The sequence below is a fragment of the Gandjariella thermophila genome (assembly GCF_005405885.1).
GTDB classification, from domain to species: domain Bacteria; phylum Actinomycetota; class Actinomycetes; order Mycobacteriales; family Pseudonocardiaceae; genus Gandjariella; species Gandjariella thermophila.
In genome coordinates, this window is sequence record NZ_BJFL01000032.1 from 1 (window position 1) to 57,025 (window position 57,025).

The following is a 57,025-nucleotide window of genomic DNA, read 5'->3' on the forward strand; positions in this document are numbered from 1 at the left end:
ACACTGATCAACTGAAGCCCTTGGTTGTGATCTTCCATCTGGCGCAAGAGGAATGATCAACCAAGGGCTTCATCCATGATCACCCGGGGGTCGGGCCGCGCCACCCGGAGGTTAAACAACAAGCTCAGTGCCTGTTCCGGAACGCGCGCCGCGATCGCGTCGCCGGGGCGCGACAGGGACATGACTCCGGTTATTCCTGACGGGGCGCCCCGCCCCCGCGATCTCGGGGCTTCGCCCCAGCGCGTTCCCCTACTCGTCATCGCAGGTCCGTCCAGTTCCGGACCAGGCCGTCAGAGGCCGCCGAAGCCGCATTCGACCAGCGCGGTGCGCAGCTCGGTGGCCACTCCCGGGGCGGCCGCCATCAGGGTGTGCGCGCCGATCCCCTCGGGATCCGTGCCCGGCAGCCGCACCACCGCGCCGGCCTCCTCGGCGATCAGCGCGCCGGCGGCCCAGTCCCACCGGTGCAGGCCCTGCTCCACGTAGCCGTCCAACCATCCGGCGGCGACCGCGCACAGGTCCAGCGAGGCCGCTCCGGCGCGGCGGATGTCGCGCACCCGGAACAGCAGCTCCGCCACCGCGGCGGCCTGCCGCTGCCGGCGGGCCGCCTGGTAACCGAACCCGGTGGCCACCAGGGCCGTCTCCAGGCGGGTCGCGGCGGAGGCGCGCAGCGGCCGGCCGTCCAGCTCGGCGCCGAGTCCCCTGGCCGCCGTCCAGACCCGCCCGCTGGGCGGCTCCACCACCGCGCCGGCCACCGAGACGCCGTCCACCTGCGCCGCCACCGACACCGCGTACCAGGGGAAGCCGTAGAGGAAGTTGACCGTGCCGTCGATCGGGTCGACCACCCAGCACAGGCCGGCGCCGGCGGAGTCGTCCCCGCCACCCTCCTCCTCGCCCAGCACGGGTTCGCCGGGGCGCAGTTCGGCGAGACGGTCGCGGACCAGCCGCTCCGCGGCCCGGTCGGTCTCGGTCACGACGTCCGTCTCGGAGCTCTTGGTGTCGACATCGCCCACACCGGTCACTCTGCGGGTGCGGACCAGCTCGGCCGCCTCGGTCGCCACCCGGGCCGAGACGGCCCGCAGATCGCGCAGTTCGGACCCTGACAGTTCCGCATGCTCGACTCGCACGGGACTATCGGACCACACCGAGCTAGCCTCTCGGCACACCACGGACTGAATCGAGTAGGAAGGGACCACGGGGATGGGGACTACCCGCGGGTTCGGTGTTGACATCGGCGGGTCCGGTATCAAGGGCGGCCTCGTCGACCTGGAAGCGGGCGTGCTGGTCGGTGAGCGGCTGCGCGTGCCCACCCCGCAGCCCTCGACGCCCGACGCGGTGGCCGACGCGGTCGCCGAGGTCGTGGAGAAGTTCGGCTGGGACGGCCCGGTCGGCATCACCCTGCCCTGCGTGATCAAGCAGGGCACCGCGCTCACCGCCGCCAACATCGACACCAAGTGGATCGGCACCGACGCCGCCGCGCTGTTCGCCGCCCGGCTGGGCCGCCGCCCGGACGACGTCACGATGCTCAACGACGCGGACGCGGCCGGCATGGCGGAGATGCGCTTCGGCTCCGGCGTGGGGCGGGGCGGCGTCGTCGTGCTGCTGACCTTCGGTACCGGCATCGGCAGCGCGCTGTTCCTGGCCGGAAAGCTGGTGCCGAACACCGAGTTCGGCCATCTGGAGGTGGACGGGAAGGACGCGGAGAAGCGCGCCGCCGCCTCGGTGAAGGAGGAGAAGGACCTCTCCTGGGAGGAGTGGGCGCAGCGGGTGTCCCGGTACCTGCAGGTGCTGGAGAACCTGATCTGGCCGGACCTGGTGATCGCCGGCGGCGGGGTCAGCAAGAAGGCCGAGAAGTGGCTGCCGCTGCTCAAGGTACGCACCGAGGTGGTGCCCGCCGCGCTGAAGAATGACGCGGGCATCGTCGGCGCTGCCGCCGCCGCGGCGGCCGGAATCCCGCAGTGAGGCGCCGGGTCCGGTTGCGGTGATCGGCGACGGTCTTTCGCGCCTGGCCGCCGCGGGCTGGCGAGCGTGCCCTCTTTCGATTCGACGGCCACGCGTCTAGCTGCGGGAACGCCGGCCGTCACGCCATCGCGGCGCGCTCGCCACAACCGGACCCCGCGCACGTCGTTACAATGGAACGGTGCCGCCGGCTCAAGGCCGGCCGGTGCTCCCCCGAACGCTGGCGGCCGAGGTTCGCGCCCTTCGGCCTGCCGTGATCGACCGTTGCGAAAGGGCGTACGTGGCAGCCGCAGAACCCGCAACCCGACGCTCCAGCACCGTTGCGAGCGCCGCGAAGACAGCCAAGGCCGCCTCGGGTAGCAAGACCCGGGCCACCGCGGACACCGAGGACGCCGTGCAGGCGGCCCCGGCTCGCAAGACCGCTGCCAAGTCGACCGCTACCAAGACGGCTGGCAAGTCGAACGGGACGAAGAAGTCGGCCGGCACCAAGACCTCCCGGTCGCCGCGCAAGTCGAAGACCGGGACGGCCGGCAAGTCCGCCACCCCCACACCCAAGGTCGCCAAGGTCACCGAGACGGTAGAGCCCGAGGACATCGAAGACGTCGACGTCGACCTGGCCGACGTGGAAGTCGATCTGGTCGAGGACGTCGCCGCGACCGAGGAGGACGAGGCCGCCGCCGAGGACGCGGACTTCGTCTGGGACGAGGAGGAGTCGGAGGCGCTGCGGCAGGCGCGCAAGGACGCCGAGCTGACCGCCTCCGCCGACTCGGTCCGGGCGTACCTCAAGCAGATCGGCAAGGTCGCGCTGCTGAACGCGGAGGAGGAGGTCGAACTCGCCAAGCGGATCGAGGCCGGCCTGTACGCCGCGGAGCGGATGCGCAAGGCCGAGGACGAGGGCGAGAAGCTCAACCCGCAGCTCCGCCGCGACCTGCGCTGGATCATCCGGGACGGCGAGAAGGCCAAGAACCACCTGCTCGAGGCGAACCTGCGGCTGGTGGTCTCGCTGGCCAAGCGGTACACCGGCCGCGGCATGGCGTTCCTGGACCTGATCCAGGAGGGCAACCTGGGCCTGATCCGCGCGGTGGAGAAGTTCGACTACACCAAGGGCTACAAGTTCTCCACCTACGCCACCTGGTGGATCCGCCAGGCGATCACCCGCGCCATGGCCGACCAGGCCCGCACCATCCGCATCCCGGTGCACATGGTCGAGGTGATCAACAAGCTGGGCCGGATCCAGCGCGAGCTGCTCCAGGACCTGGGCCGCGAGCCCACCCCGGAGGAGCTGGCCAAGGAGATGGACATCACCCCGGAGAAGGTGCTGGAGATCCAGCAGTACGCCCGGGAGCCCATCTCGCTGGACCAGACCATCGGCGACGAGGGCGACAGCCAGCTCGGCGACTTCATCGAGGACTCCGAGGCCGTGGTGGCCGTGGACGCGGTGTCGTTCACGCTGCTGCAGGACCAGTTGCAGTCGGTGCTGGCCACGCTGTCCGAGCGGGAGGCCGGGGTGGTCCGGTTGCGGTTCGGGCTCACCGACGGCCAGCCGCGCACCCTGGACGAGATCGGCCAGGTGTACGGCGTGACGCGGGAGCGTATCCGGCAGATCGAGTCCAAGACCATGTCCAAGCTGCGTCACCCGTCCCGCTCCCAGGTGCTGCGCGACTACCTGGACTGAAGCGAACACGCGTCGACGGCCCCCGATCCGCGTCCACCGGGTCGGGGGCCGTTCGCGTGCCACCGGCGGTGGTCGCCGGCCGCCGCGGACCGCGGGAGCGGCCGGAGCGCGGCTCCGGCTGCGGGCCGAACGTCCCTGGGCGAGGCCGGCGGTGCGCCCCTACGGTCGGTGCAGACGCATCCGGCGTCGCAGCCGCGCGAGGGGGTGGCGCATGGCTACCTTCATGGACGTCCACCACGGCATGGTGGGCATCACCGAGGACGAACTCCGGCAGGCCCACGAGGCGGACGTCGCCATTCAGGCGGAGGAGGGCGTCACGTTCGTGAACGCGTGGGCGGACCCGGCCACCGGCACCGTGTACTGCCTGTCCGAGGCGCCCTCGGCCGATGCCGTGCAGCACGTGCACCAGCGCACCGGGCACCCGGCCGACGAGATCCACGAGGTCCCGCTGCAGGTCTGACCCGCCGGTCGGGGCATCCGGCCACGAACAGCGACGTTCACCCTGCGCGAACCCCTGTGGGGGCATGGGTGGCCCGGGAGCCGGCGTTATGTACGGTTGAGTGCACGCCGTCCGGTTCTCTTGTCGGCAACATCACATTCACCCCGGCGTCAGTTGTGCTGCATCCGGGTGTTTCCGGTGTGATGGGCATTGCGGTCGGCATGGGAACACTGACGACCGCGCAGGCGTCTGCAAGAGTGGAAGCAGCGAGCACTGCAGACCAGCCAGGCCGCCGTGGTCGCAGCCGGATCGAGGGCACCGGGCCCCGGTGCCGGGACGGAGGGAGAGACACCCATGACGCCCACACTCACCCGCCCCGAACTGACCGCTGCTGACCGCTGCGACCGCTGTGGGGCCGCTGCACGCGTCCGCGCCATCCTGCCGTCCGGCGGCGAACTGCTGTTCTGCGGGCATCATGCCCGGGAGCACCAGGGCAAGCTCCGTGAGCTAGCAGCCGAGTTGCAGGAAGGCTGACGGCGCGGAGCAACTCGGATCAAGACATTGGCGGGCGGGAACCCGGAAGGGTTCCCGCCCGCCGCCGTCCGCGGGTCCGGCCAGCGGTCGGCGGGTGTCCCGGAACGCGGCCTGGCGCGTTCCCGTGCTCGTCACCGCCGGCCAGTCCAGAACCGGCTGTCAGATGGCGCTCAGCACGGGTTCGAAGGCCAGCTCGGCCGCGCCGATCAGCTTGGCGTCCCGGCCCAGTGGCGAGGTGACCACCCGGGTGCCCCCCACGGCGCGGCTGACCAGGCTGCGTTCCCGTACCGCGTGCCCGACCCAGTCGACCACCGCGGCGGGCAGCACCGCGAACAGGTCGCCGAGCACCACCAGTTCGGGACCCAGCAGGTTCACCACGTTCACCAGACCGAGGGCCAGCCACTCGGCGAACTCGCCGAGGCGGCGCATGGCCACCTCCGGATCGGCGGCCAGCTCGCGCAGTTCGGCCACCACCGCACCGCGCGGCGAATCCTCCGGGATGGCCAGCGCGCGGCACAGCGCGGCCTCCCCCACTTCGGTCTCCCAGCAGCCCCTCGAGCCGCAGTAGCACGGCCGCCCGTCCGGGCGGATGGCCATGTGGCCGATCTCCCCGACGTAGCCGCCCGCGCCGCGCAGCGCCGAGCCGCTGGAGATCACTCCGCCGCCGACGCCGACGTCCGCCGACACGTACACCATGTCCGCGGCGTCCCTGGCCGCCCCGCGCACGTGCTCGGCGAGCGCGCCGAGTTCGGCGTCGTTGCCCACCTTCACCGGCAGATCGAGCACGGCGGAGAGCCGTTCGCCGAGCCGCACCCCGGTCCAGTGCAGGTTCGGTGCCTCGTGCACCAGCCCGTCGGACTGGCGCACCACGCCGGGCACGGACACGCCGACGCCGACCACGTCGGTGGCCAGTTCCTCGGCGAGCGGCCGGAACGAGTCCGCCACCCGGGTGATGACCTCGGTCGGGTGACTGGCCCCGCGCCGCAGGCTCCAGCTGCACCGGCCGAGGATCTCCCCGCCGATGCCGACCAGCCCCATGGCCACCTGCTCCACCCGGATGTCCACCGCGAGCACCACGGCGGCGTGCGGCTGGGGCAGCACGAGCAGCGAGGGCCGGCCCGCGCCGCTGCGCTGCACCGGCAGCCGCTCGGCCACCAGGCCGGCCGCGGCGAGGCCGTCCACCAACGCCTTGATCGTGCTCCGGTTGAGGCCGAGTTCGGCGGCCAGCGCGGCGCGCGTGCAGGGCCCGGCCACGTGCAGCCGGCGCAGCAGCGCGGTGCGGTTGTGCCTGCGGACGTCGTCCGGTCGCGTTCCCGCGGTCGGCGTGCTGGTCACCTCACTCCCTCGGTCTCGGTGCCTGTTCCCGAACCCTCCTCACCGTGGGTGCCCCGGTTCGGGAACAGGCTCGCGGCTTGTCCACTCACCGGCCGGCCGCCGCCCGCCGCCGGGAGAGCGCGTCCACGCTCGCCGCGAGCAGCAGCACCAGACCGGTCACGATGGACACCACCGCGGCGCCCTGGCCGAGCAGGCCGAGACCATTGTTGATGACGGCGATGACGGCGCCACCGATGACCGCGTCCCGCACCCGTGCCTTGCCACCGAACAGGGACGTTCCGCCGATCACCGCCGCGCCCACGGCGAACAGCAGGGTGTTCCCGTTACCGGCCTGCGGGTCGACCGAGCCGACCTTGGACGAGTAGATGATCGCACCGATGGCGGCCACCGAGGAGCAGATGACGAACACGCTCATCCGCGCCTTGGCCACATCGATACCGGCCCGGCGGGCGGCCTCCCGGTTGCCGCCGACCGCGTAGAGGTGCCGGCCGTAGCTGGTGCGGTCCAGCACGAACGTGCCGAGCACCAGCAGCGCGAGCACGATCGGCACCACGTACGGCACGCCGCTGATCACCACCGACGGGTTGTGCGAGCGGTTCAATGTGAGCAGGTAGGTGGCCACCGCGCCGAGCACCAGGATCGCTGTGACCTTGGCGAGCACCAGACCGGTCGGCGGGGCGACCAGGCCGCGCCGCAGCCGGCTGTAGTGCCGGTTCAGTACCACCGCGAGGTACCCGCCACCGGCGGCCACGAACAGCACCCAGCTGCCCAGCGTGGACAGGTTGCCGTTGGCCACCGCGAACAGCACGTCGTTGCGCAGGCCGAGGGTGCCGCCCTCGCCGATGAACTGCAGCACCACGCCGCCCCAGGCGAGGAACAGCGCCAGGGTGACCACGAAGGAGGGAATGCCGACCTTGGCCACCAGGAACCCGGTCAGCGAGCCGATCGCGGCGCCGACACACAGCGCGAGCAGCATCTCCAGCCACGGGTTGGCCGGCAGGCCGAGCAGGGAGATGAGGATGGCCACGGCGGCCATGGCGGCGCCGGCCCACATCCTGGCCACCACCGCCAGCACCACGGCGAGCAGCAGGCCGGCGATGAACAGGGCGAACACCATGCTGCCCATGCCGCCAAGCAGGTTGCCGTCGCGCACCAGGTGCAGCGCGAGCACCGCGGCGGTGACACCGGACGCGGTGCCGGCGGACAGGTCGATCTCGCCGAGCAGCAGCACGAACACCAGGCCCATCGCGATCACCGTGGTGCCCGCCCCCTGGGCGAGCAGGTTGGCGATGTTGCCCAGGGTGAGAAAGTCGCCGGACAGCACGCTGAACACGACGACCAGCGCGAGCAGGCCCAGCACCGCGGGCAGCGAGCCCAACTCGCCGCCGCGCACGCGGGCCAGGTAGTCGCGGACCGCCTCGCCGCTTGACCGGGAGGTGGTGTCGATGCCGAAGTCGGAGATCGCGCCGGACGGCCGGGACGGGCCCGGGGCCTGGCCGGCGCCACGGGCCGCGCGGTCGTCGGGTGGGGTGCCGGTGGCGGTGCCGGCGGGAATGTCGGTCATGCTCTCGTCCTCGCGGAGAAGCGGTCCTCGGCGCGGGTCGCGCGCCGGTCCGAAGTAGACAATGAAGGGGCGGTCATCAAACGGTGGCAGCTTCCGGTCGGGCCATGCCGAGGTCGCCGGAGCGTCCGGCGGTGATCAGCTCGACCACCTGGCTGTGGGTGACCTCCTTGGCCGGCAGTTCGGCGACCATGCGGCCCAGGTACAGCGTGGCGATCCGGTCGGCCACCTCGAAGACGTCGGCCATGTTGTGGCTGATCAGCACGACGCCGAGGCCCTGCTCGGCGAGCCGGCGGACCAGGTCGAGCACCTGGCGGGTCTGCGCCACGCCGAGCGCCGCGGTCGGCTCGTCCAGCAGCACGACCCGGCTCTCCCAGAGCACCGCCTTGGCGATCGCCACGGTCTGCCGCTGCCCACCGGACAGCGCCGACACCAGGGTGCGTACCGACTTCACCGTGCGCACCGACAGCGAGGCCAGCGTCTGCCTGGCCTTGCGCTCCATCTCGGCCTCGTCCAGCAGCCCGCCCCGCAGTTGCTCCCGGCCGAGGAACATGTTCTGCACGATGTCGAGGTTGTCGCACAGGGCGAGGTCCTGGTAAACGACCTCGATGCCGAGCGCGGCGGCCTCGCGCGGGCCGTGTACGTGGACCGGGCTGCCGGCGAACCGCACCTCGCCGGAGTCCATCGAATGAATGCCGGCGATGCACTTCACCAGCGTCGACTTGCCGGCACCGTTGTCACCGACCAGTGCGGTGACCTCGCCGGCCCGCACCGTGAAGTCCACGTCGTGCAGCACATGCACCGGACCGAAGCTCTTGTTCACGCCACGCAGTTCGAGGATCGGCTCGCCCACGGGACATCTCCCTCCTTCGTTCGCGAGTCGCGCCCTGACACGGTGGAAACCGCGGCGGGGCTCTCGTCGACGCTGACGAAAACCCCACCGCGGCAGACCATCGGCGGGCGCCGGGATCAGCTGGCCGGAATGCCGGCGGCCTGGCAGAGCTGCGCCACGTCACCGGAGCACACGTCGCTGGCCTTGACCTCGCCGGAGTCGATCACCTGCTTGACATCCTGCTTCTTGATCATGATCGGGTCGAGCAGCACCGACTTGACATCGCGGTTGCCCTGCGGGTCGTGCGAGCTGGCCTTGGCCACCTGGTCGGCGGCGGACCTGTCACCCTTGGCCAGCGCGATCGCGATCTTGGCCGCGGCCTCGGCCTCCTGCTTGATCGGCTTGAACACGTTCACGCACTGGTCGCCGCGCAGCAGCGCCTTCAGCCCGTCCACGGTGGCGTCCTGGCCGGTCACCGGCACCTTGCCGTTCAGCCCGTTCTTCTGCAGCACGGTGATCACCGCGAGGGACAGGCCGTCGTTGGCCGCGACCACACCGTCCACCTTGCCGCCGTTGGAGGTCAGGATCTGCTCGAAGAGCTGGCCGCCCTTCTGGTTGTCCCACTGGTCCACCGGCTGGCTCTGCACCAGCTTGTAGTCGCCGGAGTCGTACTTCGGCTTGAGCACCTGCTCCTGGCCCTGGTGGAACAGCGTGGCGTTGTTGTCGGTGGGCGAGCCCTCGATCTCGATGATGTTCGCGCCCTTCGGGGCGTTCTTCGCGCTCAGGCAGTCCACCAGGCCCTGGCCCTGCAGGTGGCCGACCTTGACGTTGTCGAAGGACACGTAGTAGTCGGCGGTGCCGCCCAGGGTCAGGCGGTCATAGTCGATCGTGGGAATGCCGGCGGCCTGTGCCTTCTTCTCCACCGCGGCGCCGCCCTCGGAGCTGAGGTTGACGATCATCAGCACCTTGACGCCCCGCTGGATCATGCCGTCCGCCAGGGTGGCGAACTTCTGCGGGTCGCCCTGGGCGTTCTGGATGTCCGCATCCACACCGGCGGCCTGCATCGCCTGCTGCAGCAGCGGCTTGTCGAAGCTCTCCCACCGGGCCGACGACTTGGTGTCCGGCAGGATCACGCCGACCTTCGGGCCACCACCGGCCGAGGCACCGTTCGAACTGCCGCCCGCGGCGCCGCCGCCGCTGTTGTTGCCGCACGCCGCGAGGGCCAGCACCGTGCCCGCACCCGCTGCGACGAGGGCGAGGGTCTTCCTGCGCATCCGCGTCCCCTTCTGGTGAACTCCCCGGCTCGCGGTGGACCGCCGTGGTCTGCGTCACCGGGAAATGTTGTGCGCCACAACTTAAGTCGACGGCAAGGTCATGAATAGCCGACTGAATCGGTACAGGACCGCCTCTTACGACACAATGCGGCAACGGACCGGTAACCAGCCGAGACCGGACATCCCCGGCTACTCCGAACAGCCGCACACCGCTCGAGCGCCTCGACGGCGCCCCGGACCCCGGCGGCCCGCGTTCCGGCTGGTGAGCGCGGGGGTGGCGGGCGGGATCACCACGAGCGCAGCGTGGCGATGCGCTCCTCGAGTTGCTCCACGCTGGCCATCGCGGTGGGCGGTCCGCCGCAGTACTTGCGCAGCTCGCTGTGGATCACGCCGTGCGGCTTGCCCGTTCGGTGATGGTGCAGCGCGACCAGGGTGTTCAGCTCGCGGCGCAGCCCGGCCAGCCGCTCCTGCACGGACGCCGGGCGCGCCGGCGCCGCCGGGGCCGGTTCCGGCTCGGCCTGCTTCCGCCGGCTCGCCTCGGCGAGTTGCTGCTCCTGGCGCTGCCTTAACAGGGCCCGCACCTGCTCCGGTTCGAGCAGGCCGGGCAGGCCGAGGTAGTCCTGCTCCTCGGCGGACCCGGAGAAGGCCGCGGTGCCGAACGAGTTGCCGTCGTAGATGACCTGGTCCAGTTCGGCGGAGGCGCCCAGCGCGGTGAACGCGCGCTCCTCCTCGCCGGGCTCGTCCTTGGTGCGGTTGGCGTCGGCGAGCAGCTCGTCGTCCCAGCCGGCCTTCTCCCGGTGCGGTTTGCCGAGCACGTGGTTCCGCTGCGCCTCCAGCTCGCTGGCCAGCTGCAGCAGCACCGGCACGCTGGGCAGGAACACGCTGGCGGTCTCCCCGGCGGCGCGGGCACGGACGAACCGGCCGACGGCCTGGGCGAAGAACAGCGGGGTGGACGCGCTGGTCGCGTACACCCCGACGGCCAGCCGGGGCACGTCCACGCCCTCGCTGACCATCCGCACCGCGACCAGCCAGCGCTCGTCGGAGTCGGCGAACTCGGCGATCCGGTCCGAGGCCTTCGGGTCGTCGGAGAGCACCACGACCGGCTCGTGCCCGGTGGTGCGCCGCAGGATCTGCGCGTATGCCTTGGCCGACTCGTGATCGGAGGCGATGACCAGCCCGCCGGCATCCGGCATGCCACCCGCGCGGAGCTGGGACAGCCGCACGTCGGCCGCGTGCAGCACGGCGGGGATCCACTCCCCCGCCGGGTCCAGCGCGGTGCGCCAGGCCCGCCCGGCCTGCTCGGCGGTCATCGGCTCGCCCAGCCGGGCGGAGAACTCCTCCCCGGCGCTGTTCCGCCAGCTCGCCTCGCCGGAGTAGGCAAGGAAGATCACCGGCCGGACCACGCCGTCGGCGAGCGCGTCGGCGTAGCCGTAGGAGTGGTCGGCGCGGCTGCGCAGCACACCCTCGCCGTCCGGTTCGTACTCCACGAAGGGGATCGGGTTGTCATCGCTGCGGAACGGCGTGCCGGTCAGCGCCAGCCGCCGCACCGCCGGGGTGAACGCCTCGCGCACCGCCTCGCCCCAGGACTTGGCGTCGCCGGCGTGGTGGATCTCGTCCAGGATCACCAGGGTCCTGCGGTTCTCGGTACGGACCCGGTGCAGGCTGGGATGCGCGGCGACCTGCGCGTAGGTGAGGGCGACGCCGCGGAAGTCGCGCGAGGTGGCGCCGGTGGTGTTGCGGAAGTTCCCGTCGACGGGGATACCGTGCGCGGCCGCGGCCTGCGCCCACTGGTGCTTGAGGTGCTCGGTGGGGGTGACCACGGTGACCGCCTCGACGGTGCGGTCGGCCAGCAACTCGGCGGCCACCCGTAACCCGAACGCCGTCTTCCCGGCCCCGGGAGTGGCCGCGACAAGGAAGTCCTTCGGCCGCTTGGCCAGGTACTTGGTCAGCGCCCGGCGCTGCCAGGAGCGCAGCGGCCGGGACGCGGGGCTGGCCGTCGGTTCGGTCGGGGCCAGGGAGTCGGGCTGGGCCACGGACTCTCCGCTCCTTCCTGGGACGCCACACCGGATGTCACGCACACGAACGCCCCCACCGCTGGGCTGCCGAGGGTGGCAGCGCCCGCGTTCGTCGCGGGTACCCGGTGAGGGCGGTGCTGCCCGCCGCCGCGCCCGGCGCGCCGGCGGGGACACCGAGCCTACCCGGTGCGACCCGCCCGCACCGCGCACGCCACGACATGTCGGCGGGATGTGGGACCCGTCGCACGCGCGGCCTCCGAATGCGACATGCTTGGCCCTGAGATGGGTGCGCAGCGTGACGAGTCGGGGTCGAGCACGCCGCCGAGTGGTGAGTCCACCACCCGGAGGCGCGCCCGCGACCTGGTCGTGCGCACCGTCCTGAAGGCCTGGGACGGGAACATCTTCTCCGAGGCCGCCGAGGCGGCGTTCTGGCAGACGCTGTCCCTGCCGCCGCTGCTGCTCGCGCTGCTCGGCTGCCTGGGCTTCGTGGGCGACTGGTTCGGCCCGGTGGTGGTGCACGCCGTCCAGGACCGGATCCTCGACTTCTCCCGCACGGTGTTCAGCCGCAACGTGGTCGAGCAGATCATCGCGCCGACCGTGGCGGACATCCTCACCAAGGCGCACAGCGAGATCATCTCGCTGGGCTTCATCATCTCGCTGTGGGCCGGGTCCTCGGCGATCGCCTCGTTCGTGGACGCGATCACCGTCGCCTACGGCCAGTACGGGGTGCGGCATGCGGTGCTGCAGCGCTTCTTCGCGCTGGGCCTGTACCTGGTCGGGCTGATCGTCGCGGTGGTGGGTCTGCCGGTGCTGGCGCTCGGCCCCGGCCTGCTGCCCCGGGTGTTCCCGGACTCCTGGCAGCCCACGGTCGGCGTGCTGATCGGCACGTTCTACTACCCGGCCACCGCGGTGCTGCTGGTCCTCGCGCTGGCCACGCTGTACAGGGTGGCGCTGCCGAGGAAGCTGCCCTGGCACCGGGGGCTGCCCGGGGCGGCGCTGGCCATGATCGTCTTCCTGCTGTCCAGCATCGGGCTGCGGCTCTACATCGGCTGGATCACCACCACCGGCTACACCTACGGCGCGCTGGCCACCCCGATCGCGTTCCTGCTGTTCACCTTCTTCATCGGGTTGGCGATCGTGATCGGCGCCCACTTCAACAGCGCGATCGAGGAGATGTGGCCGGCGAAGATGACCCGGCGGGAGCGCCGCAGGTGGCAGCGGCTGGAACGGGCCCGCGCCGCCCAGCGCGACCGTGCCGTCCGGGCGGTGCCGCCGCCCCGCGACCAGCCCACGCGGGAACGGCGCCCGGCGGAGGGCGCGGACGGCAGGACAGGCGACGAGCGGAACCGGACCGCGCCGGACGAGCCAGGCAACGAGCGCCGGGCGCCCTTACCCCCGGCAGGAGGCCGGCAGCCGACCGCTCCCGGCTCCGAGACACCGCCCTCGAACCACCGCGACCCAGGCCACCGGCCGCAACGCTGAAAGAGCTCAGTGCCTGGTCAACGCGTGCCGTGACCACGTCGCCGGGATGCTCGGCTCAGCCGTCCCCGCCGCCCGGGGGCAGCATCTCGTAGAAGCTCTTGCGCGCTTCCTCGGGCTTGGTTGATCAACGGCGCCGACCAGGCGAGATGCGCCCTCACCAGGAAGAACGCGCCCGCCACCGCGTTCGAGGGTCCGTCACCGTCTGTGTCCGTCTGGCAGTGACGGGCAGCGTCCACGGGACAGCCACGGGACAAGTACAAAGCTCCTGACCTGCAGTAATGCCACCCGACGTCCGTCCAGCGTGCCCGGTGTCCCGAAACGGCGCAAGGCCCACGGGACGCGGAGTCCGTGGGCCTTGCTCGCCACCGACACTGGATCATTGGAGCGCATCGTCAATCTTCCGGTTGATGTGCTCGCGCTGCCCGTCCATGCACTTCGCATAGACGTTGAGCAGCACGGCGACGGAGTGCCCCGCGCGAGCGGCAACCTCGGTGACCGGGACCCCGGCGTTGAGCCACGTTGACACCGCGGCATGGCGGAGGTCATACGGTCGCCGAGCGAGGGGTGACGCGGCCTGCTGGGGTGAGAGGCCGAGTAACCGCGCGGCGTGCCACACACGGTGGTAGGCCGAGGCCGGGACCACTCCCCCGCGTGTCCCGGAGAACAGCCGGCCATCCGCCGCTGTCCCGTACCGGTCCAAGTGTTCCCGCAGGATCGCGACCAGGGCCGGGGGAATCGGGACCGGCCGGACCTCCCGGTCGGCCCGTCGCTTGAGCGAGCGCTGCTCGTGAACGGCACCGTTGTTCGTGTACCTGCTGTTCGTGGCCGGCAGCGACCGCCAGAGCAGAAGCTCACCCCACCCTTCGCTCGGGAGGTCACAGTCCGCCTCGCCCAGGGCCAGTGCCTCAGCCGGACGCAGGCCCGCGTAGTACAAGCACGCGAAGAACCCGAGTAGCCGCCGACCCCGGTCCGGGTCCCGGGTACCGACATAGGTCACTGCGGCGAGCAGTTGCCGCGCCTGGGCAGGGTTCACCACGACCCGTGGGTCCACCACGTCGGTGACATGCTCGCGCTGCACCTTCAGCCCGGCCAGCGGGTTCGCGTCGAGTAGGCCCGCCTCCACGACGTACTGAAGCAGCCCGTACGCATTCGCCCGCCGAGAACGCACCGTGGACGGAGCCGCCGACCGGCCGCGCGTGGTCAGGCTCAACGATCGAAGGAACTCGCGAGCAGTTGGCTTGTCCGTCAGGTCTGCCACCGGCCGTGACGCCGACTCCAACCAGTGCGCGGCCGCAGCCAAGTCGCCGGTCAACTCGCCGTCATCGCCCGACGGGGGCAGCAGCCGACTCACCAACAGGTGCCGCAGCACTGCGAACTCAGGCCCGCTGTCCGGATCGCGGACGAAGGCAGCAAGCGGCCCCGCCAGCGAGTCCACCACCGTCTTCCGGGTCGTCGGCGGAGCGTCCGCCCAGAGGCCGGCGACGTACTCACGTGCGACATCCAGCAGGGTTCGGTCCGATTCCTCCCGGACCATCGACGCGGGTAGGCCAGTGTCCACGTCGAACGGTTCGCCCTTTCGGGCAGCCTGGATCAACTCAGAGCGCCGGCTGTTCGCCAGTGCTTTGGTCGCGTACCACTCCTGGTGCTCCCGGCCAGCCGTGATCCACCGCACGCCGTACGGGCGACGACGGTTCTTCTTGGTTTGAATCTCCCAAAAGCGCACGTTGTAGGTCAGGTTCACGCGGCATCACTCCGCAGGCCATCCAGCCAGTTGAGGAAGTCACCGCGCCGAATCCGCAACTCGCCGTTGGGCAGCCGGAACGCCGGCGGAGCCACGCCGAGCTGGCGCCAGCGGTAGAAGGTGTCACGCGACACCGTGCCGCCCAACTCGTCCAGCACCTCACGAACTGTCATCAACCGAGAGCGATCAACCGCCCACGGGCTTTCCTTCGCGCTCATCTCTCCCCCAGTGATCACGCCGCATGTGGAATTGCCGAAACATCGGCGTCGTCCGGTGGCCCGGCAGCGGCGAGTAGCGCGCGGTCGTACTCGGCGCGCCACCGGATGCGTTCGGCGATCGCGTGCAGCAGCAGATGCGCCCGAGGCGGGACCTTCGGGTCTCCGGGTTGGACCTTGGTCCAGATCAACCGGGAGGTGTCCCGCTGCGGCTTGGCGATCCCTACGGCGGCGAGGGCGTCCAGGACGAACCGTTTGCGGTCGGCCTTGTGGTCGGCCAGCGTCTTGCCCGACCACTTCCGCGAGACGAGGACCCGCCGGCCGGGCAGGCCGAGGGTTTCCCTCCGGTGCGCGCGGCCTTTGCAGTGGCCCGGCGTCATCCGGGAGTGCGCGCCCCTGGGTTGGATGCCGTAGAGCAGCCAGACGGGGCAGCGTTCCGAGCACGGGGTGATGGCCAGTTCGGCGTGCAGCCGGTCCGCGTGCTGGTATTGGGCGGCGGTGTGCTGTTCGACCACCTCGCCGATGGACTTGGTGAGGTATTTGGTCAGGTAGCCGATGTGGCGGCCGGCTTCCTCGGTGCCGCCGAGGATGCCCTTGGAGTGCACCTGCGCCCCGAAGACGACCGTGTGGGCCGGCTCGTCGAGGTCGGCTACCGCGTCCTCCCACGCAGTCAACGCCTGCCGGATGTCCGGGTCCACGAAGGCGCGCCGCTCAGGGTCCCAGACGGGCATCCGGTCGCCGGAGTAGACCAGCTCGTCGTGCGCCGGCCACCACACCTGGTGGTAGGTGGCCGCGGTGACCTGGCGGATCACCTCGTGCGGGATCGACCCGCGCAGCGCGGTGTGCAGGTGGGGTGCGCCGCGGCGTTGGGGTTCGACGGCGGCGAAGTACTGCACGTCCCAACCGACAACCCGGCGGAGGTTCTGCCACCACCGATCCACCAGCGAGGCGAAGTGCACCGCATCCCGGGCCGCCCGCCGATAGTCATAGCCGGCCGGATCGGCGGGTGTGCCGTCCTCGCGCACCCGCCCGTAGGAATCCAGAGTGAGGGTGACGAACATCGACGGCCGATACTTCCCGGCGTATTCGCGGCCGATGGTGCGCTGGGCCACTCGCCGCCGGGGCAGGTTCGGCGCGTCCTGCCGCCGACGCGTGGACCGCCGGGGCGGCCGGGTCGTCGGGGCGTCGGGGGAGGGCAGGTGGCCGCGGACGCCGAGTTGCCGAAGTTCCGCATCCGCCTCGCGGATGGCCTCCCGCAGCTCGTCGGCGTGCCCGGCTTCGCCGTCTCGTTCGGCCTGGCGGTAGAGCTTCACCAGGTCGGCCCGGTAGGCGACCATGGCCGTCTGTTCGGCGTTCGGCGGTTCCGGGGTGAAGTCGGGTTCCTCGGCCAGGTGCCAGCCCTCCCGGCATTGGGCGATCCGCAGCGCCCGCGCCTTCCGGGCACACGGCCCACAGACCGATTCGACCGTGGACCCGCAGGGCACGGCCACGTAGCGCACCTCGTAGGTGTCCGGGTCGGCCACCTCCATGGTGAACGGCCGCACACACACCCCGTGCAGCTCCGCCGCCGCCTTGGCCACGTCCAGGGCGAGGGGTTGGCGCATCCGCTCGGCCCGTGTCTGCCCGGCCACATCGCCGGGCAACGAGCCCACCACGGTTGGGGCAGCGGTGTTGGTCATGCCGCCGCACCTCCCCACCGGCCGCGCAACCGGTCGAGCGGGAGCGCCTGGCGGTCGCCGGGTGCCAGGCCGGGGAAGATGGCCGGGTCATAGGCGACGGCGCCGTATATCCGCACCGCCACCGCAGCCGCAGCCCGGCCGTTGATCAGCAGGTGGACGCTGTTGCCGTGCGGCACCCGCCACGCTTCAGCCGTGCAGTCGGTGAGGGTGTCGGCCCAGGACAGCAGCCCCTCGGCCACGGCAGACAACCCCGTCTCGCCGAGCTGCACCGACACCAGGCCGTCGAAGACGTCCGCGCTGACGTTCACCGGCGCGGCCACCGGGTACGCGGCCAGGTGCGCCCGGATCACCTCCAACAAGGCCAGCATGTCCCGCATCCGCTGGCAGTGGGTGATCGTGGTCATGCCGCCGCACCCCCCTCGCTGGAGTCGGCCGACCCAGCCGGGAGAGCCAGTGCGTCGCTGGAATCGCCGGTGACGAAGGCTTCCAGTGCCTTGATCGTGTCGTCGGGCACCCAGCCCGCGCGGACCCGCAGCGGTTCGCGCACGCCCTCGCCCCAGATGTAGCCGACCCCGGCTTCGGACTCGCCGATCCGGTTCGCCCAGGCTCCGCGCTCGTACGCGCCGTCCCCGAGCGCCATCCCCACGTGGGACTTGGCGGTGACCCGCAGGCAGATCCGCCGGGGGAACAGCTCCCGCACCGGCACCGTGTCCTTGGTCGGCTCCTGCACATAGCCCCGCACGGTGAACCCGAGCGCCCGGCCCTGTGTGGTCAACAGCGCGACCCGTTCGGTAATGGCCTCGCGCGTCTTCCGGTCGGCGTACTTCGTGAGCGCGCCGATCTCGTCGAACTCCACGATCTCCAACGGGTGGTCCGGGGAGATCGGCACCGAGCGGACCCGGCCGGCGAACTTCGCTTTGCGCTTGTCCATGGCGTCGACCAGGTCGTCCAGCACGGCCAGGGCGTCGCGGCCGGTGACCGCGTAGCGGGTGAAGATGCGCCGGCCGTAGGCCATCTCCATCCCCTTCGGATCAATCCCCGACAGGCGCACCAAGCCGTCGCGGATGGCCGGGGCGATGGAGACCAGCGGGCACCACATCACCGAGTTCTTGCCCGCCCCCGTCGCCCCGGCGGTGAGGGTGTGACTGGCCGCCCCGGCCAGCGGCAGGTGCCAGGCCTGGCCGTACTCGGTGCGCCCGGCGAACGCCCGCCGCAGGTCCACCGCCGAGCCCGCTACGCCGGCCAGGTCGTCGAGGTCGAGGCAGGCCACCGGGTCGGCGAGCAGGTTGCGCCGCTGAAAGTCGATCGACACCACATCGGGTGCGATCTCGCGGACTTGGCAGCGGGTCACGCGCCGGGCCGAGGCGAGAGCGCGGGTGGCTTCGTCGTAGTCCTCCGGCTTCTGTCCCGGCACCAGCCGCACCCGCACCTCATCCCACGACGGGCCGGACCTGACGCCGACGACCTTGGGCAGCCGCACGGCGGTCGCCGGCCGTTCCCGGCGAACCTTCCTGCGGCCCACCAGGTTGACCGTCACCATCAGTGGCGCGGTGTCCTCGGTGAAGGACAGGCCGCAGGCGTGCAGCCAACCAGGCAGCTTGGGGGCGTAGACGGTCCAGCGCTGCCACCACGACCGCAGCCGGTGGCCCGCCCACCGGTCGAACGACACCACGTCGGCCCGCCACCACACGGCGAGCACCATCGCTACCGATCCGGCCGTAGCGGCGAGGGACGGCCAGCCGAGCCAGTGGCACCAAGCCCCGAGAACGACGGCTGTCCCGGTTGTACGCGGATGTGTGACGAGCTGGCGCACCAACCACATCACGCCCTTGAGCAGGAACCACAGGGCGAGGAAGACGACGGCGACAGACGCCAGGGCTTCGGCCAGGCTCAGCAGGGCACGGCCGATCTTGTGCAGAACCCAGATCACGACCGCCAGTGCGGCACCGCCGAGCAGCAGGACGCCGAGGGTGTGTCCGTCCATCACCGCTCCGCTCCGACCAGGGCGACGGTGACCGTGACGAACACCAGCGGCAGCGCGCCGGCGCAGCGGTCACAGACGACGGAGTTCGGCGCGAAGGTGCCGAACCGTTGGCACCGCGGGCAGCGGCGTGCCTTTCGGTGGGATGGGGTTGCGCTTGCCCCCGTACGAGGCTCTAGGCTCATCGCTGTTCACTCCGCATCGCGTGGTGGTGAACGGCGCAGAGGCGGCGGGTCCCAGCCAGCACCGCCTTTGCGCCCTTCGTTTCCCGGCACCGCAATGGGCACGCGTTTCCTCGCCACGTGACCCCTTTGCGGTTTCCGTGGTCTTTCTGTCGCTTGTGGACTTGTTGCGGGTGGGGCGGCCGGGTTCCCAGCCAGCAACCGCCCCGACCCGCGTGTCAGATCAGCGCGTGCAGCGCCCGAGCCAACCGGGCCGCCGTGTTCTCACCTCCCCGTCCGCGCCGGTCTCGCTGCCAGGCACGGCACCGGTCACGCCGCCGGCGGCAGTCCCGGCAGAGCGTGTCCTGTGCGGGCATCCAGGTCGTCTGCCCGCAACTCCCGGCGCAGACCCGGAAAACGATCCGCAGCCGCAGGGGCCGCAGTTCGGCGTAGGGGTCCGGTCCCTTCCGCCGGCCGAGCAGGGTTCGTAGCCTCACGGGCACCACTCCCTCGCGGGTGGGTGGCGCGGGACGGGCCACCGGGGCGACCAACCAACGGACACCCGCCCCCGCGCCGACTCAGACACCACCGCCCGGCGGCGTAGGCGGGTAGGACAGCGTCGCCCGGATCAGCTCCGCCGCGCGGCGGGCGCAGTCCTCGCCGATGACCAGGTGAATCGGGCCGCACTGGTCCCGGAAGCCGAGCACCAGGTAGCCGCACTCCCGGCCCAGCAGCTCGACCGTGGCCTCGCGGCGGACCGTGGCGGCATAGGCCCGGTTGGTGACGTCGCGGAAGACCTGACCCATCACCCCACCCCCGGTCCCGGCTCGTCCTGCGTCATCAGGGTGTGCCGGCCGGTGTTCTCGCTCGGCCAGGCCGGGTCGAGCAGGTCCGCGAACCGCGTGGCCTCCCGGGCCAGTTGCCGGCAGAACCGCGCCAGCACCTTCGGCCCTTCCGGGAACGGCGGGACCTGCACCGCCACGTTGACCGGGTCCAGGTAGAGGATCAGCGCGTGGATTCCCGGCGCGACCTGTACCATGCCGGCCTCGGCGTTGTGCCCCGGCGAGCACGTCACGTTGAAGCCCACCAGCTCACCCCCGTTCCTTGGACTGCGCGTCCAGCTCGTCCCGGCCGGTCTGCAAGACCTCGATGAACCGGTCGAGCGCGGCCCGATCGACCAGCAGCGCCACCGGGAACGCCTTGCCGAAGCGCACTTCCACGCGGTCGGCGAACCCCAGCGACTGCAACCGGATCGGCACGTCCTGGGAGACGTGCACCTTCACCAGCTCCCGCATTGCCGGTCACGCGGCCTTTGCCGTGGTCTTGGAGGCGCCACCGCTGTTGCTGACCGGCTTCATCTCGCGCGCCCGCAGGCTGTAGCCCATCCGCGCCCGGCAGCGGTGCTTGTCGCCCGGCCCGGCCGGGCGGCACGCCTTGTCGTCGATCCACGGCGTGACCGTCAGCCCCTCGAAGACCACCGGCCGCAGGTCCGTGCCCGGGATCGCCTCCGGCGGCACCGGCTGGTGCGGCGCGGCGATCTTCACTGTGACCACCGCGTCGGCCTTCCGCTCGGCGGACTGGTCGATCACCGTGACCGCCCACAGCCGCTCGCCGGTCTCCTTGTCGGTCTCCTGCTCCTGCACGCGGCCCCGCGCCCGATCCTCGGCGGTCTGGAACCGCATGACCGGCTCCACGCCCATCACCAGCGCGCCCTTCGGAAACACCTGGTCGTGCGCCACAGGGAACCGCGCCCCGCCCGGGATTGCCATCTCGTTCTCCATGTCCTCGGTGTCGGCCGGGACCTTGTGCCCGGCGTTGTCGACACCCACGACTTTCGGCGGAAATCGAGGACACGAGCACCGCATAGCGGGACATCTCGGGACGTCCTCTGTTAGCTTCCAGACGTCCCAAGTCGTCCCGGGGGTGGGGAAGTGCCGAACGAACGGCTACGAGACGCGTTACTGCGCAACGGATTGGACCTCGACCAAGTGGCCAAGGCCATCGGCGTGGACCCCAAGACCGTCGAGCGGTGGATCACCACGGGCCGCACGCCCTACCCGCGCCACCGCCACGCCATCGCCGCGATGGTGCGCGAGACCGAGAACTACCTGTGGCCCGACGCCGTGGCCCCGGAACGGGTCGCCGAGATCGGCGGCTCCGAGGTCGTGAAGGTCTACCCGCACCGTCACTCGGTGCCGCAGGACCTGTGGTCGCGCCTGCTCGAGCAGGCCGCCGAGCACATCGAGGTGCTGATGTACTCGGGCATGTTCCTCACCGACAACCCCACGCTGATCAGGACGCTGCGGCCCAAGGCCCAGGCCGGCGCGAAGGTGCGAATCCTGGTCGGTGACCCCGCCAGCCGGGAGGTCGCGCGGCGCAGCGAGGAGGAGGGGATCGGCAAGACCACGCTGGCGGCCAAGGTGCGTAACGCCCTGGCGTTCTACCGGCCGCTAGACGGGGAGCCCGGGGTGGAGATCCGGTGCCACCGCACCACGCTCTACAACTCGATCTACCGCTTCGATGACGAGATGCTGGTGAACACGCACGTCTACGGGTTCATGGCCGCACACGCCCCGGTGCTGCACCTGCGCCGGCTCTCCGGCGGCGACCTGTTTGAGACCTACTCGGAGAGCTTCGACAGCGTGTGGAACACGGCCAGCCCGCCGAGGTGGTAGGCAGGAAGTCATGGCGCGCGTGGACTACTACCAGGACCCCAACGCCCCGAAGGCGAACAGCATCGTGGTCGCTGTGACGGCGTTCGTGCAGGACGATGCCGGCCGGGTGCTGATGATCCGGCGCACCGACAACGACCTGTACAGCATCCCCGGTGGCGCCCAGGACCTCGGCGAAAGCATCGGCCACACCGTCGTGCGCGAGGTCAAAGAAGAGACCGGGATCGACGTCGAACCCACCGAGATCATCGGCGTCTACACCGACCCCGCCCACGTCATCGCGTACTCGGACGGCGAGGTGCGGCAGGAGTTCTCGATCTGCTTCCGCGCCCGGCCGGTCGGCGGCGAGCTGCGCACGAGCAGCGAGTCCAAGGAAGTCCACTGGGTCGAGCCCGGCGACCTGGGCGCGTTGAACATCCACCCGTCGATCCGGCTCCGCATCGAGCACGCCATGCAGAACCGACCCAGCGCCTACTTCACGTGGTGACCAGCCCGGCCGCGCGCGCCCGTGCCTCGGTGCGCTCCACCGCGGCCACCAGCTCCGGCTTCGCCTGGCGAATGAACCAGGTCACCAGGTCATCCGGCCCGTAGCGACTCTGAATCTCCGCGATCCGCTCGTGCACCGTCAGCCGCTGCCCGTCCGGCCCGGTCGTCATGTCCGCCCACCACAGCGCGTCCCGCAGCGGCGTCTCTTCGTCGGTGAACTCCGCCAGCTCCGCCGACAGCCCCCGCAACTCCGCCTCGCGGTAGGCGCACGAATGGTGCGCGACCAGGTTGACCAAGCGCGCCGGCGCGTCCGTCGTCCGCAAGAAGCGCGCCCCGTCCAGCGGATGAAACCCCGTCACCGCCAGCTCCGGCGCGTACCCCACGTCATGCAACACGGCCGCCGCCACGAGAAGGTCAGCATCCTCCGCGAACAGCTTCGCGACCTCCGTCGCCCTCTCCGCCACCCCCTGCACATGCACCCACCGGCGAGGCAGCGCCTCCGCCAGCCGTTCGCTCGCTACGTCATGCGCCCATGCCATGAGGTCCACGCACCTAACCCTAGGTACCGCGTCGACCCACCACACCCCGACCGTCACTCTTGCATCCATGACCCCAGAGGACCGAGTGCAGCGCCGACACCAGCACAGCACTGATCTAGCTGCTGCCGAATCCAGCTCTAGAGGATCAAGGCGCGCCGCCGCCGGCGGCGCGCGTCCCGCCCCTCACGCTGGCACCGGATCACCACAGCACCGCCCGGCACACCGGCCTACCGCTCCGCTCCCGGCCGGCGGCCGGGCGAGCAGGCACCGCACCAGCCCGGCTGGGGAGCGCCGGCCGCCGGCGGCGCGAGAACCGTCAACGCCACCGGGCACCAGCGCGTCACCAGCGCCGCGCCCCTCTCGCCCGAGATCGTTTAGCGCCGGGCCGCCGGCATCAAGGGCGCCTCCGGCGTCGCTCCGCGATGGGCGCAAGCGCCCACCCTTGACCCCGACGACCCGGCGCTAAGTGCGGCAAGGGCGAGGGAACGGCGGCGACCGGCCGCCGATCTTCAAACCGGCGGGGTGTCAGGAGGCAGCGGTGAGGCGAATCAGCCGTAAGCCGGGACCGAACCAACTCGCCCTGTGGACCCGCGCAGAACTGATCAACCTGGGCGCAGTGCCGGCCCGACTCGATGCCGTGGCAACCGCCGGCCGAGGGCGGGTCCTGCGAGAGAGGTTCGATCGTCTACTGATCGCCGTGTCCAGGGGCGGCGTTGACCACGTGCGGACCTGGGGCAGCATCTCGACCGGGTACGGACGCAGCCCGCCGGACAGGCGCGGGACAGCCACGGGACAAGCCGCGTCGGCCCGGCATCTCACGGAACCGTTTGCGCAGGTCAGCTATCGCCGTCGCCGCCGGGTGGCAGCATCTCGTAGATCCGCTTGCACTCGGGGCAGACCGGAGAACCCGGCTTGGGTGAGCGGGTCACCGGGAACACCTCGCCGCACAGCGCCACCACGTGCGTGCCCATGACCGCGCTTTCCGCGATCTTGTTCTTCCGCACGTAGTGGAACATCTTCGGGGTGTCGTCCCCGGTGCGGTCGGTGCCCTCGGGACGAGTGTCGACGTCGGGCAACGTCTGGGTCGGAGAGCTCATGGGTCCATGATGCCGCACACACCCTCGGGCCCACGAGCGATCCACCGCACCCACGGGTGGCGGCTCATTCCCCGATGACGTGGTGTTCCCGCGCCTCCAGTTCCCGCGCCCGCAGCCGGAACCGGTTGACCTTCTCGGACCTGCGTGGCGGCCGGTCGTTGGCGATCAGCACCGCCATCCACGGCAACGGCACCGACAGCAGCACGAACAGCACCGCCAGCCACCACGTCTGGTAGAACACGCCGGCCAGGATCAGGCACGGGATACGCAACGCCATCATGATCGCGTACTTGCGCCGCCGCGCCGCATGCTGGTCGTCGAAGGAGGGCGCCGCCTCGGTGATCAGGACCGGGGTGCCGTCCCGCTGCCCGGCGCCTTTCACGACACCACCTCCGCCTCGGACGTCTGTGCCTGTTCCCGAACGCGCGCCGCGATCACGTGCCCGTCATCGCGGGTCAGTCCAGTCCCGGAACAGGCTGACGGGTCCATCGTCCCACCACGAGGCGACATCCGACAGCACGGATTCGGCTTCGATCGCCAAGTCGCCCTCGTCAGGCCCGGGCCCGGTCCCCAGGCCCGTCGCGCAACCAGGCCAGCGCGGCCGCCACCAGCGCTCGCACCCCGGTGGCGATGGTCGGGTGCGGCACCGGCGCGAAGTGCGGCGAGTGGTTCGACGGCACGTCGGTCTCCAGTCGCCCGGTGGCCTCGGCCTCGGCGAACGCGGCGGCGTCGATGCCGCCGACGAACCAGAACACCGAGGGAGCCCCGCACGCGTCGCCGAGCACCCCGAAGTCCTCGCTACCGGTGGCGAGCGGCGCCTCGACCACCCGGTCCGCCCCGAAGTGGTCGGTGAACGCGGCCGTCAACCGGAGGGTCGCCGGCTCGTCGTTCACGGTGATCGGGAAGGAGTTCGTGACGGTGATCTCCGGCTCGCGCGGCGCCCCGGAGGCCGTGGCCTCGGCCCGCACGATCCGCTCCACCGCGGCCAGCGCCCGGCGGCGGACCTGCTGGTCGAAGCTGCGCACGTTGACCCGCAGCTCGGCCTCGGACGGGATGACGTTGTCCTGGGTGCCCGCGTTGATCGCGCCCACGGTGACCACGGCCGCGTCGGTGGCCGCGATTTCCCGGGACACGACCGTCTGCAGCCGCAGCACGGTGGCCGCCGCCATCACCACCGGATCCACCGTGGTCTCCGGCCGCGACCCGTGCCCGCCCCGGCCGAACAGCCGGACCAGCACCGAGTCGCTGGCCGCCATGATGGTGCCGGCCCGGCACAGCACCATGCCCGCCGGTGCCGGCGCGACGTGCTGGCCCAGTACCACGTCCGGCACGCCGACCAGCTCGAACAGCCCGTCGTCGACCATGGCCTGCGCGCCGCCGCCGAACTCCTCGGCCGGCTGGAACACCACGGCCACGCTGCCCCGCCAGTCCGCCCGTGCCGCGGCGAGCAGCCTCGCGGCGCCGAGCAGCCAGGTGACGTGCATGTCGTGGCCGCAGGCGTGCATCACCGGCACCCGGCGGCCGTCCCCGTCGATCGCGGTGGCCGTGCTCGCATAGGGCAGCCCGGTCAACTCCGCGACGGGCAGCGCGTCCATGTCGGCGCGCAGCAGCACCGTGGGCCCCGGCCCGTTGTCGAGCACCCCCACCACCCCGGTCCCGCCCACCCCGGTGGTCACCCGGTAGTCGAGCCCCGCCAGCCGCTCGGCCACCCGCGCGGCGGTGCGGATCTCCTGGTAGGACAGCTCCGGGTGGCGGTGCAGGTCGACGTAACACTCCTCCAGGTCACCGAGCATGCCGTCCAGCCCGCCGAGTACCCCGTCCGCCAACCCCGTCATGGTCTCTCCTTCGTGGCCGCGAGCCTGCGACTCCCACCGACGGGCCGCCGATCGTCACGCTGGCAGCGTCCTCCAGGGTGCGCGCGTCACGCGCGCGTGGCATCCCGGCGCCGCAGACGGGTCCGGCCAAAGCCCTGCGTGACGGTCGGTGGCTACGATCGGCGCGATGGCGGTTCCTCCTGGTCGGCGAGGTTCGCGTGGTCACCCTTGACCGGCTGGTCGACGTGCTGGGCAGCCTCGGCACGCACCTGTGTTGCGCCCCGCGTGGCCGGGCGGTGGAGCTACGCGGCGTCGCCCTGCACGATCCGGCGGAACCCGCGCCCGCCGCCGCCGACGACGTGCTGCTCGGCCTGGGCATCGGCTCGGTGAGCGGGGCGGCCCGGCTGGTCGGCGAGACCCAGGCGGCCGCGGTGCTGCTGCACGGCCAACCCCCGCTGGACGAGCGGGTGTGCGCAGCCGCCCGCCGCTCCGGGGCCGCCGTGCTGCTGGTGGAGCGGGACGTGCCGTGGGCGCAGGTGGCGAGCGCGGTGCAAACCCTGGTGCTCGGCGGTCACCAGTTCTCCACCGAGGCGCCCGGCGACCTGTTCGCGCTGGCCGACGCGATCGCCGCGGTAGTCGGCGGCCCGGTCACCATCGAGGACCAGCAGTCCCGGGTGCTGGCCTACTCCTACCGCCAGCAGAACGTGGACCCGGCCCGGATCAGCACGATCATGGGTCGCCGGGTGCCCGAGGACGTGCGCCGGGCCCAGGAGGATTACGGCGTGTTCCGGCACCTGGCCTGCTCGGACCAGCCGCTGTTCGTGCCGCAGCTCACCGAGGCCCTGGGCGCCCGATTGGTCGCCGCGGTAAGGGCCGGGCGGGAACTGCTCGGCTCGGTGTGGGTGGAGGTGGACGAGCCGGTCAGCGAGCAGCGGGCGGCCGCGCTGGTGGACGGCGCGCGCACCGCCGCGCTGCACCTGCTGCGCGCCAGGGCGTCCAGCGACCTGGAACGGCAGGTGGAGGCCGACCTGGTGATCAGCCTGCTGGACGCGGCGCCGGGCGCGTCGGCCGCGCTGACCCGGCTGGGGTTGCCCGCGACCGATCTGCGGGTGATCGCCGTGCAGGCGCACGCCGGCGAGAGCGAGCACGGCGCCGCGCTGCTCGCCTTCCAGCGGGCCACCGCCGGGTTCGGCTGGTCCCGGCCAGGCCGCAGCGCCCTGTTCGGCAACGTGCTCTACACCGTGCTGCCCTGCGGCGACGACCCCGAACCGGCCCGGACGTGGGTGCTGTCGCTGGCCCGGGAGCTGCCCGCCGAGGCGGAGCTGCGGGCCGGCGTCGGCGGTCCCGCCGACGCCGCCGAGCTGCCCACGTCCCGGCGGGAGGCGGACGAGTGCCTGGCCCTGCACGCGGCCGAGGACGCCGGCGCCGCCCCCGTGGTCTACGACGAGTCCTGGTCGCGGGTGCTGCTGCGGCGGCTGGTCGCCGCGGCCGACGCGGGGCGGGTGCCGACCAGGGGCCCGGTAGCCGACCTGATCGCGCACGACGTCGCGTACGGCACCCGGTACGCGGCCACGCTGCGGGCCTGGCTGGACGCGCAGGGCGACGTGCGGGCCGCTGCCGCCGCGCTGTCCGTACACCCGAACACGCTGCGCTACCGGCTGAACCGGATGGCCGAGGTCACCGCGCTGCCCCTGGACCGGGCGCGGGACCGGCTGGCCATGGCGCTCGCGCTGGCGGTGGCCGAACTCCGCGGCGAGTTGCCCGGCTGACCGCCGCCCGTCACGGAGAGCGAACCCGGCCCGGGCGTGCAAGCATTCTCCCGTGCTGCCGGATCTTTCCGCGGATGTCTGCGCCCGCCTCCGGGACGCCTTCCGCGCCGCCCGCTACGACGCCGACGGGGTGGTCGACCTGCTCGGCCCGCACGCGCACGCCGCGCTCGGCCGCGGCGAGCCGGAGCCGGCCTCGCGGGCCACCAGGGACGCGGGCGAGCTGGGCACGCTGATGCGGCTGTTCCTGCTCGGCGACACCGAACCGGAGCCGGCCGTGCGGGCCGCGCTGCACCCGCTCGGCGTGGAGGACGCGGTGCGGGCCGGGTTGCTGCGCCGGAACGGGGACGGCTACCTGGCCGCGCTGGACGTGCGGCCGCACGGCGACGAGCAGGGTTCCTGGTGGGTCGTCTCGGACCTGGACCCGGAGCCGCGGCGCGGCCGGGGCGAGCTGGGCGAGGTCCCGCCGGACTACGTGCTCGGCGTCGGCCACGCCTCGATGAGCCTGATCCGGGCCACCGCGCGACGGCCCGTGGGCACGCTGCTGGATCTGGGCACCGGCTGCGGGGTGCAGGCGCTGCACGCCAGCCGGCACGCCGCGCGGATCACCGCGACCGACGTGTCCGAGCGGGCGCTCACCCTGGCCGAGGCCACCTTCCGGCTCAACGAGCTGGACGTGGAGACGCGCCGCGGCGAGTGGTTCACGCCGGTGGCCGGCCGCCGGTTCGACCAGGTGGTCACCAATCCGCCGTTCGTGGTCGGCCCGCCGCGGGTGGACTACGTGTACCGGGACTCCGGGCTGGCCGGGGACGACGCGAGCGCGCTGGTCATCCGGCAGCTCCCGGCGTTCCTCACCGACGGCGGGGTGGGCCAGTTGCTCGCGTCCTGGCTGCACGTGCGCGGCCAGGACTGGGCCGACCGGGTGACCCGGTGGCTGCCGCCGGGCGGTGGGGTGGATGCCTGGTTCGTGCAGCGGGACATCGCCGACCCGGCGATGTACGTGGGCACCTGGCTGCGCGACGCCGGCGTGGACCCGGTCTCCCCCGAGGGCCGGCGCAAGGCGGCGGCCTGGCTGGACTGGTTCGCCGAGCAGAAGGTGGACGGCATCGGTTTCGGGTTCGTCACGCTGCGCCGCACCGGCGCCACCGGCGGCGAGGTGGTGTGCGAGGACCTGCGGCACGCCTACGACGACCCGCTCGGCCCGGAGACCGCCGGCTGGCTGGACCGGGTCGCCTGGCTGCGCGACCACGGCGCCCCGGACGAGTTGCTCGCCACCCGGTTCGTGGTGCCGCCCAGCGTGATGCTGGAGGAGGTGTCCTCCGCCGGTGACGAGGGGTGGCGCCCGGTGGTGCGCCGGCTGCACCGGATGGACGGCCCCGGCTGGCAGCACGAGGTGGACGACCTGGTCGCCGCACTGCTGGCCGGGTGCCGCGGCGCGCTGCCCCTGACCGACCTGCTGGCGCTGCTCGCCGCCGGGCATGACGCGCCGACCGAGGAGTTGGCGCGCACCGCGGTTCCGGTGATCCGGGAGCTGGTCCGGCACGGCATGCTGCTGCCCGCCCCGCTCGCCGGCTGATCCCGGCGGTGCGCGACCCTGAAGAGCCGCCGGGGTGTGGCGCACGGTGAGGAGGGCGACGGGGATGCGAGCGGTGGCCGCGCGGGTGAGCCGGGCCAGCGTCCGGGTGGACGGCGAGGTCGTCGGGGCGATCGACGAGCCGGGGCTGCTGGTGCTGCTCGGCGTGCACCGGGACGACACGGTGGAGCAGGCGGAGACCATCGCGCGGAAGCTGCACGAGCTGCGCATCCTGCGGGACGAGCAGTCCTGCGCCACGGCCGGGGCGCCACTCCTCGTGGTCAGCCAGTTCACGCTGTACGGGGACACCCGCAAGGGCCGCCGGCCGTCCTGGACCCAGGCCGCCCGGCCGGAGCAGGCCGAGCCGCTGGTGGAGGCCGTGGTGAAGGCGCTGCGGGCACGCGGCGCGCGGGTGCGGACCGGGCGGTTCGGCGCGATGATGGCGGTGGAGAGCGTCAACGACGGCCCGTTCACGGTGCTGGTCGAGGTGTGACCGCCGGCTCCGGCCGAAGCCGGAACCTCCACACGCGGGACACCCGAGCGGCCGGACGTTTTCCGTCTCAGCAAACACTCAGCTCTTCTCAGGTGATCCTCAGTTTCTGACCGCAACCGCTGTGACCGCTGCAACGTCTTGCTGGGTGAGGAACTCGGGAACGAATTCGGAATCGCACTCGTTCCCCACAGTGTCCAGCCCGAAGGCGGCGGGTATCCCCTCCTGGATGGCCCCGCCGTAAGGCTCGCCGCGCAGCGCCGCGCCGGTGTGTGACGCGCCCGCACGCCCGCGACAGGGGAGGGAGCACCATGACCGTCCCGCAGAATTATGACCCGGAGGTCACCGCCGAGGCTGATCTCGACGCTCAGGGGCCCGCCGCCGACCTGGTACGGGTCTACCTGAACGGGATCGGCCGGACAGCCCTGCTCACCGCGGCGGAGGAGGTCGACCTCGCCAAGCGGATCGAGGCAGGGGTGTTCGCCCAGCACATGCTGGAGACGGCGAAGCGCCTCTCCCCCAAGCGTCGCGACGAGCTGGAGCAACTCGTCCGCGACGGCCAAGCGGCCAAGAACCACCTGCTGGAGGCGAACCTTCGGCTGGTCGTTTCACTCGCGAAGCGTTACACCGGTCGGGGAATGCCGCTGTTGGACCTGATCCAGGAAGGCAACCTGGGTTTGATCCGCGCGGTCGAGAAGTTCGACTACACCAAGGGCTACAAGTTCTCGACTTACGCCACCTGGTGGATCAGGCAGGCCATCACCCGCGGAATGGCGGATCAGGGCCGGACCATCCGGCTTCCGGTGCATCTGGTGGAACAGGTCAACAAGCTGGCGCGGGTGAAGCGGGACCTGCACCAGCAGCTCGGGCGCGAGGCCACCCACGAGGAGCTGGCCAGGGAGTGCGGCCTGCCGGCGTCGAAGGTGGCCGACCTGCTGGACCACGCGCGGGACCCGGTGAGCCTGGACATGCCGGTGGGCACCGACGAGGACGCTCCCCTGGGCGACTTCATCGAGGATGGCGAGGCCACGGACGCGGAGAGCGCGGTGATCTCCGGGTTGCTCCAGGACGACCTGCAGCGGGTGCTGGCCACGCTCGACGAGCGCGAGCAGGCGGTGATCCGGCTGCGGTACGGCCTGGAGGACGGTCAGCCCAAGACGCTGGACCAGATCGGTAAGCGGTTCGGCCTGTCGCGGGAGCGCGTGCGGCAGATCGAGCGCGAGGTGATGGCGAAGCTCCGGCAGGGCGACCGGGCGGAGCGGCTGCGCGCGTACGCGAGCTGACGAGGCCGCTGGACCATTCGGCCCAGCGAAGTAGTTCCGTTCGGCCGCATTGACTTGTGTCGCGGGTCACGGCACGGTCTTTGGCGGACAGACGACGCGACGCGGGCTACCCATCACGCTCCGTGGTCGCCTTCCCCGGGAGGTCGGGACGGTCGGGGGCCGGCCCGGCCTCCCGACATGTTCGGGGTCGCTCCGGCCGTCGCGGGACCGGTTGGACGGGTCGGCCTTGTGGCGGTCGCGGCCCGGCGGGTCGCCGCCGTCGGCGGCCCGGACAGGGATCACATCTCGCCTTCCGTGGCGTGCCGGCCGGCGCGGGGTACCGTCCTTCCGTACCTGACCGCGTGCGAGGGAGCCCGCGAACGTGACCGCCACGACCACGACGTTCCAGTACACCGACGTGCTGCCGATCGGCCCGGACAACCACACGGAGTACCGGTTGGTCTCGCCGGACGGCGTTCGACTCGTCTCCGCGGCGGGACGGCAGTTCCTGGAGATCGAACCGGCCGCCCTGAGCCGGCTCGCCACCGAGGCGATCAGGGACATCCAGCACCTGCTGCGCCCCTCGCACCTGGCCCAGCTCCGGGCGATCGTGGACGACCCGGAGGCCAGCCCCAACGACCGGTTCGTGGCCACCGACCTGCTGCGCAACGCCTGCATCTCGGCCGGCGGCGTGCTGCCGATGTGCCAGGACACCGGCACCGCCATCGTCATCGGCAAGCGCACCGAGACGGTGCTCACCGGCGGCGCCGACGAGCAGGCGCTCTCCCGCGGCATCTTCGACGCCTACCAGCAGCTCAACCTGCGCTACTCGCAGATGGCGCCGCTGAACTTCTGGGAGGAGCGCAACACCGGCACCAACCTGCCCGCCCAGATCGAGCTGTACGCGGCCGGCGGCACCGAGCCGCGCTACGACTTCCTGTTCCTCGCCAAGGGCGGCGGTAGCGCCAACAAGACGTTCCTGTATCAGGAGACCAAGGCGGTGCTGAACCCGAGCCGGCTGGCGCGGTTCCTGGACGAGAAGCTGCGCTCGCTGGGCACCGCGGCGTGCCCGCCGTACCACCTGGCGATCGTGGTCGGCGGCATGTCCGCCGAGTACAACCTCAAGGTGGCCAAGCTGGCCTCGGCGCGCTACCTGGACACCCTGCCCACCGAGGGTTCCCCGCTCGGGCACGGCTTCCGGGACGTCGACCTCGAGCAGCAGGTGCTCGAGATGACCCGCCAGTTCGGCATCGGCGCGCAGTTCGGCGGCAAGTACTTCTGCCACGACGTGCGGGTGATCCGGCTGCCCCGGCACGGGGCGTCCTGCCCGGTGGGCATCGCGGTGTCCTGCTCGGCCGACCGGCAGGCCAAGGCGAAGATCACCCCGGAGGGGGTGTTCCTGGAGCAGCTCGAGCGGGACCCGGCCCGGTTCCTGCCCGAGGTGCACGACGAGCAGCTCTCCGACGACGTGGTGCCGATCGACCTGACCCGGCCGATGGACGAGATCCGGGCGACGCTGTCCAGGCTGCCCGTGAAGACCCGGCTGTCGCTGACCGGCCCGCTCGTGGTGGCCAGGGACATCGCGCACGCGAAGATCAAGGAGCGGCTGGACGCCGGCGAGCCGATGCCGCGGTACCTGCGCGACCACCCGGTTTACTACGCGGGCCCCGCGAAGACCCCGGACGGCTACGCCTCCGGCTCGTTCGGGCCCACCACGGCCGGCCGGATGGACTCCTACGTGGAGCAGTTCCAGGCCGCCGGCGGGTCGCTGGTGATGCTGGCCAAGGGCAACCGGTCCCGCCAGGTGGTCGAGGCGTGCCGGAAGCACGGCGGGTTCTACCTCGGCTCGATCGGCGGCCCGGCGGCCCGGCTGGCCCAGGACTGCATCCGGAAGGTCGACGTGCTCGAGTACCCGGAGCTAGGCATGGAGGCCGTGTGGAAGATCGAGGTGGAGAACTTCCCGGCCTTCGTGGTGGTCGACGACAAGGGCAACGACTTCTTCGCCGAGTCCGGCCAGCCGACCCTGCAGATCTCCTTCCGCCGCTGACCCGACCCGTCCCGCCGCCCGCCGCTGGTGTGCCGGCGGGCGGCGGCCCGCGTCACCGGGTCTCGCTGCGGGAGGTCAGTACCACGGTCCGGTCGCCGAGCGGCGCGGCCAGGGCGGCGGTGACGGACACCTGCCGGACGTAGTGCGGGCAGAACTGGTGTGTGGTGGTGGTGCTCACCAGCACCAGCCGCACCTGCTGCGGGTTCTGGTCGACCACGTCGAGGCGCAGCGTGGTGCAGCCGGTCTGCTCCTCCTGTATGCCGACGGTCCGCCCGCCGTCCGCGGTCCACACCCCGGTGCGCTCCGCCGGCGGTAGGCCGTTGGCGTCCACCCGATCGGCCGGCACCGGGCTTCCCCCGGCGGCCGGTGGGACGCCGGGGGGAGCGGGAGCGCCGGTGCCTACCGGCGGCGGGATCGGCGCGGGGCTCGTCCCGGTGCCGGGCGGGGCGCTCGGGATTCCGGTGCCCGGCGCACCGGTGCCGGGCGCGCCGGTCGGCCCGGCGCCCGGTATCCCGGACGGCCCGCAGCCCGCAGCCAGGACCAGTAGCGCACCCGCGGCAAGCACTGTCCAACGTCTCATGCCGGAAGGACGGAGCGGACGGCGCCGAGGTTGTCCGCGGCGCCGGCTCGGCGCCGTGCCGCCGGCACGCGGGGCGGTGCCCCGCCGGGGGCCGGCGGGGCACCTGGGGGAGGGGACATGGCTCACGGGTCCGGTTCCGGAAAGGGCTGTCAGACCTTGTCGGTGCGGGATTGGAGGACGACGGTGCGGCTGCCGAGCGGCTGGTCCAGCCGCACGGTCAGCGGCGGGTAACGGAGGTCCATCGTGCACGGCCGGTCCACCTTGGGCACCGTCTCCACGAAAACGATCCGCACCGTGGTGGCGCTCTGCTCGGCGAGGTCGGCGCGGACCTTGCCGCAGCCACCCTCCTGACCGTACGCGACAAGGGTGCGGCCGTCGCCCTCGGTCCACACCTTCCTCGGGTACTCGGCGGGGAGTGCGGCGGCGTTCACCTGGCTCTGCGTGACGGGCACGCCACCGTTGGGCGCCGGGGGTACCGCCGCCGGCGTCGAGCTGCTCGACGGAGGAGCGACCGGCAGTTGGGCTCCCGGGCCGACCTGGCCGCCCTGCCTGCCGCCGCAGGCACCGACCAGCACGGCGAGCAGCACGGCTGCCACGCCGGCCAGGATGCCCGCGCGGCACTTCCCCGGCGCGCCACCGGCCGTGCGGGTGCCTGGTCGGCGGGAGCGAAACCGCGTGACGTCCACATCATGCCTGAGGCGTCTCATGCCGAAAGGACGCGACCGGGGCGCCCCGGGGTTGCACGCCGCGGCCGTTACCCGGACAGCGAGGCGCCGATACCGGCGACCGCGTCGCGCATCGCGACCAGCTGGGCGGGCTCGGCCAGCCCGGCGTGGTACAGGTGGAACTCGGCGACACCCGCGTCGGCGTAGCGGCGCATCTCGGCCAGCAGTGCCGCGCCGTCCGCCGGGCGCGGCGGCAGGGCGAGCAGGTAGCCGGCGAGGCGCGCGTCCGGGCCGGCCACCGCGCGCAGCGCGCGCAGGCCGGGCAGGCTCTGCTCCGGCCCGGTCCAGCAGGTCGCGGTGAGCACGTCCACCTGGGCGTCCACCGCGGGTGCAACGGTGGCGAACGGCCCGGTGGCCCACGGGTCGGCGCTGGCGTGCAGCACGATCCGCGTGTCGGGCGCCAGCCGGCGGATCTCGCCGACCAGGAGCCGGCGCAGGTCCCCGGCAAGCCCGGTGCGCACCGCGGAAACCGCCGGGGTGAGCGTGCCGAGCGCGGCCGCCACGTCCGTGGCCCCACCGTCCACTCCGGACCGGATCGCGGCGCGCAGCTCGGCCACGTCGATCCCGGCGCCCGCGTACCGCGCCGCGCAGCCGGCGCAGCAGCACAGGGACAGCAACTTCTGCTGGGCCGGGGTCCATTCGGCGCCGTCGGTCTTCTCGTGGTGCCCGCCGTGCACGAAGCCGAGCGGCCCGCACGCCTCCAGCACCATTCCGTCCGGCTGTCCGATGTGGATGATCTCGCCGACCAGCGTGGCGCAGTACTCGGCCACGTCGCCGTTGGCCGGGCACAGCGCGTACGGGTAGCGGTCACCGAAGGCGTTGCGCACGGTCAGCTCCGGGTGCGCCACGCCCAGCCGGCTCGAGTGCGTGAGCACCGTCCACGCGTACACCGGCAACCCGGCGGCGCGCAGCGCCGAGGCGGCCGCGCCGAACGGGTCCGGACCGTCCACCCAGGACGGTGCGGCGGGGACCAGCCGCCGGCCCCGCCACGCCTCCTCGCGCACGGGCAGGTAGAACGCGGCGTGCCGGGCGTCCACCACGCGGTGCGCCGGGTGCAGCGGGGTGGCGGCCCGCACGGTGTGGTAGGACGCGGCGAGCGCCACCGCGTCCACGCCGAGCCCGGCGATCCGCTCCGCGGCGGCCGGGTCGCCGACCAGGTCCCACGGGTAGGCATGCGCCACCGTGCTTACCACCGCGGCCGTTTCCTCGCGTAGCTCGGGTCCACGGTGCGCATGTACCCGGTGTCGTCCCGGGTGCGCACCCCGCAGGTGCGGTAGTTCTCCGCCAGCCGGGCCAGGGTGTCCCGGTCCAGTTCGACGCCGAGGCCGGGCGTGGTGGGCACCGGCACCGCGCCGCCGGTGAAGGTCAGCGCGCCGGGCCGGACCACGTCGTCCGCGCGGTTCCACGGGTAGTGCGTGTCGCAGGCGTAGTCCAGGTTCGGGGTGGCGGCGGCCAGGTGGGTCATCGCGGCCAGGCTGATGCCCAGGTGCGAGTTGGAGTGCATGGACAGCCCGATGCCGAAGGTGCGGCAGATCGCGGCAAGCTCGTGGGAGCGGTGCAGCCCGCCCCAGTAGTGGTGGTCGGAGAGCACGACCTGCACCGCGTTCCGGGCGACCGCGGGCGGCAGGTGCTCGAAGGCGACCACGCACATGTTGGTGGCCAGCGGCATCGGGGTGCGCCTGGCGACCTCGGCCATGCCCTCGATGGTGGGTGTCGGGTCCTCCAGGTACTCCAGCACCCCGTCCAGCGCCTCGGCCACCTTGACCGACGTCTCGACCGTCCATGCCGCGTTGGGGTCCAGCCGCAGCGGGTGGTTCGGGAAGGCGTCCCGGAGCGCGTGGATGGCTTCGATCTCCTGCTCCGGCGAGAACACCCCGCCCTTGAGCTTGATCGAGCCGAATCCGTATCGCTCCACCATGGCCCGGGCCTGGGCGACGATGCCGTCCGGGCCCAGCGCCTCGCCCCAGGTGTCCGGTTCGGCACCGGGGTGGCCGGCCCACTTGTAGAACAGGTACGCGCTGTACGGCACGGCGTCCCGGACCGCGCCGCCGAGCAGGTCGCACACCGGCCGGCCGAGCGCTTTGCCCCGGATGTCCAGGCAGGCCACCTCGAACGGGGAGAACACCCGGTCCACCGTGCCGGCAGCGGTGATCTGCCCGGTCAGCCCGTGCATGTCGTGCCCGGTGGCGCCGCCCAGGGCCGCGGCGACCCGCGCGTGCATGGCGTTGCCGGCGAACACGTCCAGCCCGACCAGGTGCGGCGCGACGGCGCGCAGCCGGTCCAGGTGTTCCTGGTCGCCGTAGGTCTCGCCGAGGCCGCTGATGCCCTCGTCGGTGTGCACCTCGACGATGGTGCGCAGCGCCCACGGCTCGTGCACGCCGGCGGAGTTGAGCAGCGGCGGGTCGGCGAAGGCCACCGGCGTGAGCACAACGTCCCGGATCTTCATGCGTGGTCCTCCACGAGTCGCAGGCCGCGGGCGATCAGGCGGTCCAGCTCGGCCAGGTGTGCCGGGGTGGGATCGATCAGCGGCGGGCGGACCCCGCCGACGTCCAGGCCGCGCAGCCGGACCCCGGCCTTGACCAGCGAGACGGCGTAGCCGGGCACGGTGTCCCGCAGCTCGACCAGCGGTCGGTAGAACTCGGTGAGCAGCCGCTCGGTGGTGGCGGTGTCGCCAGCGGTCACCGCGCGGTAGAAGGCCAGGGACACCTCGGGGACGAAGCAGAACGCCGCCGACGAGTACAGCTCGACGCCGATGCCCCGGTAGGCCGGCACGGTCATCTCGGCGGTGGGCAGGCCGTTGAAGAACGGGAACGGGCCGCCGACGCGGTCGCGGACGGCGAGCACGATGCGCTGCATCAGGTCGAGGTCGCCCAGCCCGTCCTTGAAGCCGACCACGCCGGGCAGTTCGGCCACCTCGGCCGCGGTGTCCGGGGTGAACACGGCGTTGGTGCGCTGGTAGACGATGGCCGGCAGGCTGGTCCGCCCGGTCACCGCGGTCACCCAGCGGACCAGCCCGGCGGGCGGGCTGGCCACCAGGTACGGCGGGAGCAGCAGCAGGCCGTCGGCGCCGGCCCGTTCCGCGGCCTCGGCGAACCGCACCGCCAGCGGCAGCGCCCCGCCGGCACCGGCGAACACCGGCACCCGGCCGGCGGTGGCCTCCACCGCCACCCGCACCGCCCGCTCGAACTCCGCCGGCTCCAGCGCGTGGAACTCCCCCGTCCCGCAGGCCACGAACACCCCGCCCGGCCCGGCGGACACGCCGTGCTTGACGTGCTCGGCGAGCGCGTCCTCGGCCAGCTCACCCGCCGCGTCGAACGGCGTCACCGGGAAGAACAGCACCCCGTCGAATCGCATACCCGATATCCCCGTCCCGGCGATCATCCCTTGATCGCCCCCGTGGTGATCCCCGCGAGGAACGACTTCTGCAGCGAGAGGTAGACCAGCAGGCTGGGCAGCAACGCCAGCAGCGCGCCGGCCAGCACCACGCCGGGACCGACCTGGTCGTCGGAACGCAGCGAGGCCAGCGCCACGGTCAGCGTGAACCCGGAAGGGTCGGTGGCCACGATCAGCGGCAGCAGGTACTGCTCCCAGATCATGGTGAAGCCGAACACCGCGATCACCCCGAGCGCCGGCCGGCACAGCGGCAGCACGATGCGCGCGAAGATCCGCAGCTCGCCCGCGCCGTCCACCCGGGCGGCCTCCTCCAGCTCGACCGGGATCTCCTTCATGAACTCCGTCATGACGAAGATGGCGAACCCCCAGGCGCCGAGCGGCAGGATCACACCGAGCAGGGTGCCGCGCAGGTTGGCGTGTACCACCGGCACGTCCCCGAGGACCAGCGATAGCGGGATCGCGATGACCTCCTCGGGCAGCATCATGGTGGTCAGGATGGCCAGCAGCACCAGCGCCTGGCCGCGGAACCGCTTGCGCGCCAGCGCGTACGCGGCGAACACGCTCACCGCGACCTGCAGCAGCAGCGCTCCCCCGGCCACGATCAGCGAGTTGGCCAGGTAGTGCCAGATGCCCCTGGCGCCGGCCACCCGGAAGTTCACCAGCGAGGGGTGGCCGGGCAGCAGGGACAGCCGGGTCGGGTCGATGGTGTTGTCGAAGGCGCCGGAGAACACGGTGACCAGCGGGCCGCAGAACACCAGCACCGCCACCGCGCACAGCAGCGCCCGGCCGGCCACCGTGACCCGGCCTGCCGACCAGCCCAGCGCGGTGTCGCACCGCTTCGCCGCGCCGCTCACCGGACCGTCGCCTCCCGCCGGCCGCGGTAGATCCGGATGATCACCGTGAGCAGGAAGGTGACCAGGAAGAGGACCACCGAGCCCGCCGAGGCCACCCCCAGTTCGTTGCGCTCGAAGCCCAGCGAGTAGATGCGGGTCATCCACACGTCCGTGGACCCCGCCGGGCCACCGCCGGTGAGCACGTAGACCTCGGTGAACACGCGCAGCCCCCGGATCGCGGCGAGGGTGAGCAGGATGGTCACCACCGGCCGCAGCGCGGGCAGGGTGACGTGCCGCAGCCGCTGGCCCACGGTGGCGCCGTCGATCGCGGCGGCCTCGTAGAGCTGCCGGTCGATCCCGGCCAGCCCGGCGAGGATGAGCACCATGTCGTACGGCGCGCCCTTCCAGATGCCGACCGCCATCACCGACCACAGCGCGGTGTCCGGGCTGTCCAGGAACGGCCACGGGCCCAACCCCACCCAGGACAGCAGCGAGTTGAGGAACCCGTTCGGCGCCGGGTAGTACAGCAGCCGCCAGATCTCGCCGATCACCGCGGTGGCCGCGACCACCGGAAGGAACACCGCGGAGCGCACGAACCACAGCGACCGGGCGTGGCCCTCCAGCAGTACGGCGAGCGCGAACCCGATCAGCATGGAGCCGAGCGTGGTGCCGGCGGCGAGCAGCAGGGTGTGCCCGACCGCGTCCTGGAACCGGGGATCGGTGAGCACCGTGCGGTAGTTGGCCAGGCCCACCCACTCGTCACCGAGGTAGGGCCGCACGTCGTACAGGCTCAGCCGGATGCCCTCGCCCATCGGCACGAACTTGAACAGCGCGAACAGCACCAGCGCCGGCACCAGGAACAGCCACGGCGTGAGGGTTCCCGTGAGGCGGCGCACGAGGCGCCGCCTCACGGGGTGGGTGTCGACGGCGCCGCCGCCTTGAGCCGTCGATCCCACGCCGGGAGTGTCGAGGGTGGTGCTGGTCACTGCGTGATCCCCTGGTCGCGCAGTTGCTGCCGCAGGCTGGTGGCCAGCTTGCCCAGCTCACCCGACACGTCGGTGGTGCAGGTGGCGAAGATCTTGTTCAGTGCCTCCGAGGTCTGCTGCCGGAAGGGTTGGAAGTTCGGCACGTTCGGGAAGGTGCGGGACGCGATGGCGTACTGCTGCGTGGTCAGGTCCCAGCGCGGGTCCTGGTAGACGGCGTGTACGTCGACGTTCTTGTTGACCGGCAGCCGGACCACGGGCTGCGGGTCGCCCCGCATGCCCATCCGCTGCGCCTCGGGGCTGATCAGGAACTCGGCGAGCTTCTTCTGGTCGGCGGGCCGGGCCGAGCCGGCCATCAGGTAGATGTCGTCGCCCTCGCCGAGCACCGTGGTGCCGGCCGGGCCGGCCGGGGCGGGCACCACCTCGTACCTGTCCTTGCCCAGGGACTTGTCGAACCGGCCGAACATGTACGGCCCGGTGAGGTAGATGCCGGCCTTGCCGCCCTCGAAGTAGGGGTGGGCGTCGTTGGTGCCCAGGGTCAGCGCTCCCGGGTTGACCACCCTGCTGTCGCAGAACAGCCCGCGCAGCCACTGCACGGCCCGGGTGGTGGCCGGCGAGTCGACCGCGACGGTGTACCGGCCGCCGCCGGCGTCGGCGAGGATGTCGCCGCCGCCCTGCCACAGGTAGGAGGAGGCCCACCAGGCGAGGTAGCCGCGGTCGGTGGTGCCCGGTACGAGCATGCCGTAGGTGTCGGGCTTGCCGTCGCCGTCCGGGTCTCCGGTGGTGAACGCCTTGGCCAGGTTGACCAGGTCGTCCCAGGTCTTCGGCACCGGCAGGCCCAGCTTCTCCCGCCAGTCCCTGCGGATCAGCGTCATCATCGCCTGGGTGGAGAACGGCACGCCGTAGTACCTGCCATCCGAGCCGCGCACGTTGTCCCAGGCCCGGTCGACCACGTCGGTGCCGCCGGCGATGGCGTTCCGGTCCACCTGGGTGGCCAGGCCCTGGGTGCGGAACACGCCGACCGAGCCGGAGTCGGTGATCACGATGTCGGGCAGCTTGCGGGCGGAGGCGCGCTGCTGGATCTGCTTGTCGAAGTCGGTGAAGACCGGTTTGTAGGTGATCTGGATGCCGGTCTTCGCGGTGAAGTCGGCGAAGATCTTCTGGTAGACCTTGGCGGTCGTGTCCGTGCTCCGCGTCCACACCTCCAGCGGAGCGTGCGGGTCCTTCTGCGCCGCCGGGTTGGTGCTGGCGCAGCCGGTGACCATGGCCACCGCACCGAGGACCGCCAGGGCGGAGGCAAGCGAACGGGAGAACCAGCCGCCCATGTGACCCCACTCCTCCGGCATTTCATATATGTGAACTTGTATCATCCTTGTGAACGACTGCGCAGGACTGTAAGAATCGGCACACGGGCTGTCAAGAGCGGATCGCCGCGCGGTGCCGAGCGGAGCCGAGGCGGCGAGCCTGGGCGGACGAGCAAGGAGGACCAGGTGGCTGAACCGGTGCGGGCGGAGTTGACCGAGCAGGCGGCTGCCGGTGGCACGCCGCCGTCCGTGGCCGCCGGGGAGACGCCGGCCGTCTCGGGCGCGCCGGCCCGCCCGGCGGCGGTGAAGTCGGCGGACCGGACGATCGAACTGCTCGAGGTGCTGTCCCGGTCGGACCGCCCGATGACCCTCACCGACCTGCACCGGGCGCTCAACTACCCCAAGTCCAGCCTGTACATGCTGCTGCAGACGCTGGTCAGCCGGGGCTGGGTGGAGATGGACCCGCAGCGGTCCAGCTACGGCATCGGGGTCCGCGCGCTGCTCGTCGGCACCTCCTACCTCGACCACGACCCGGTGGTGCGGGTGGCGATCCGGGTGATGGAGCAGCTCCGCAAGGATGTCAACGAGACCGTGCACCTGGCCCGACTGGACGGCTCCGACGTGGTCTACCTGGCCAGCCGGGAGTCCGAGCACCACCTGCGGGTGGTGTCCCGGGTCGGCCGGCGGTTGCCCGCGCACGCCACCTCGCTGGGCAAGGCGCTGCTCGCCGAGCGCGACCCCGAGGAGGTCGACGCGCTGCTGCCGGAGCGGCTCGACCCGCTCACCCCGAACACCGTCACCGACCGCGCCGCGCTGCACGACCAGCTCACCCGGTTCCGCGCGCAGGGCTACGCGCACGAGCGCGAGGAGAACACGCCCGGCCTCGGCTGCTTCGCCGTCGCGCTGCCCTACCGCACCCCGGTGATCGACGCGCTGAGCTGCTCGGTACCGGTCGCCCGGCTGGACGGCGAGCACGAGCGGCAGATCGTCGCCGCGCTGCTGGACGCCGCGCGCACCATCACCGACCTGCTCCGCCAGCTTGCCCGCTGACCGCCGGGGTCACCGGGAAGCCGGCGCGTGGCCGCGACCGGCCACCCGCCCAACGCAGGAGGGTTCCGAGACGTGACCGCACGCATCCTGATCACCGGTGCCGCCGGCGGCGTGGGAACGCTGATGCGCCCGCGCCTCGCCCGAGCGGACCGGGTGCTGCGCCTGCTCGACATCGCCGCGGTGCCACCCGCCGCGGACGGGGAGCGGGTCGAGACGGTGCAGGCGTCGATCACCGACATGGCCGCCATGGAAGGCGCATGCTCCGATGTGGACGCGGTGATCCACCTCGGCGGGCACAGCCTGGAGCGGCCGTGGCCGGACATGCTGGAGACCAACATCAACGGCACCTACACGGTGCTGGAGGCGGCCCGGCGGCGCGGCGTCCGCCGGGTGGTGCTGGCCAGCTCCAACCACGCCGTCGGCTTCGTGCCACGGGTGGAGGGCCAGCGGGCGAGCGACTATCTCTTCCCCCGGCCGGACACCTACTACGGGGTGAGCAAGGTGGCTGTGGAGGCGCTGGGCAGCCTGTACGCCGACCGGTACGGCATGGAGATCATCTGCATCCGGATCGGTTCGTGCTTCGAGCGTCCCAAGGACGTGCGGATGCTGGCGACCTGGCTGTCCCCGGACGACGGCGCCCGACTGTTCGAGGCGTGCCTGGCCGCGCCGGCACCGGGGTTCCGGATCGTCTGGGGCGTGTCGGACAACACACGTCGGTGGTTTTCCCTGCGGGAGGCCCGGGCACTCGGGTACGAGCCGCAGGACGACGCCGAGCGGTTCGCGGCCGAGATTCTGGGCGAGCGCGGCGTGCCCGACCCCGCCGATCCGGCGCTGCGTTACCTTGGCGGCGTCTGGTGCGGTCCGGACTTCGACACCGCGGTGAAGGAGTGTCAATGACCGTGCAGGGATACGACCCGAGGACGGGGCAGCCGGTCGGCGACCCGGTGGAGTCCACTTCGGACGACGGGGTGGACGCGGTCTGCCGTGCCGCCGCCGAGGCGGCCGGCCCGTGGTCGGCCCGCTCGGCCGCCGAACGCGCCACCATGCTGAACCGCGTGGCCGACGCGCTGGACGACGCGGCGGACGCGCTGATCGCGGTCGCGGACACCGAGACAGCGCTCGGCCGGCCCCGGCTGACCACCGAACTGAAGCGCACCACCAACCAGCTCCGGCTGTTCGGCGAGGTGCTGCACGAGGGCAGCTACGTCGAGGCCACCATCGACTCGCCGAATCCGGACATCGTCCCGCCGCGCCCGGACCTGCGGCGCATGCTGCAGCCGCTCGGCCCGGTTGGGGTGTTCTCCGCGAGCAACTTCCCGTTCGCGTTCTCCGTAGCCGGTGGGGACACCGCGTCCGCGCTCGCCGCCGGCTGCCCGGTGGTGGTCAAGGCGCACCCTTCGCACCCCGGCACCTCTCAGGACACCGCCGACGTGGTGGCGAACGCGCTACGGGCGGCCGGCGCTGCGGACGGCGTGTTCGGCATCGTGCACGGCGTCGAGGCCGGCAAGCGGCTGGTGCGGCACCCTTCGATCAAGGCGGTCGGCTTCACCGGTTCATTCAGCGGCGGCAGGGCGCTGTTCGAGCTGGCCAACTCCCGGCCGGAGCCGATCCCGTTCTACGGCGAGCTGGGCAGCATCAACCCGTGCGTGGTGCTGCCGGACGCCGCCGCCAGGCGCGCCGGCGAGATCGCCGCCGGCTACGCCCAGTCGCTGACCATGGGCGTCGGCCAGTTCTGCACCAACCCCGGCCTGCTGTTCGCCCCGCCGTCACTGGTGGACACGCTGGCCGAGGCGGTGCGCGGCAGCAGCGGCGGACCCATGCTGGCCGAGCGGATCCGGGACGCCTACCAGTCCGGTGTGGACAGTCTGGGCTCCAGCGACCTGGTCGAGCTGGTGGCCACCGGCGCGCAGCCGGACGGCGGCTGGTCCGCGACACCGCGGCTGTTCCGGGTGGACGCGGACACCTTCGTGGCGAACCTGGAGAAGCTGACCGAGGAGTGCTTTGGACCGGCCGGCATCGTGGTCACCTACGACGAGCCGGAGACCCTGCTGGACGTGCTCGGCCGGCTGAACGGCACGCTCACCGGCAGCGTGCACGCCGAGCCGATCGAGCACGACCTCGCCGGGCGGGTGGCCGAGCGGCTGCGCCGGATCGCCGGGCGGCTGATCTACAACGCCTGGCCGACCGGCGTCGCGGTGGCCTGGGCGATGCACCACGGCGGACCGTGGCCGGCCACCACCAACCCGCTGCACACCTCGGTGGGCGCCACCTCGATCCGCCGCTGGCTGATCCCGGTCAGCTACCAGTCCTGGCCGCAGGAACTGCTCCCGCCGGAGCTGCGGGACAGCAACCCGCTGGGCATCCCCCGCCGCCGCGACGGCGTGCTCGGCAGCCGCTGAACGTCGGGCCGCACCGGTCGCGCCCGGCGGGCGGTGGCCGCCGGGCGCGACCGGTGCGGCGCGGTCCGGGCCCGGCCTAACGGGCCTCGAGTGTCAGAGGCCGGTGTCCCGGCCCGTCCCGTAGCACACGTTGCATTTGCGGGTTCCGCGGCAGATCACGCAACCGCCGGTGCCGCCGTTGTTCTTTCCGGTGCCGCCGCACAGGTAGCACCTTCCACTGCCGCGGCACATGCTGCATTTGCCGGCCATGCCGACCCTCCTCAGTGCTGGAACAGGCTGTCAGTGACCTGTGTTCGCTCCACCGACTCTGGTGACGCGCCGGACCGCGCGCCCGTGGTCGTCGGTGATCGCCCGCCACGGGGACCTCGGCATCTTCATGACCAGCCAGAACAGCAACACCGCCGGCCACACGAACATCTTCGCCAGGGTCAACGCGAAATACGGGATATTCGGCAGCAGGAACTCGCGCCAGTCGACTCCCTCCCGGGATTTCAGCTCACCGAAGCCGGCTCGCTGAAGATAGACGAGCCCGCTCGTGACAATTCCGGCCAGGTACACAAGGCCGAGTACCGTCCCAATTCCCACGCGTGCCACCACTTCGGGAGGATCCACCGACGACCGGTGAGGTTGCCGACGTTCTTGCGCTCTACATCGGGCGCGAACGAGACCTCGTGACGCTCACCCGGCCAGACCACCCGATCAGCCCAGTGCGGCACCGCAGCAACCCGCGAGGGGCTGTCACACCCGCTCGAGGCGGCGGTGCGGCGGGTCGGGCAGCTCGACGTGGATCGGGTCGCCGGGGCGGACCTCGCCGCCGGCGAGCACGACACCCATGACGCCGGCCTTGCGCACGACGTTGCCCTCCTCGTCGCGGTCCAGCACGGCCGCCAACAGGCCGCGCTGGAACCGGTCGAGCTGTACGCACGGGTTGCGCAGTCCGGTCAGCTCCACCACGGCCGTCTCGCCCAGCCGCAGCCGGGTGCCGGTGGACAGCGCCAGCAGGTCCAGGCCACGGGTGGTGACGTTCTCCCCCATCTCCCCGGCGGACACGGCGAATCCGGCGGCGCGCAGCTCGTCGTGCAGTTCGGCGTGGACCAGGTGCACCTGGCGCAGGTTCGGCTGACTCGGGTCGCGCGCCACCCGGGAGCGGTGCTGAACGGTCTTCCCCAGGTGCGCGTCGCCCTCGACGCCCAGGCCGGCCAGCAGCCGGATCACCGGCTCCGTCGGCTTGCTGAAGGTGTGTTCCGCGCTGCGGCTCACGGCCGTCACGATCGCGCCCATCCCGCCCCCTTCGTCGGCGAGCTCAGGCGTAGTAGCGGCCGAGCCCGTCGCGCAACAGGTTAAACGCCTGATCGGCGCGGGCGACGGCGTCCGGCTCGGCCGCATCGGCGGCCTGTCGCCCGCCGCCATTCGCCGGACGTTCTCCTCGGCCAGGATCCGCTGGACGGCGACGATCTGGCCGCCCCGGACGGGGTACGTCTGATGGGCACGGACGATTCGGGGGCCACGCTGCCGGATGCGCTGTCCCGTTGGTTCGGTCCCCGGCGCCCCGGTTCGGCGAAAGACCAGGACGGGGGCGAAGCGCGCGCTCCCCTACTGACGGCATATCGCACGTCGGCGGTTGGTTGACCTCCAGTGCGGTCGAGGTCCGAGACTGGCGGAGGCCCCGCCCCGGCACAACCGCGCCAGTGACGGTGCCGCCCCGACCGGAGGAGGAAACGTCCATGGAACACACGGTTCCACAGTCCACATTCGACACCGCCTACGCGGACGGCTCCCCGCCGTGGGTGACCGACGCGCCGCAGCCCGCGATCGTGGCGCTGGAACGGGGCGGCTGGATCCGTGGCGCCGTGCTGGACGCCGGTTGCGGCACCGGAGAGCACACCATCCACCTCGCCGGCCTCGGTTACGACGTGCTCGGCGTGGACTTCGCGCCGCACGCCGTGGAACGGGCGCGGGCCAACGCGGCCGCGCGCGGGATCGCCGCCCGCTTCGAGGTCGCGGACGCGCTCGACCTGGGCGGCGCACCGCGGTTCGACACCGTGGTGGACAGCGCGCTGTTCCACGTGTTCGGCCCGGAGGACCGAGCCCGGTACGTGCGCAGCCTGCATGCCGCCTGCCGCCCCGGTGCACTCGTGCACGTGCTCGCGCTCTCCAACGCCGAACCCGGCACCGGGCCGCGGATCAGCGACTCCGTGATCCGCGACGCGTTCGCCGTCGACGGGTGGGAACTGGACGACCTGCGGCCGAGCCGGTACCGCGCGGTGGTCTTCGACCCGGAGGACGCCGCATACCTGCGCGTCGAGGTCGGCGCGCACGCCGACATGCTCGCCTGGCTCGCCCGCGCCCGGCGACTCTGACCGGACCCAGGCACACCTGACGCCCCGGGCCGGAATCCGCCGCGGCAACCGCCTGACACCATCCGAGAGCGGGGACACCGCCTGCTTCCTGAGCGACCTGTTCAGGCGATGCGGTGTCCCCGCTCGCACAGCACGGTCACACCCCGCTCGACCGCCTCCAGCGCGGCCGCCAGGCGATCGGCCAGCAGCGGCTTCACCTTGTCACGGGCCTCGCCGAGCGTCTGGACCTCGCGGAGCGGATCTCGCCGTCCGGGAACACCATCGCCGCCAACTCGACCTCGTCCAGCATGCCGCCGTCGAAGACGAACACCACGCCCTCCGGGCGCCCGTCCTGCGGCCGTACATAGTCCACAACCAGTAGCCGCCCCAGCGGCCCGCTCCAGCCCAGTTCCTCGGCCAGCTCCCGGACGGCGGCGGCCCAGGGGACCTCGTCGGCCTCCAACGCGCCGCCGGGCATCTCCCAGTTCGGCTTGTAGGAAGGCTCGGCCAGCAGCACCCGACCGCGAGCATCCCGGAACAGCACCCCGGCGGCCACGCGTTTGCGGGCCAAGGTGGCCACGTACTGCTCCACGGGCAGCACGCCGGACCCCGTCGGCGTCGTAGGTCGAGACGTCACCGGCAGCACCCCAGCCACTCCGCCGGCACGGGGAGCCGGAGTGACCAGCGCGTCGTCAATTCTTCGGCCGACTGGGCAGGACACGGCGGCGACCACGCCGGTCGACGCTGCGGAGTGACCGGACGACCGATGCCTACAACGCGCGCCCGTCCCTTCTGATTGAGCGTGGACCGCGTTGCAGCACCAGCATCGTGACGACACTCACCGCGAGCAGCGCCACCACGTATGTCGGCAGCACGAGGCGAGTATGCCGGCTCAGTTGCTCGAAGAAGGGGGTTGTGCCGCCGAAGGCGGCAACCGTGAGGCCGTATGGCAGGCCCTGGCCGAGGGTGCGATGTTGCGGTGGAAACAGCCGCGCCAGCACCGCGGGTAGCACCGAGCACACGGACGCCAGGCAGATGGAGGCGATGATCAGGACCAGCCAATACACGGAGGCGCTGGCCTGATCAAGTAGCAACCGCAGTGGCATTGTCAGCGCGCCCAACGCCACGGTGCCGCAAAAGAACACTCTGGCCACGCCGACCCGGTCCGCGATCCAGCCGAACAACGGAAGAACCAGTGCGAAGATGGCCGTGGAACTGGCACCGGCCCACAACACCACAGTGTCGCGGAGCTTCAGCACACTGAGCGCGTGACTGGTCGGCGCCGCCGTCCACAGATAGTAGGCGGCGGTGACGCCGACCGTGAGTCCACAGACGGCGAGCATCGGCGGAACGAGACTGTTCCGCCGGGCAAACAGGCGCCGCAGGTCGGATCGGCTGGAGGGGATCACCGTGTCAGGCAGTCGCAGGCGCAACACGAAGAACACCGTTGCTGCCACGCCACCGCCCGCGAACGGTATCCGCCAGGCTCCATCCACCATCGCCTGTGGTCCGAACAGCGAGGCCAGCGCGGCGACGGCCAGGCTCGCGGTAAGCTTCCCGAGACTGCCGAAGGTGTAGAACATGCTGGAGAACAGCCCGCTGCGCCTGGGTGGCGACATCTCGTACAGATAGGTCTGCGCGACCGGCATCTCACCCCCGTGCGCGACGCCGAGCAGCAACCGCCACAGCAGCATCAGGATTGCCGCGGCCGGCCCAATTGCCTGCGCATCCGGGGTGAGCGCCATGCCGTAGGATGCGACAGCGGCTGCGGCGATGCACATCAACATCGCGACGCGCCGTCCCCGCTGGTCGGCCAATCCACCCAGCACCACTCCACCCAATGGCCGGGCGACGAAGCCTGCCGCGAAAACGCCGAATCCGTAGACCAGGGACCGCTGCACTTCTCCGCCGAAGAACGATGGCGAGAGATAAGACACGAGCAGCGCGTACAGCACCCAGTCGTAGCTCTCCAGTGCCATGCCCGCGCAGACAACCCAGGGCCGAGGTGCGGCGTGGTCGGCCATGTCCCCCTCATTTTCGACCGGCGACCTACGAGAAGACGCTCAGTACGGTGGTTTTCGGCAGTCCTGGTAGTGCGATCCGTTCTCGGGTGGGCGCGGGTGCGAACCCGCGCACCACAGCGTCGGGCAAGGATTCAGGTGGCCCTGACAGCCACGACTGGACATGACCAGAATCCACATGAACGAAAGCCGGATGCCTCTTTCCGACCACGTTTCGCAGCACGTCGGCGGCTATGAAGTCACCGCGGTCGACGACATAGTCGCTAATCTCCTGGGAAATTCCGTGCAGTTGAAGACGGCCGTCTGAACGGGCACCACGGAAGGCGTAACGTATCTTTGCCGGCAGACCGTTCGGCCGGCGCATCAGCCATTCTCCGGTTCCGGCGCGGCCCTCCTGCGCATCGGCAAGGACGTGCAGCACCTGCGCAATTTCAGAGATGTCGGCGAGGGTGGACAGCAGGTCCGTAACCGTCGGATCGAAATCGCCCGGAAATCCATAGAACTCGGCGGTGCCCGGATGCGGGACTGTCCGTGGTCGGCCGGGGTCGGCAAGGTCCCAGGTCCACCCAATCGCCTTCGGTGGCGCTGGCGGGTTCTCGTCCTTGGTGCCTAACCACACCATGACGGCGTGGACCTGCCGGCCAGGGCCGAGAATCGGCCGAGCATACGCCAGTTTGGTGCCGTGCGTGAGGTCGACCAGGGATTGTGAGTCCTTGAGATTGTCAACCACCACACCGACGAGTTTCTCGACCATCGTCAACTGTGACCCGCGAAACACGTTTCCCAGCGGCCGCCATTTGCGTGCTCGAGAGCCGGCCGCCACTACCGTGGGCGAATTCGACAGCGTGTCGACAACCAGCCATTCCTTATCAGCCACGGTTACTCCCCCAGAGGAACCTACCGTTCCACGGTAACACACGGCCGATTGGTGACCCACCGGTTACACCGCTGCTCAGCCCTTGGAAGCGGGTTCGGCCGGTAGCGTGCTGGTGCCGAACCAGAAGGTCAGCGCCGATACCAAGCCTGCCGCTTCTGAGTCACCCTGTTCCTCCCGCTGATTTCCGGACCAGGCGACGTACCCGTCGGGGCGGATCAGCACAGCACATGGCAGGTCGTCGGGCAGTCGCTCCACCTCGACCAGGTCAACCAGTGGATGGCGCAGACCTGCCCCATATGCGTCCCAGCCGCTGCGGGCCATATCGAGCAGGAGCACACCACGACCGGCGACCAGCAGGTCGCTTACCGTACGCGGGCCCTGGTCAACCGTGGTCACGGTGATGTTGGGGAAGAACTGTCCTACCCATTCCCGATCGGCCGGTGTGGTGGGGTAGCTCACCGCGTTGTCGTTGATGATATCGGCCACGCGGTCGTGCGCGTCGGGGCAGGACAGCAGTTCACGGATGAACCCGCGCAGTGGGTCGTACGCGGTGGTCGGGTTCATCAGCATGGCCTGCACCCGAGTGTTCTCGATCACCTTCGCGGCCACCGGGTGTCGTTCTGTCGAATAAGTGTCCAGCAGGGCGGGGTCGGCGCTGCCGCGGAGTACCGATACCAGCTTCCAGCCCAGGTTCACCGCATCCTGGAGTCCGGTGTTGAGGCCCTGGCCACCCAGCGGGTAGTGGACGTGTGCGGCGTCGCCGGCCAAGAACAGCCTGCCGTCCCGGTATTCGGTGGCCAGCCGACTGAAGTCACTGAATCGCGAGGTGTTGTCCAGCTCCTCAAGATCGACGTGGTGGCCCACGATGCGGTCAACGGTGGCGCCGAACTCCTCCGGGGTGATCGGCCGGTGCCGGTCGGGTTCCGGTCCATCGAACTCGAAGGTGATGATTCGGCTTGGCCCGAAGCGGTTGAGGTTCAGCAGGGTCCACCCCCGAGGGGTGGGCTGCCATCCCGGCCGCATCTGTTCGGGATGCGGTAGCCGCGCTGTGGCGAGCATGGCACGCATGGTGGGCGGATACTCGACGGTCGGGAAGTTCCCGGATTCCCGAACCACGCTGCGTGCGCCGTCGCAGCCGATCGCGAACTCGGCCCGCAGCGTGCCGGTTTGGGCGCCGGCACGCACGGTCAGTTCCACGCGATCGTGTTCCTGCCGTACCCCGGTGACGGTGTGGCCGCGCCGCACTGTTGCGCCGAGGCGAACTGCCCGTTCCCCCAGTGCGCGCTCCAGATCCGCCTGCGCGAGTCCGATCATCACCGCCCCCTCGACAGCGCGGGTGCGCAGGGTCAACCAGGGATATCCGGCGAACTGAAACGGCTCTCGAATAATCTCGTGATGGTCCGCCTCAATGCGCGGAAACCGCAGGATGCCGCGCCGGGCCAGCGTCTGGATCGCGCGCGCGTGATAGGTGCCGGCTTTCGGCTGGTCACTCACCTCGGTGCGGGTCTCCAGCACAACCACATTGACGCCGTGCAGGGCCAGTTCCCCGGCCAGCAGCATCCCGACCGGGCCTCCCCCGACCACCGCCACCTCGCACTGCTGCATCATCACGCCATCCTTTCCGACTCAGCCGCTCCGTCGCGGCTCAATGCAGGACCACCGGCAGCGCGGACGGCCGTCGCAGTCCGACCCCGAAGTCCCACGGCACCCGTGAAGGCTCGATCGCGAGCGCCGCGTCCGGGTACCTCGTGAAGACCAGCGTCAACACGGTGATCAGCTCCATCTGGGCCAGTGCCGATCCCATGCACCGGTGCATGCCGTATCCGTACTGCAGGTGTTTGCGCGGAGGCCGGTTCAGATCGATCATCAATGGCTCGTGGAACACCGAGGGATCTCGGTTGGCGGCGTTCACCCATGGATACACAATGGTCCCGACCGGCAGGGTGCCCTTCGAGGTCTCCAACGGGTTCAGCAGCAGTCGCGGGAAGGTCCCCGGCGTCCCCAGGGGCATGAGTCGGAGAATCTCCTCCACGAGCTTCGGCACATAGCTCTGTGGATCGGAGGCCACCAGCCGATACAGCGGCGGATGCGCCAGCGCCGCATACGCCGTCTTGGTGAGCATGGTCGCGATGTTGTTGTCGCCGCCCAGCACGATGCCCATCACGGTTCCCTGTAGCAGGGAATCGTCGATGTCGGCGTATTCGGGTTGCGCGGCACGGCGCTTGTACACGGCGAGGAGGCCGGTGTCGTCATGTTCGCTGCTGTCGGAAATGAGCGAACCGACCCAGTCCCACAGTTGCAGCCACGCCGCCTCGATACCCGGGATGTCGTCACGGTCGGCGTACTGCACGATGCGGCCCTGCTCGTTCATCCACGCGGCCCGGTCTGTCGGCAGTCCGAGCAGGGTGAGCGTGGTCTGTGCGGGCACCACCCGAAACACCCATCGCACAAGGTCGGGCTCGGCGGCGCGCTCCAGTTGTTCACATGCCGCGATGGTGAGTTTCTCGACGGTAGGAGCCAAGCCGGCGAGTGAGTGTGCGCTGAATTCGTGCGCGACGAATCGACGCACCAGGCCGTGCACCGGGTTGTCCAGGTTGATCAGAACTTCCGGCGCCCAGGTGGTGGGCATGAACGACGGGCCGCCGTCGACATTGCACAGCTCCCGACTGGCGGTGGAGTCGAAGAGCACGGTTCGCACATCGGCATAGGACGTGAGGCACACGGCGGTGTGCCCGCTGGGTAGTTCGATCCGCTCGAAGCCGTCGGGCTCAGCCGGCAACCGGCGGACGAAGGGCTCAGGGGTGTCGAGGTTGGGGATATCAGCGATGCTGATTCGAAGGGACTCGGCGGCGAGCGTCATGACACTTCCTCCGCTTTCGGCCGCAGCAGCACCGCGACCAGGACAACGAACACGAGCGAGATAGCCGCGAGCGCCCAGAGCGTGGCGTGGACGGCCGCGTTGTAGGCACGGGTGAGGACGGCGGTGTCGACGCCCGATGCGACACTCGCCAGATCGCCGGCGGCGGTGGCCGACGCCGCCTTGTCGATCAAGGCCGTACCGAGCGAGGGGGGCAGCAGCCTGTGCACCTCGCCGCTCACGAGCGTGGCGAGCACGGAGCCGTAGGCGGCGACCACAACCGCCTCGCTGCCCAGCCGCACGGTCGACACCAGGCCGGAAACCATCCCGGCCTTCTCCGGTGGCACCGATCCGATGGCCTGGCCGTCGACCAGGCCGACACCCAGCCCGAACCCGGCGCCCAGCAAGATCAGCGGACCCGCGATCAGCGCCACACTGCGCTGAACGTCGGCGATGGTCAGCCATGCCGCCCCCAGTGCGTAGAGCGCGACGCTGACCGTCAGGATCACCCGAGCCGACACACCCTGGTTGGCCAGGCGGCCGGCAAGGATCGGGGCGATGATCACGGGCACGGTCATGATCAGCATTACCAGACCCACGGTGGTGGTCGGCATCGTCCACACCACCGTCAGGAAGGTCGGAAAGTACGTCAGCAAGGCAACGAATCCCACCGCGCCCGCGACCGGGACCAGTAGCAACCCCACCAACATCGGGTCGTGTAGCAGAGTCAGATCGAGCAGCGGGTTTGCCGTGCGCCGCTGCGCCATGGTGAAAACACCCAGAATCCCGACGCCCAGGACCGCCAGCGCGAGGGTGCCAGGCGCCGTCCACCCCCAGGTGCCCGCCTGCACCACACCGGCGATCAGCAGCGCGAGGCCGGACGCGAACAGCATCGCTCCGCGGTAGTCGATCGGCGGCCGCCTTTCCGGCCTGCTGTCGCGGACTCCGCACGCCGCCGCCAGCGCGAACGCGACCAAGATCAGCGCTCCGTTCACCATGAACATGCCGGGCCAACCCACCAGACCGATCGCCGCCGCCGAAATCGACGGTCCGAAGCCCAGCCCCACACCGGCAGTCGTGCCGAACAGGGCGAATGCCCGGGTACGGGCGGAGCCTTCGAACTTCGACGACAGCAACGCGCCACCGCAGGCGAAGATGGTGGCCGCGCCGAAGCCAGCCAGTGCTCGCGCGGCATCGAGCACGATGATTGTCGGCGCCACCGCGCTCAGGACCGCGGCCCCGAAGAAGAGCGCGGTACCGGCGAGGAAGCCCCGCCGCAGCCCCAGATGGTCCGCGATCGAACCGGCAACCAGGCTGAATACCGCAAAGGTTAGATTGAACCCGTTGACCACCCACTGGAGCGGAGCAGGCGCGTTACCGAGATCCTCCGCGATGCGCGGCAATGCCACCCCAGTACCCGACACCCCCGTCGGAACCACTAGCACGGCAACCAGCACGGCGGCCAGAAGCAGGCGCGGCCGCTCCGTGGCCACCCGCGGGGCCACGGGTGCGCCAACCACTCCACGTACTTCGGCCATCAGTGCCCTCTCTCCCCATGGGCGGCCGAGGACGCCCCGACTGATTCAGTTCTGTCCAGAAGTTCGTTCAGTTCTGAAATCGCCTGTTCCGCACTGTGAAAGCGGACGGCTCCCCATCCGGCGGCCTCTGCCGCCACGCAGTTTTCCGCCAGGTCGTCCACGAGCACACAATCACCCGCCGGGAGGCCCGTGCGCTCACGCGCGATCTCGAAGATCCTCGGATCGGGCTTGCGGACGCCGACACGACAGGAATCCACGATGTGGTCGACGACGTGGTCCAGGTCGACCATGCGCCGCCAGATCGGCTCCCACTCGACCACGTTGTTGGTGAGAATGCCGACCTGATGACCCCGGTCCCGCAGATCGAACACCAGCCGTCGCACGGTTGGATTCACCTGGTGACCCGCGAACCACTGGCGACCGAAATCGCGCTCGCTGCGAGACACGTCGAACGCGGGACACCAGCCCTCCGAGGTGATTTGACGGACGCCGCGGTTGCCGAGGCCCGACGCAGGGCAGCGGCAAACATCAAGCAGAAACGGCGAACCAATCAACGGTCTCGGGCATGGAAGGCAGAGACAGGGCCGTCCAGCGACTCGCGATCGGTAGTTGCCACTCTACCCGCGTGCCGCGACGGCGATCAAGTCGTGGCGCGGGTGTGCGCCATGGCTCACATCCCCAGGATCTCCGGTGGCCAGCCGGGTCCATTCATCGCTGGTCGACCGCCGCGGAATGGCCCGGGTTCGGTGCGGTCGCGCTGTTCGGTGCACGGCGCCGGTGGTGCCGTGCTGACGATCAGCCGCGGCGCCTGGGGATCGTGCGGTGGCGGCAGGTGCAGCAGACCACCGACCACGTCGGCCAACGTGCCGGACCGCTCCCACACCCCGTCGATGCCGGCCGAGTTTCGCGCACGGCCACGGCGTGTCCGGATGTCCTTTGCTTCAGCGGATGAGCTGCACAGGCACGTCGAGGTCCAAGGTGTCCCACGCCTTGTCGGCGGTGACCGCCACTCCGCCCGGGATGGCCGCGGCAAGGGCAAGGCAGGCACGGTCGCCGAGTGACAGTCCAGCCGTGCGGGTTTCCGACCACAGCAGCGCTGCCCGGCGCGCGTCGCTGGCGGTGAAGGGGACGACCTCGACGCCGAGAGCGCGCACCGCGTCCACGGCCGCGTCCGGAGCGGGGTGCCCGCGCTGGACGAGTTTCTGCACGATCTCCGACCAGTTCACCGCGGATATCACCGCACCGGAGAGTTGCTCCGCGACATGTTCATGGCCGCGTTCCCGGTAGAGCAGCGCCAGTACGGCGCTCGCGTCGAGGACGGACGTCACGCCCGCGGCCCTTCGAGGCTTTCGTGGGCTGCTTCGGCACGTCGCTCGGAGATCAGCTCGTCCACGGCGCTGCCGGTGTGACCGGCGGCCGCTGCCGCAGCGATCGCCTCGTCCTGGATACGGGCGAGGAGGTGCCCCCGCTCCTCCAGCACCACCCGACCATTCTCGACATAGACGACCAGTCGGTTCCCCGGCTCGATCCCGGCGGCTCGCCGGACCTGCACAGGGATCGTCACACGGCCGTCGGGCCCGGCGGACACTTCAGCTCTTGGCGCTTCCTCGTGAGCTATGGACATGGAGCTACCATACCGCCAGGTTGGCGCCGGGTTCGCCATGGACGACTCGCATTTGGCGAGCCAGAGCATCTTCCGCCACGTGGTGGCTCGACCCGGCCCCTCGATGTCCACCTCGTCGTCGGGGTTTCCAGGCAGCCTCATCACGTCGGCCAGCCAGCGGGAAGCTGACGGACGCGGGGCCGGTGTCGTTCGGCGGAGACGCGCGGGCAGCGACAGGCCCCGGCTCGGCCGGGTCGCCGCGCGCCGCAACCGCCGCCTACGCCGAACGGCGCGCGGCGCTCGCTGGCGAAACGAGCCGCGCTCACGAAGCCTCCTCGCGGCGCACTCGATCGGCAATTTCAACAAGCGATCCCTCACCAGGGACAAACCATCGGCTCGTGCCTTGGACAGCGGTAGGCGGATACCCACGTGCCTGCTCAAGCATGACGGCAACGAGCCGGCTCGGCGAATAGCGCCTACCGTCCGCAGTCCACAGCAGCGGACGGTTGCTGTTGTTCACCCAGTTCGCGCGACCACGACGGGGATCCTCGGCCAGCCAGTGAGCCAGCGCTTTGCGTTCCGGACCCGTTACCGGTCGGAACTCGAGGGTCGTGCCATCCGCAATTCGTTTCGCCTCCACGAGAACCTTCACCGCAGGTGTGGCGCGCGTCGTAGTCTCGGGCGCGACAGGCCGATACTCTGGCGGAAGCTCCGGAACGGAATGCCCCGCGGCCACGTCCTTCAGCACCGCGTCCGCAAGTTGCCGACACTTCGCCGCATTCTTGAAAACCGCGACCGGATAACTTGTCGGCCCAAATTGAGCGTCGACGTGGTGAATCAACCAGTCCAACGCCGTGGCAGTCAACTGCGGCACCCGAGTAACCACGGAATCCCAGTCGCAAGCCGGGTCATCGAACTGCTCCGGCCCGAGCTGACGGAACACGGCATGCGCCACCATCAGGTCGCCGTGTGTGGCGATGGCAACCGCTCGACCTTCGTGATCTTTCTGGAGCGTGGCAAGCGATTTACGAACCTCGCGCGAGATCAGGACGCATCGCCACACGCGGTACGCGTTCGGATTGTGGCCGAACACCGAAGCCAGCGTGTCGCCCTCCCACAAACGGTCCTGCTTGACCCGAACTGACATTTCGGGGTTTCGATGCGCGCAGGCCAGCGCAACCGCCGCCTCGCTGATGGAGCAACCTGCATCGGCTGCCGGCTTCTCCTCACCGCGTTTCACCACGTAAGATTTGCCTAGCGACAGAACGAAGTCGTCCCGCAGCCTCGCCTGTGTCTCGTCGAGCGCCGCGAAATCCTGGCCTTCGACTCTGTTCTGGGTGTTGGTCGCGCGAGTCACATCTGTGGCGAACCCGTTTGGACAGTTCTCCAGGGAGATCAGGCGAACCCACACCCGCGCTGCCCCCGCCGTGTCCGGAGCCTGCCGCATCCCGGAGTGGATACTTGCCACCGTTTGCGCTCCGTTAACAACGCTCGCCCCGGAAAGCTGGAGTTCGACGGGGCCACCGATCGTGGTCGCGTTGCGCGCGCTTCGCTGAACCGAGTCGCAGAGCACCGTGATACCGTTATTGAAGTACCAGAAGTGCTCGGGCTCCGTCACAAGTGTCTGCACGAGGCTTCGATTAACTTCAGTCAATCCCAGCGAATCACGAATGTTCTGACTGAATAGGCGAGTGCCGTGCTGAGAGTACCATTCCGCAACCTGCGCCACCGGTATCGTTCCGTAGTACGCACGATACGGCTCCTGAATGTGGCTGAAATTCTCCAGCAGGACGTTCAGGTTAGCCTTTCGCTCCGCGATACCCAGCCGGACCATTCGATGGAACTCGGACAGACCCACCACCGCATAGTCGAGCATCGGGACGTCGATGTTCAGGTC

The 57,025-nt window shown here is 71.0% G+C and carries 58 protein-coding genes and 1 pseudogene (1 of these 59 cut by a window edge); 16 read left to right on the top strand and 43 right to left on the bottom strand.

Annotation, left to right across the window (positions count from 1 at the left end; translation table 11 throughout):
• Positions 1-56 precede the first annotated feature (56 nt).
• Entirely contained in the window at positions 57-182 is a 126-nt protein-coding gene (locus FFT21_RS30375; RefSeq protein ID WP_264081667.1) for a hypothetical protein, read from the bottom strand.
• A 108-nt stretch (positions 183-290) separates the two neighbouring features.
• A complete protein-coding gene (locus tag FFT21_RS22750; RefSeq protein ID WP_307722956.1) occupies positions 291-1,124 on the bottom strand; it encodes an inositol monophosphatase family protein in 834 nt (277 codons plus the stop codon).
• Between the two features lie 73 nt (positions 1,125-1,197).
• Between FFT21_RS22750 and ppgK the strand changes: the two genes are divergently transcribed.
• The 4 genes from ppgK (at position 1,198) to FFT21_RS22770 (ending at position 4,604) form a co-directional block, all read left to right on the top strand.
• The gene (ppgK, locus tag FFT21_RS22755) at positions 1,198-1,959 is read left to right on the top strand and encodes a polyphosphate--glucose phosphotransferase (RefSeq protein ID WP_137815970.1); all 762 of its coding nucleotides are present in this window, start codon (positions 1,198-1,200) and stop codon (positions 1,957-1,959) included.
• 277 nt (positions 1,960-2,236) lie between these two features.
• Positions 2,237-3,631 (top strand): RNA polymerase sigma factor, encoded by a 1,395-nt coding sequence (locus FFT21_RS22760; RefSeq protein ID WP_371856852.1) that lies wholly within the window; start codon positions 2,237-2,239, stop codon positions 3,629-3,631.
• 211 nt (positions 3,632-3,842) lie between these two features.
• Positions 3,843-4,091, top strand: coding sequence for an SCO4226 family nickel-binding protein (locus FFT21_RS22765; RefSeq protein ID WP_137815972.1), 249 nt, complete (start codon positions 3,843-3,845; stop codon positions 4,089-4,091).
• A 333-nt stretch (positions 4,092-4,424) separates the two neighbouring features.
• Positions 4,425-4,604 carry a DUF7455 domain-containing protein gene (locus FFT21_RS22770; protein ID WP_137815973.1) on the top strand — a complete coding sequence of 60 codons (180 nt, stop codon included), beginning with the start codon at positions 4,425-4,427 and terminating at the stop codon, positions 4,602-4,604.
• Between the two features lie 159 nt (positions 4,605-4,763).
• On the opposite strand, the gene FFT21_RS22775 is transcribed toward FFT21_RS22770, so the two are convergent.
• The 5 genes from FFT21_RS22775 to FFT21_RS22795 all read right to left on the bottom strand — a co-directional run bounded on the left by FFT21_RS22775 (position 4,764) and on the right by FFT21_RS22795 (position 11,639).
• A complete protein-coding gene (locus FFT21_RS22775; protein WP_137815974.1) occupies positions 4,764-5,939 on the bottom strand; it encodes an ROK family transcriptional regulator in 1,176 nt (391 codons plus the stop codon).
• Positions 5,940-6,024: 85 nt separating this feature from the next.
• On the bottom strand, positions 6,025-7,503 hold the full coding sequence (locus tag FFT21_RS22780) for a sugar ABC transporter permease (RefSeq protein WP_137815975.1): 1,479 nt from the start codon (positions 7,501-7,503) through the stop codon (positions 6,025-6,027).
• 76 nt (positions 7,504-7,579) lie between these two features.
• Positions 7,580-8,353 (bottom strand): ATP-binding cassette domain-containing protein, encoded by a 774-nt coding sequence (locus FFT21_RS22785; RefSeq protein WP_137815976.1) that lies wholly within the window; start codon positions 8,351-8,353, stop codon positions 7,580-7,582.
• Between the two features lie 116 nt (positions 8,354-8,469).
• Positions 8,470-9,606 carry a sugar ABC transporter substrate-binding protein gene (locus tag FFT21_RS22790; protein WP_137815977.1) on the bottom strand — a complete coding sequence of 379 codons (1,137 nt, stop codon included), beginning with the start codon at positions 9,604-9,606 and terminating at the stop codon, positions 8,470-8,472.
• A 287-nt stretch (positions 9,607-9,893) separates the two neighbouring features.
• The gene (locus FFT21_RS22795; protein WP_137815978.1) at positions 9,894-11,639 is read right to left on the bottom strand and encodes a DEAD/DEAH box helicase; all 1,746 of its coding nucleotides are present in this window, start codon (positions 11,637-11,639) and stop codon (positions 9,894-9,896) included.
• Positions 11,640-11,903: 264 nt separating this feature from the next.
• Here FFT21_RS22795 and FFT21_RS22800 point away from each other — a divergent pair, with 264 nt between their 5' ends.
• Entirely contained in the window at positions 11,904-13,103 is a 1,200-nt protein-coding gene (locus FFT21_RS22800; protein WP_225978657.1) for a YihY/virulence factor BrkB family protein, read from the top strand.
• Positions 13,104-13,479: 376 nt separating this feature from the next.
• Here the strand turns inward: FFT21_RS22800 and FFT21_RS22805 are convergent, their stop codons facing one another.
• From FFT21_RS22805 to FFT21_RS22850, 10 genes are all read right to left on the bottom strand, one after another.
• Positions 13,480-14,844, bottom strand: coding sequence for a tyrosine-type recombinase/integrase (locus FFT21_RS22805; RefSeq protein WP_137815980.1), 1,365 nt, complete (start codon positions 14,842-14,844; stop codon positions 13,480-13,482).
• Positions 14,841-15,017 carry a helix-turn-helix transcriptional regulator gene (locus FFT21_RS22810; RefSeq protein WP_137815981.1) on the bottom strand — a complete coding sequence of 59 codons (177 nt, stop codon included), beginning with the start codon at positions 15,015-15,017 and terminating at the stop codon, positions 14,841-14,843. The genes FFT21_RS22805 and FFT21_RS22810 overlap by 4 nt, the downstream gene beginning before the upstream one ends.
• A gap of 59 nt (positions 15,018-15,076) precedes the next feature.
• The gene (locus FFT21_RS22815) at positions 15,077-16,738 is read right to left on the bottom strand and encodes a replication initiator (protein ID WP_137815982.1); all 1,662 of its coding nucleotides are present in this window, start codon (positions 16,736-16,738) and stop codon (positions 15,077-15,079) included.
• The gene (locus tag FFT21_RS22820; RefSeq protein ID WP_137815983.1) at positions 16,735-17,142 is read right to left on the bottom strand and encodes a hypothetical protein; all 408 of its coding nucleotides are present in this window, start codon (positions 17,140-17,142) and stop codon (positions 16,735-16,737) included. The genes FFT21_RS22815 and FFT21_RS22820 overlap by 4 nt, the downstream gene beginning before the upstream one ends.
• A complete protein-coding gene (locus FFT21_RS22825; RefSeq protein ID WP_137815984.1) occupies positions 17,139-18,722 on the bottom strand; it encodes an FtsK/SpoIIIE domain-containing protein in 1,584 nt (527 codons plus the stop codon). The genes FFT21_RS22820 and FFT21_RS22825 overlap by 4 nt, the downstream gene beginning before the upstream one ends.
• A 397-nt stretch (positions 18,723-19,119) precedes the next feature.
• Positions 19,120-19,377, bottom strand: coding sequence for a hypothetical protein (locus FFT21_RS22830; RefSeq protein ID WP_137815985.1), 258 nt, complete (start codon positions 19,375-19,377; stop codon positions 19,120-19,122).
• Between the two features lie 81 nt (positions 19,378-19,458).
• Entirely contained in the window at positions 19,459-19,686 is a 228-nt protein-coding gene (locus tag FFT21_RS22835) for a hypothetical protein (protein ID WP_137815986.1), read from the bottom strand.
• On the bottom strand, positions 19,686-19,967 hold the full coding sequence (locus FFT21_RS22840) for a hypothetical protein (protein WP_137815987.1): 282 nt from the start codon (positions 19,965-19,967) through the stop codon (positions 19,686-19,688). The genes FFT21_RS22835 and FFT21_RS22840 overlap by 1 nt, the downstream gene beginning before the upstream one ends.
• Positions 19,968-19,971: 4 nt before the next feature.
• Positions 19,972-20,175, bottom strand: a complete 204-nt coding sequence (locus FFT21_RS22845) for a hypothetical protein (protein WP_137815988.1) — start codon at positions 20,173-20,175, stop codon at positions 19,972-19,974.
• 6 nt (positions 20,176-20,181) lie between these two features.
• Complete coding sequence (locus FFT21_RS22850; protein WP_225978658.1) at positions 20,182-20,709, bottom strand: hypothetical protein; 528 nt, start codon at positions 20,707-20,709, stop codon at positions 20,182-20,184.
• Positions 20,710-20,811: 102 nt separating this feature from the next.
• Between FFT21_RS22850 and FFT21_RS22855 the strand changes: the two genes are divergently transcribed.
• Positions 20,812-21,555: a DUF5919 domain-containing protein gene (locus FFT21_RS22855; protein WP_137815989.1), complete on the top strand. Its 744-nt coding sequence runs from the start codon at positions 20,812-20,814 to the stop codon at positions 21,553-21,555.
• A 10-nt stretch (positions 21,556-21,565) separates the two neighbouring features.
• A complete protein-coding gene (locus FFT21_RS22860; RefSeq protein ID WP_137815990.1) occupies positions 21,566-22,039 on the top strand; it encodes an NUDIX hydrolase in 474 nt (157 codons plus the stop codon).
• Here FFT21_RS22860 and FFT21_RS22865 read toward each other — a convergent pair.
• The 4 genes from FFT21_RS22865 to FFT21_RS22880 form a co-directional block, all read right to left on the bottom strand.
• Positions 22,029-22,634 carry an HD domain-containing protein gene (locus FFT21_RS22865; RefSeq protein ID WP_225978659.1) on the bottom strand — a complete coding sequence of 202 codons (606 nt, stop codon included), beginning with the start codon at positions 22,632-22,634 and terminating at the stop codon, positions 22,029-22,031. The two genes, FFT21_RS22860 and FFT21_RS22865, sit on opposite strands and share 11 nt — an antisense overlap.
• 779 nt (positions 22,635-23,413) lie before the next feature.
• Positions 23,414-23,674: a DUF3039 domain-containing protein gene (locus tag FFT21_RS22870; RefSeq protein WP_137815991.1), complete on the bottom strand. Its 261-nt coding sequence runs from the start codon at positions 23,672-23,674 to the stop codon at positions 23,414-23,416.
• Positions 23,675-23,738: 64 nt separating this feature from the next.
• The gene (locus FFT21_RS22875; RefSeq protein WP_137815992.1) at positions 23,739-24,056 is read right to left on the bottom strand and encodes a DUF3099 domain-containing protein; all 318 of its coding nucleotides are present in this window, start codon (positions 24,054-24,056) and stop codon (positions 23,739-23,741) included.
• 169 nt (positions 24,057-24,225) lie between these two features.
• The gene (locus FFT21_RS22880) at positions 24,226-25,509 is read right to left on the bottom strand and encodes an amidohydrolase (RefSeq protein ID WP_137815993.1); all 1,284 of its coding nucleotides are present in this window, start codon (positions 25,507-25,509) and stop codon (positions 24,226-24,228) included.
• Positions 25,510-25,706: 197 nt separating this feature from the next.
• Here FFT21_RS22880 and FFT21_RS22885 point away from each other — a divergent pair, with 197 nt between their 5' ends.
• The 5 genes from FFT21_RS22885 to FFT21_RS22905 all read left to right on the top strand — a co-directional run bounded on the left by FFT21_RS22885 (position 25,707) and on the right by FFT21_RS22905 (position 32,626).
• On the top strand, positions 25,707-27,257 hold the full coding sequence (locus FFT21_RS22885; RefSeq protein WP_137815994.1) for a PucR family transcriptional regulator: 1,551 nt from the start codon (positions 25,707-25,709) through the stop codon (positions 27,255-27,257).
• Positions 27,258-27,312: 55 nt separating this feature from the next.
• Positions 27,313-28,830 (top strand): DUF7782 domain-containing protein, encoded by a 1,518-nt coding sequence (locus FFT21_RS22890; RefSeq protein ID WP_137816023.1) that lies wholly within the window; start codon positions 27,313-27,315, stop codon positions 28,828-28,830.
• Between the two features lie 64 nt (positions 28,831-28,894).
• On the top strand, positions 28,895-29,320 hold the full coding sequence (dtd, locus tag FFT21_RS22895) for a D-aminoacyl-tRNA deacylase (protein ID WP_137815995.1): 426 nt from the start codon (positions 28,895-28,897) through the stop codon (positions 29,318-29,320).
• A 308-nt stretch (positions 29,321-29,628) separates the two neighbouring features.
• Complete coding sequence (locus tag FFT21_RS22900) at positions 29,629-30,600, top strand: sigma-70 family RNA polymerase sigma factor (RefSeq protein WP_137815996.1); 972 nt, start codon at positions 29,629-29,631, stop codon at positions 30,598-30,600.
• Positions 30,601-30,961: 361 nt separating this feature from the next.
• Complete coding sequence (locus FFT21_RS22905) at positions 30,962-32,626, top strand: fumarate hydratase (RefSeq protein ID WP_137815997.1); 1,665 nt, start codon at positions 30,962-30,964, stop codon at positions 32,624-32,626.
• Positions 32,627-32,678: 52 nt separating this feature from the next.
• Here FFT21_RS22905 and FFT21_RS22910 read toward each other — a convergent pair whose 3' ends face one another.
• From FFT21_RS22910 to FFT21_RS22945, 8 genes are all read right to left on the bottom strand, one after another.
• Positions 32,679-32,972: a hypothetical protein gene (locus FFT21_RS22910; RefSeq protein WP_137815998.1), complete on the bottom strand. Its 294-nt coding sequence runs from the start codon at positions 32,970-32,972 to the stop codon at positions 32,679-32,681.
• Between the two features lie 383 nt (positions 32,973-33,355).
• On the bottom strand, positions 33,356-33,802 hold the full coding sequence (locus FFT21_RS22915) for a hypothetical protein (RefSeq protein WP_225978660.1): 447 nt from the start codon (positions 33,800-33,802) through the stop codon (positions 33,356-33,358).
• A gap of 158 nt (positions 33,803-33,960) precedes the next feature.
• Positions 33,961-35,124, bottom strand: coding sequence for a hypothetical protein (locus FFT21_RS22920; protein ID WP_137815999.1), 1,164 nt, complete (start codon positions 35,122-35,124; stop codon positions 33,961-33,963).
• Positions 35,118-36,377 carry a glucarate dehydratase family protein gene (locus tag FFT21_RS22925; protein ID WP_137816000.1) on the bottom strand — a complete coding sequence of 420 codons (1,260 nt, stop codon included), beginning with the start codon at positions 36,375-36,377 and terminating at the stop codon, positions 35,118-35,120. Before FFT21_RS22925 ends, FFT21_RS22920 begins: the two co-directional genes overlap by 7 nt.
• Complete coding sequence (locus tag FFT21_RS22930; RefSeq protein ID WP_137816001.1) at positions 36,374-37,285, bottom strand: 5-dehydro-4-deoxyglucarate dehydratase; 912 nt, start codon at positions 37,283-37,285, stop codon at positions 36,374-36,376. Before FFT21_RS22930 ends, FFT21_RS22925 begins: the two co-directional genes overlap by 4 nt.
• A 23-nt stretch (positions 37,286-37,308) precedes the next feature.
• A complete protein-coding gene (locus FFT21_RS22935) occupies positions 37,309-38,178 on the bottom strand; it encodes a carbohydrate ABC transporter permease (RefSeq protein ID WP_137816002.1) in 870 nt (289 codons plus the stop codon).
• A complete protein-coding gene (locus tag FFT21_RS22940; protein WP_225978661.1) occupies positions 38,175-39,053 on the bottom strand; it encodes a carbohydrate ABC transporter permease in 879 nt (292 codons plus the stop codon). Before FFT21_RS22940 ends, FFT21_RS22935 begins: the two co-directional genes overlap by 4 nt.
• Positions 39,054-39,139: 86 nt before the next feature.
• Positions 39,140-40,465 (bottom strand): ABC transporter substrate-binding protein, encoded by a 1,326-nt coding sequence (locus tag FFT21_RS22945; protein ID WP_192909698.1) that lies wholly within the window; start codon positions 40,463-40,465, stop codon positions 39,140-39,142.
• A gap of 165 nt (positions 40,466-40,630) precedes the next feature.
• Here FFT21_RS22945 and FFT21_RS22950 point away from each other — a divergent pair, with 165 nt between their 5' ends.
• The 3 genes from FFT21_RS22950 (at position 40,631) to FFT21_RS22960 (ending at position 43,893) form a co-directional block, all read left to right on the top strand.
• Entirely contained in the window at positions 40,631-41,494 is an 864-nt protein-coding gene (locus tag FFT21_RS22950) for an IclR family transcriptional regulator (protein ID WP_225978662.1), read from the top strand.
• Positions 41,495-41,566: 72 nt separating this feature from the next.
• The gene (locus FFT21_RS22955; protein ID WP_137816004.1) at positions 41,567-42,391 is read left to right on the top strand and encodes an NAD-dependent epimerase/dehydratase family protein; all 825 of its coding nucleotides are present in this window, start codon (positions 41,567-41,569) and stop codon (positions 42,389-42,391) included.
• A complete protein-coding gene (locus FFT21_RS22960) occupies positions 42,388-43,893 on the top strand; it encodes an aldehyde dehydrogenase (NADP(+)) (RefSeq protein ID WP_137816005.1) in 1,506 nt (501 codons plus the stop codon). Before FFT21_RS22955 ends, FFT21_RS22960 begins: the two co-directional genes overlap by 4 nt.
• A 279-nt stretch (positions 43,894-44,172) precedes the next feature.
• Here FFT21_RS22960 and FFT21_RS22965 read toward each other — a convergent pair whose 3' ends face one another.
• Both FFT21_RS22965 and FFT21_RS22970 read right to left on the bottom strand, forming a co-directional pair.
• On the bottom strand, positions 44,173-44,490 hold the full coding sequence (locus FFT21_RS22965; RefSeq protein ID WP_137816006.1) for a hypothetical protein: 318 nt from the start codon (positions 44,488-44,490) through the stop codon (positions 44,173-44,175).
• A gap of 141 nt (positions 44,491-44,631) precedes the next feature.
• The gene (locus FFT21_RS22970; RefSeq protein ID WP_225978663.1) at positions 44,632-45,153 is read right to left on the bottom strand and encodes an MOSC domain-containing protein; all 522 of its coding nucleotides are present in this window, start codon (positions 45,151-45,153) and stop codon (positions 44,632-44,634) included.
• Positions 45,154-45,617: 464 nt separating this feature from the next.
• On the opposite strand from FFT21_RS22970, the gene FFT21_RS22975 reads away from it, so the two are divergent.
• A complete protein-coding gene (locus FFT21_RS22975; protein WP_137816008.1) occupies positions 45,618-46,253 on the top strand; it encodes a class I SAM-dependent methyltransferase in 636 nt (211 codons plus the stop codon).
• Between the two features lie 193 nt (positions 46,254-46,446).
• Here the strand turns inward: FFT21_RS22975 and FFT21_RS22980 are convergent, their stop codons facing one another.
• From FFT21_RS22980 to FFT21_RS23030, 12 genes and pseudogenes are all read right to left on the bottom strand, one after another.
• Positions 46,447-46,869, bottom strand: a complete 423-nt coding sequence (locus FFT21_RS22980; RefSeq protein WP_225978664.1) for an NUDIX domain-containing protein — start codon at positions 46,867-46,869, stop codon at positions 46,447-46,449.
• Positions 46,870-47,002: 133 nt separating this feature from the next.
• A complete protein-coding gene (locus FFT21_RS22985) occupies positions 47,003-48,256 on the bottom strand; it encodes an MFS transporter (RefSeq protein WP_137816009.1) in 1,254 nt (417 codons plus the stop codon).
• 25 nt (positions 48,257-48,281) lie between these two features.
• Positions 48,282-49,130 (bottom strand): GAF domain-containing protein, encoded by an 849-nt coding sequence (locus FFT21_RS22990; RefSeq protein ID WP_137816010.1) that lies wholly within the window; start codon positions 49,128-49,130, stop codon positions 48,282-48,284.
• Positions 49,131-49,205: 75 nt separating this feature from the next.
• Complete coding sequence (locus FFT21_RS22995; RefSeq protein ID WP_137816011.1) at positions 49,206-50,738, bottom strand: FAD-dependent monooxygenase; 1,533 nt, start codon at positions 50,736-50,738, stop codon at positions 49,206-49,208.
• Positions 50,739-50,775: 37 nt separating this feature from the next.
• Positions 50,776-51,990 (bottom strand): cytochrome P450, encoded by a 1,215-nt coding sequence (locus tag FFT21_RS23000; protein ID WP_137816012.1) that lies wholly within the window; start codon positions 51,988-51,990, stop codon positions 50,776-50,778.
• The gene (locus tag FFT21_RS23005; RefSeq protein WP_137816013.1) at positions 51,987-53,525 is read right to left on the bottom strand and encodes an MFS transporter; all 1,539 of its coding nucleotides are present in this window, start codon (positions 53,523-53,525) and stop codon (positions 51,987-51,989) included. The genes FFT21_RS23000 and FFT21_RS23005 overlap by 4 nt, the downstream gene beginning before the upstream one ends.
• Positions 53,525-53,971, bottom strand: a complete 447-nt coding sequence (locus FFT21_RS23010; RefSeq protein ID WP_225978666.1) for an HAD family hydrolase — start codon at positions 53,969-53,971, stop codon at positions 53,525-53,527. Before FFT21_RS23010 ends, FFT21_RS23005 begins: the two co-directional genes overlap by 1 nt.
• Before the next feature lie 224 nt (positions 53,972-54,195).
• On the bottom strand, positions 54,196-54,408 hold the full coding sequence (locus FFT21_RS23015; protein ID WP_137816015.1) for a hypothetical protein: 213 nt from the start codon (positions 54,406-54,408) through the stop codon (positions 54,196-54,198).
• Positions 54,409-54,466: 58 nt separating this feature from the next.
• Positions 54,467-54,853: a type II toxin-antitoxin system VapC family toxin gene (locus tag FFT21_RS23020; RefSeq protein WP_137816016.1), complete on the bottom strand. Its 387-nt coding sequence runs from the start codon at positions 54,851-54,853 to the stop codon at positions 54,467-54,469.
• On the bottom strand, positions 54,850-55,008 hold the full coding sequence (locus FFT21_RS30380; protein WP_264081668.1) for a hypothetical protein: 159 nt from the start codon (positions 55,006-55,008) through the stop codon (positions 54,850-54,852). Before FFT21_RS30380 ends, FFT21_RS23020 begins: the two co-directional genes overlap by 4 nt.
• Positions 55,009-55,290 (bottom strand): annotated as a pseudogene (locus tag FFT21_RS30570) (AbrB/MazE/SpoVT family DNA-binding domain-containing protein); the annotation flags it as partial.
• Between the two features lie 160 nt (positions 55,291-55,450).
• Positions 55,451-57,025, bottom strand: partial view of an AIPR family protein gene (locus FFT21_RS23030; protein ID WP_137816018.1) — the 3' portion only. It continues 507 nt past the right edge of the window; the window shows 1,575 of its 2,082 coding nt (coding positions 508-2,082); its start codon lies off the right edge, out of view; its stop codon occupies positions 55,451-55,453.

Excerpts from the sequence above, each read along its gene's own strand:
- FFT21_RS30375 (WP_264081667.1), bottom strand. The coding sequence starts at position 182 with ATGTCCCTGTCGCGCCCCGGCGACGCGATCGCGGCGCGCGTTCCGGAA.
- ppgK (WP_137815970.1), top strand. The coding sequence starts at position 1,198 with ATGGGGACTACCCGCGGGTTCGGTGTTGACATCGGCGGGTCCGGTATC.
- FFT21_RS22765 (WP_137815972.1), top strand. The coding sequence starts at position 3,843 with ATGGCTACCTTCATGGACGTCCACCACGGCATGGTGGGCATCACCGAG.
- FFT21_RS22770 (WP_137815973.1), top strand. The coding sequence starts at position 4,425 with ATGACGCCCACACTCACCCGCCCCGAACTGACCGCTGCTGACCGCTGC.
- FFT21_RS22780 (WP_137815975.1), bottom strand. The coding sequence starts at position 7,503 with ATGACCGACATTCCCGCCGGCACCGCCACCGGCACCCCACCCGACGAC.
- FFT21_RS22790 (WP_137815977.1), bottom strand. The coding sequence starts at position 9,606 with ATGCGCAGGAAGACCCTCGCCCTCGTCGCAGCGGGTGCGGGCACGGTG.
- FFT21_RS22800 (WP_225978657.1), top strand. The coding sequence starts at position 11,904 with ATGGGTGCGCAGCGTGACGAGTCGGGGTCGAGCACGCCGCCGAGTGGT.
- FFT21_RS22810 (WP_137815981.1), bottom strand. The coding sequence starts at position 15,017 with ATGACAGTTCGTGAGGTGCTGGACGAGTTGGGCGGCACGGTGTCGCGT.
- FFT21_RS22815 (WP_137815982.1), bottom strand. The coding sequence starts at position 16,738 with ATGACCAACACCGCTGCCCCAACCGTGGTGGGCTCGTTGCCCGGCGAT.
- FFT21_RS22820 (WP_137815983.1), bottom strand. The coding sequence starts at position 17,142 with ATGACCACGATCACCCACTGCCAGCGGATGCGGGACATGCTGGCCTTG.
- FFT21_RS22825 (WP_137815984.1), bottom strand. The coding sequence starts at position 18,722 with ATGGACGGACACACCCTCGGCGTCCTGCTGCTCGGCGGTGCCGCACTG.
- FFT21_RS22835 (WP_137815986.1), bottom strand. The coding sequence starts at position 19,686 with ATGGGTCAGGTCTTCCGCGACGTCACCAACCGGGCCTATGCCGCCACG.
- FFT21_RS22845 (WP_137815988.1), bottom strand. The coding sequence starts at position 20,175 with ATGCGGGAGCTGGTGAAGGTGCACGTCTCCCAGGACGTGCCGATCCGG.
- FFT21_RS22860 (WP_137815990.1), top strand. The coding sequence starts at position 21,566 with ATGGCGCGCGTGGACTACTACCAGGACCCCAACGCCCCGAAGGCGAAC.
- FFT21_RS22870 (WP_137815991.1), bottom strand. The coding sequence starts at position 23,674 with ATGAGCTCTCCGACCCAGACGTTGCCCGACGTCGACACTCGTCCCGAG.
- FFT21_RS22880 (WP_137815993.1), bottom strand. The coding sequence starts at position 25,509 with ATGACGGGGTTGGCGGACGGGGTACTCGGCGGGCTGGACGGCATGCTC.
- dtd (WP_137815995.1), top strand. The coding sequence starts at position 28,895 with ATGCGAGCGGTGGCCGCGCGGGTGAGCCGGGCCAGCGTCCGGGTGGAC.
- FFT21_RS22900 (WP_137815996.1), top strand. The coding sequence starts at position 29,629 with ATGACCGTCCCGCAGAATTATGACCCGGAGGTCACCGCCGAGGCTGAT.
- FFT21_RS22925 (WP_137816000.1), bottom strand. The coding sequence starts at position 36,377 with ATGAAGATCCGGGACGTTGTGCTCACGCCGGTGGCCTTCGCCGACCCG.
- FFT21_RS22930 (WP_137816001.1), bottom strand. The coding sequence starts at position 37,285 with ATGCGATTCGACGGGGTGCTGTTCTTCCCGGTGACGCCGTTCGACGCG.
- FFT21_RS22945 (WP_192909698.1), bottom strand. The coding sequence starts at position 40,465 with ATGGGCGGCTGGTTCTCCCGTTCGCTTGCCTCCGCCCTGGCGGTCCTC.
- FFT21_RS22960 (WP_137816005.1), top strand. The coding sequence starts at position 42,388 with ATGACCGTGCAGGGATACGACCCGAGGACGGGGCAGCCGGTCGGCGAC.
- FFT21_RS22975 (WP_137816008.1), top strand. The coding sequence starts at position 45,618 with ATGGAACACACGGTTCCACAGTCCACATTCGACACCGCCTACGCGGAC.
- FFT21_RS22985 (WP_137816009.1), bottom strand. The coding sequence starts at position 48,256 with ATGGCCGACCACGCCGCACCTCGGCCCTGGGTTGTCTGCGCGGGCATG.
- FFT21_RS22995 (WP_137816011.1), bottom strand. The coding sequence starts at position 50,738 with ATGATGCAGCAGTGCGAGGTGGCGGTGGTCGGGGGAGGCCCGGTCGGG.
- FFT21_RS23000 (WP_137816012.1), bottom strand. The coding sequence starts at position 51,990 with ATGACGCTCGCCGCCGAGTCCCTTCGAATCAGCATCGCTGATATCCCC.
- FFT21_RS23005 (WP_137816013.1), bottom strand. The coding sequence starts at position 53,525 with ATGGCCGAAGTACGTGGAGTGGTTGGCGCACCCGTGGCCCCGCGGGTG.